Here is a 42,983-nt window from a genome sequence, read left to right on the forward strand (position 1 = left end):
CAGCTTTTGTGACATGAAAAGCAGCTTTTGTGACATGAAAAGCAGCTTTTGTGACTTGTAAACCTATTATTATCAAAAAATTTCAGCCAACATACCTGCATTTATCGTAAATTAAAGGGTTTAAGACCCCTCTCTTAGAGGATGTTTGAAAAGTATTGGGCGACTAGAAGTCGCTACTACACAAGCAAAGTCCACCTCCGTGGACTAATGAAAAAGAAAGGTTTTAACTCACGGAGGTGGGTTTTGTCTGTGTAGCCGCGACTTCTAGTCGCTTTTCAAACATCCTCTTACAAAGTTCTGATCTAAGGAACCCTTAGCTCAACGCCACTTGCTTTCCGACGCAGGGCGACAGGAACGCAGTGGCTCGACTTTGCGCTACGTCTACACTTAGACTCATTTTCAGTCGGGGTTTAAATCCCCCGGAGTTGCTCCTCTTGGAAAGACCCCAAGACCGCACTCCTCTTCGTCTGAAATGTCTTTAATTTTGAATTTTGAATACTTCGGCTACGCTCAGTACAAGTTTTGAATTTTGAATTGTTAATTTCCTCTACCCTCCACTCGCTACTCCCTATTTTCAAGATAGTATTACTGTCACTTTGGCTGAAAGCTAGATAACATTAGATTCGGCGTGTTTACTGTTCAGGAGTGCCAAAATGTCTAAACAGCTGGGTCAAAAAATCGCACCCACACCCATATCAAATGATATTGGGGTGGTGGATTTAATTGATAATTACTTCACCGCCTACAACTCAGCACGTTTGCGGGAAATCTGCCAACTACTCAGCCGCGATGTCTTGACAGAAGGTGTCACGGTGGGAGTTAGCCTTTCTGGTGCAATGACGCCGGCAGGATTTGGGGTTTCAGCGCTTGCACCCTTAATTCGTAACGGTTTTATTGACTGGATGATTAGCACTGGTGCAAATCTTTACCATGATATGCATTACGGTTTGGGTTTTGAACTGTTTGCTGGTAATCCGTTTTTAGATGATGTGAAACTACGCCAACAAGGCACAATCCGGATTTATGACATTATTTTTGGCTACGATGTACTGCTAGAAACCGATGCTTTTATCCGCAAAATTCTGCAAGCAGAACCTTTCCAAAAACGCATGGGAACCGCTGAGTTTCACTATTTACTAGGCAAGTATGTCCGGGAAGTAGAAAAGCAATTGGGTGTGCAGAATTCTTGTTTGCTGGCTACAGCTTATGAATATGGCGTACCAATTTATACTTCTTCCCCTGGAGATAGTTCCATTGGGATGAACGTAGCAGCTTTGGCGTTAGAAGGTTCGCAATTAATATTAGATCCTGCAATTGACGTGAATGAGACAGCAGCGATCGCTTACAATGCCCGTGAAGCTGATGGTAAAAGTGCTGCTGTCATTCTCGGTGGTGGCAGTCCGAAAAACTTTTTGCTACAAACACAACCGCAAATTCACGAGGTCTTAGGACTAGAAGAACGCGGACATGATTACTTCGTGCAATTTACCGATGCTCGTCCAGATACAGGTGGTTTGTCTGGGGCAACTCCATCGGAAGCCGTCAGTTGGGGTAAGATTGACCCAGAGGAGTTACCTAACACAATTGTTTGTTACACCGATAGCACGATCGCTTTACCATTGGTAACAGCATACGTCCTCAACAAATGCCAACCTCGTCCCCTAAAACGTTTGTATGACAGACGAGAAGCCATTTTCGAGAAACTGCAAACAGACTATCTAGCAGCCAAAAGCCAACCATCAGATCGAATTCCAGCTGCGGTAGCTGAAAATGCTTCACAGCCAACAGCGACCTATCCTTGCGGTAGGTTGATTCCGAATACGTAGGGAGTGGGGAATGGGGAGTGGGGAGTTAGGAGTTAAGAATTTTCTCCTTTGCCCCATGCCCTATGCCCTATGCCCCATGCCCCATGCCCTATGCCCCATACCCCATGCCCTATGCTCCATGCCCCATGCCCCATGCCCCATGCCCCATGCCCTATGCCCCATGCCCCATGCCCCATGCCCCGTGCCCTATGCCCTATTCCCAATTAACCAATAAGTCGTCATTTTCCCTTTGCCTTTAACTTCGATTTCGCCCCGCTTTTCAAACAAAAATTCATTACACAGGGATTTATAAGTATTTTCTGTGACCTGGATTTTGCCAGCAACTCCTTGTGATTCCATGCGGCTGGCAATATTTACCGTGTCTCCCCAGAGGTCGTAAGTAAACTTTTTCAAACCAATGACTCCGGCAACTACGGAACCGCTATGAATACCGATGCGGATGCTAAAATTTTGGTTATTCTCACCATTAAATAAAGCGATCGCTGCTTGCATATGTAATGCCATTTGGGCGATAGCTTGAGCATGATCTGAGCATCGTGTGGGTAAACCGCCGACTACCATATAAGCATCGCCAATAGTCTTGATTTTTTCTAAACTATGTTGTTCGGTGAGGCGGTCAAAAGCTGAAAAAATAGGATTGAGTAAGTTTACCAGTTGAATCGCACTCATGGAAGCAGTGATTTCACTGAAGCCAACGATATCTGCAAATAAAACTGTAACATCAGCAAAGTCTTCAGTAATGCTGGCTGGTTGTTCTTTCAAGCGTTTGGAAATTGCTGCTGGCAAAATATTCAGCAACAAACGTTCCGTTTGCTCCTGTTGATGGAGGAGTGCTTTTTCTACTGCTAATCGCTCGGTAACATTGCGAAAAATCCCATGAGTAGCAACTGGATGACCTTCGAGAAATTTACCGTTAATGTTACCTTCTAAATAGATTGTCTCACCATTTTTGGTAATGAATCCGGCTTTAATTTGCTCTTGCTTTTCTCCGGAAAGCACGCGATAAAACTTTTGCCAACAGTATTGTCTAAACTCTGGATGTATAATATCAAAGACATTTAAAGAAGCAATTTCAGCTTCGCTATATCCTAAAGTTTCTCGCCATGCGCGATTGACATACAAAAAACGGCCATAGGCATTCACAGCTTGAATCAAATCATTAGCATTTTCAAATAAATCTCGATATCGTTGTTCGCTTTCGACAAGAGCGATTTCTGCTTGTTTGCGTTTGATAAACTGGGCGATTTGGCTACCAATAGAACCTACCATTTTCAAGAGGTCTGGATCTTTTGCTTGGATATCTCGGCTAAAGAAAACCATCACCCCTAAGATTTCATTATCGTCTAAGATGGGGAAGCCAAAAGCTGCATGTAATCCAGCTTCAGCAGCAGATTGCGATCGCCTAGCGTCTCCATCTTGTGTGATATCATCAGTCCACAAGGGCGATCGTCTAATCCAAATTTCACCAGGTAACCCAACACCAGGAGTATATGTAGTTTGCCACGTAACTGCTTTAAACTCTCTGGCAGAAACTACTCGACTTGACCAAATTTCCACACACCTTAATACTGCATTGACACTGTGTCTTTTTACTGAAGTACCGATATATTGATTTGGTGTCCAAAGTTCGCCTAAATCCCATTCCAGGTTTTGACAAATCGACTTCAAAATTTGGGGAATTACCTGTTTTATACTCTGTGATTCTGATAAAATCCGGGTGATAGCATACTGGGTACTTGTACGCTGTTCCCGGCGCTGTCGAGCAGTAATATCACGACCGATGTAAACAATATCTTCTAGCCCTTCTGTTCCTTTGGAAATCACCGAACAAGAAAAAGCAATCAAACGTTTTTCTCGATTTTTCGTTCTACAAACTACCTCTAAGTTTTGAAAACTTTGCTTAGCAGCAAAATGCTGATAAATTATTTTTATTACTACTTGGTCGTCAATTATCAATGAAATAGGTTGATTAATTAATTCTTGTTGAGTAAAACCAAATAATTCTTCAGTAGCATGATTGACTTTAATGATTTTTCCCAAGTTACTAGTTACCAAAAAAGCATCTGCCATTGAATTGATGACTCGATCCATGTAACTTTTACAAGTTACTAAAGCACTGGATAGCAAATTTGCTTCATTAGTTTGCTGTGCCAACTTTTGTTTTAAAACAATTTTGTCAGTTACATCCTCAATGAGTACGATTAATTTATTTTCAAATTTTTCATGTTGTTCACCGATAATATATATATCTATATATAAATGAGATTGTTGGTTTGAACCTCGTCTAACTCCTTGTAATTCAAACAGTTCTTGCTTTCCGTACAAGATAGCTTTTAAAATATCTTCAAGTCCGATCAACTCAGGAAAACTTAGCCGGATATCTTTACCCCGTGTCGCCTCCTCAGGCCGATGTACAAACCGTTGCACTTGCTCGGATGTATCTATAATGCAAAAATTATCATCCAGTTCCAAGCGTTCAAATTTATGTGGGAAAGAAGGTTTATTAAAAATCCGGTCTAATACTTGGTCTTTCATTGTGGTGTGAGAACAGACTTAAGGCTGATCTTGCAAAATGAGGATTTAGAGCAAAGAGAAGATGTCAGAACTGCGAATTCAGAATTTTCCAAGTCAGAATTAAGAAGAGTTTACAATCAAAGCTTAATAACTTCAAGAAAATCAGTAAGCTACAAAACCCTTGATGTTGTAAATATTCTGCATTTTGACTACTGATCGGAACTTCGGAGTCTCAGCCTCCGCTCCTGAATTTTGGCTAGAAGATTTCAGAGAAGAGAAAGAAAAAATTTAAATTATTGCTATGTGAGACTATCATCTCATTGACAATTAACGCCTCAGGAATCAGAAATAACAATTAATAATTCAGCACTACTGATGATTCTTTAGCTATTCTTTCAAACGTTTGAACCACATACAAGCCTGTCGAGTCAGAAATTACAGAAGTTGCTAATACTCAGTTTTTTTACTGAAATTCATATTAATTGATTAAGTGTACTATTTTTTAGCACCAACTCCGTATGGTTAATTCAAAACGGCTCTTAGCAATCCTTCGAGTCACTCGATCGCAATTGAGTAACTGATAGTAAATAAACTTTCGATTTTTCATCTATGTCTTTTGGAGTATTGACAATAAATTATAAATTTATATTCTATCAAAACTTGTTCTCCCAAATATTTAACTTTATCCTACCAATACCTGTTGATTATTAATTTGGGGATGGGGCATTGGGAGGTGTAAGAGGGGTAGGAAGAGTGAGAAGCTTTTTTATAATTTCCCCAACTCCGCCATCTCCCCCCACTCCGCAAGAGTTAAAACTACGTCAAAATTTAAATAAAAGCGATCGCACCTACCAAAATGCACATTACCCAAAGCCTCCATACAGCAATTCTCGTGACTGACTTAGAACGGTCTGAACACTTTTATGGCAAAGTATTGGGATTAGCCAAAATAGATCGTTCTCTAAAATACGCTGGCGCATGGTATCAAGTCGGCAACTATCAAATTCACCTCATAGTTGCACCAACTGTCCCCACCGAAAACCAAAACGAAAAATGGGGACGCAACCCCCACTTCGCCTTCTCTGTTGCTGACTTGGACGCCGCCAAACAAGAATTACTCGCTCGTAATTATCCCATCCAACCCAGCGCCTCAGGCCGCCCCGCCCTGTTTACTCAAGACCCAGATGGGAATATTGTTGAGTTGAGTCAGCAGTGAGAGAGTGAACCAGACGCCGGGACGCGAAGACACAAACAGACAAAGAAAAACTAATGACTAATACTTCGGCTTTGCTCAGCACAAGTGACTAATGACTAATGACTAATGAAAATCATTGCCTACTCTTACACCGATCCTCTACTAGAATCTTCTCCCGATGAAAGCAGTTGGGGATGGGAAGTCGATCGAGTTTATCAAGATTTGGGCAAGCGAGAGTCCTCCGGACACGCTTCGCGAACACAATTACAACAATTACTCACAGATTGCCAAACTGAAGGTGCAGATTATCTGTTGGTTCGTCGTTTGGAAGAATTGGGGGATACTGTAGAGGAAGTAAGCGATCGCCTTGATGAACTCGAAGCGATGGGAGTAGCGGTAATTGCCACTGAACAACCTTACACTTCAGAAAATTCTCCTCTTCGCGCTGACTTGCTGAGTTTACTACATGCAATCCAACGCGAACAACGTAGTCGTCGCATCCGTCAAGGACACGCCCGTAATCGTCTCGACGCTGCACCACCACCCGGTAAAGTTCCCTACGGCTACCGCAGAGGTAAGGGAAAATATACCATTGACCGCAGTACTTCACCAGTGGTCAAGGATTTTTTTGACCATTTTTTACTCTATGGTTCTTTGCGCGGTTCAGTCCGCTACTTGGCAAAAAAATACAGCAAAAAAATTTCTGTTACCACTGGACGCCGCTGGTTAACTAATCCAGTTTATCGTGGCAATACAGCTTACCAAAATGGTGAAATTATCTCCGATACCCATATTCCCATAATTTCCAAGGAAGAAGCTGCCCAAGTTGACCGACTTTTACGCCGTAACAGCCGTTTACCACCCCGCACTGCTAGTGCGCCACGTTCTTTAGCTGGGTTGGTTGTATGTAACGAATGTCAATCACATCTAACGGTTACCCGTGTCACCCAACGCAACCAAGACCAAGAATATCTGTATTTACGTTGTATTAGCTGTCCGCGACGCCCTAAGTGTCCGGCTATTCCCTACCAAGAGGTTTTAGAACAGACAATTGAAACCGTTTGCCGCGACTTACCCTTAGCTGTAGCAGGAATGAATTTTCCCCAGTTGGATGCAGTCAAAAATAGTTTAAGTCAAGCGATCGCTCGTCAGCAAGAAATACTCGCTCAGTTACCCGCTTTAATTGAAACTGGAATTTTAGATACCGAAACAGCAAAGTTAAGGGCTTATAAACTCCGCACAGAAATTTCTGCACTCGAAGCCAAGTTGGCAATTCTTCCCCCCGTTAATTTGCGTTCTGTTGCTGTTGCTGTTTCGATTCCACAATTCTGGTTAGATTTGTCCGAAACAGAACGACGATTTTACTTTCGAGAATTCATTAAAGACATTGAAATTGTTCGCCAAGAGCAAAAATGGGAGTTGCAAGTTATTTTTATTTTTTAAGAATTCATAATTCAGAATTCAGGAGTATTTTAAGATATAACACTTTTAAATTACACAGTCACTCATACTGTTGAATGCTGACAGTTAAATGTAACTGTCAATAGTCAATAACTAACACAAAAAATGTACTGCGTTAAATACGCAACAGCTTAGCTACGACTCATATTTTATTTTTTCAATATACCTAGAGTGCTTGACAGCAAAGGCTAATACACCAACCAAAGGTTTTTTGTAGTCATCTCGGCAATCACATAATTCTGACTTATACTATGTAATTTTGTCATAGTACTAGTAACAAAAAAGCTTGATGAAATATCAGACAATGTAGATTTATTTACAAGATAGTCCAAAAGTATTGAGCCAGTTTTTATACGTATTATTTTTATCATTTATCGATAAAAAAGATCGTTAAATAATTAAGATAAATTTCCCGGAAAAATAGTACTAATTAAAGAAAGTTGAGTTAATCTTGGAAACTAGCAATCGTTAAGAACAGACGTTGTTACTGGGTGACAACATTGGAGATTCGCTTTGGTCTCTATGTAATCAAACCAGCAAGTAAAATGATTACCAGAGAATATGCAAGAAGGAAGCTTTATTTGGGGTCATCTAGAAAAACAGCATCGCACAGTCGGCAGATGGGTTGATTGGGTATGGCTTCTCGTATTACTGTTAGCGGCAGTGTTACTGTTTAGCGTCAACCTGGGAGGATTACCCCTGCGAGATTGGGATGAAGGCACCGTCGCACAAGTCGCTAGGGAAATTTGGCACGCACCAGCAGGTTCAATGCGCTGGCTTTACCCAACGCTAGGAGACGAGCCTTACCATAACAAGCCACCCTTAATGCATTTGCTAATTGCTTGGGCTTATTCTCTAGGAGGCGAGAGTGAATTCACTACGCGGCTCCCTGGAGCAATTTTAACATCAAGTTCAGTACCTTTACTGTATTGTATTGGTCGAGAATTATTTCGCCAACGTTGGGCAGCTATTTATAGTGCCTTGATTTACCTAACAATGCTACCCGTGGTGCGTCATGGACGTTTGGCGATGTTAGATGGGGCGGTGGTCAGTTTTTTGATGGTGATGATGTTGTGCGTATTGCGATCGCGCCGGGATTTACGTTATTGCCTTGGTGTTGGCATCGGTTTTGGGTTAATTTGTCTGACTCAAGGATTGGTAGGCATATTACTAGGTGCGATCGCGATCGTATTCTTATTTTGGGATACGCCACGATTACTCACCTGTTATTATCTGTGGCTAGCTATCTTGATTGGTATTTTACCTGTGATTGCTTGGTACGGCGCCCAACTAATTCACTATGGTTATACCTTCGCCCAAGTCGGCCTTGTAAATTCATCGAGCCGAATTGGCACAGTTGCAGAGATAAATTTTGAACCACCTTGGTACTACATCATTGAACTTCTCAAGTACACATGGCCGTGGTTATTATTCTTACCGCAAACTGTACGTTTAACTTGGGAAAATCGCAACCTTAGCTGGGCAAAATTAGTACTGGCGTGGAGTGCTGTTTATCTAGTATTAATTTCCTTGATGATTACCAAACTTCCCTGGTATATATTCCCGATTTATCCTAGCTTAGCCTTGGCTTTTGGTATCCAGTTAGCAGAGACAGAAAATTTACCTTTAGTGTCATCCTATCCCCGTAGTTGGGTGGCAGGTTTGGCGATTTTGGCTGTAGTCGCTTCTGTTGGCAGCATTTATTTTAGTTGGGGTACAACACCAAAAACCGACTTACAGCTAATTTTTGCAGCAGTAGCTTTAACAATGACCTTAGCAGCTATTTTGGCAGAGCGAGGCGACGGTCAATTTCTGAAGATTTTGTTCTGGGGAAGTTATATTTCGCTGCTACTGTTAATGAAATCGAATTATTGGGTTTGGGAATTATCTGAGGCTTATCCAGTTAAACCAGTAGCCGCGATGATCGTGCGGGCAAATCCAGCTACGAAGAAGATTTATACATCTTTTCCCTACTCTCGTCCTTCGTTGGATTATTACAGCGATCGCACCATTATTCCCGCTTCTGTTGGTGAACTGCAATATTATTGGCACTACAACGGGCAACCCTACTTCCTGCTTCATACATCTACTTTCAACAATCTTCAACTAGAGTCAATCAAGCTAATTGACCAAGCCGAAGATTGGAAATTAGTTACTAAAGATACAAATCGCTTATAAATTTGGGGCATCCCTGGGGGTGTGGGAGGTGTGGGAGGTGTGGGGAGTGTGGGAGGTGTGGGAGGTGTGGGAGGAGAGGGAGGTGTGGGAGGAGAGGGAGGTGTGGGAGGTGTGGGAGGATGGGGAAGAAATCTTTGTTATGCTGTATCCCCGATTAAAAATAAGGTGGGATCGGGTACGGCAATTGATTGAGCTGCTAGGCATCGAGATCCGTTCTCGTCTGGAATCACAACAGGCTGCTTATTTTGTCCCTTACTATCAGTCGGAATGGCACGCTTGTAAAGCTATTTCTTGGGGTGAGGCAGGAGGCAGAGGGCAGGAGGCAGAAGTTATGAAATCTTTGTGCTGCAAAACTTTCGGGTTTTTATTTTCTTTTCCTTCTGCCTCCTGCCTCCTGCCTCCTGCCTTATCTTCGTGCCATTCCTATCAGTCGTTAGGGGCAAGTTCTCACCCGAAGTATTCCCCGATAACGTATGGTAGAACCTCGATACCTGCGCCACTTCTTCTCACACACAAAGGTTGGGTTATAGCTTAACGCCTCTTGCCTATTGCCTATTCCCTACCATAAGTAGAACGGTGTGAAAAATTCAATGTTTGTAGTAAGGACTTTAGTCCTAAGAAAAGGTCTAAAACCCTCGCTACGAGGTAAGTTTAGCTAATGTTATATTAGTTAACATAGTTTGATTTATTCTCACCTACTTACTTATAACTTTTCACAAATGATTTAATAGGGTTATACATAAAACAGTGTTCTATTTGTTGGAGAAATATAGAACACTGTTTCATATAAATATTATTGATTGCAAAATTAGAGAGATTAAAGTAATATCTGATTGCTCATAGGGAAAAGACCAATATTTATTATGGCGATTTTTCCTGTGGTTTTTTAATTTGCTCTGTAGGAAGCACTTGGCGATCGGAACTCGTGGTTTCCTGAGTGATAGCAATCATACTAAAAAAAATGGCACTTCCTACAGCAAAGGCCACCATAGGACGCTTAAGTAGGACAAAATCCCTGACAATCCTAGCCAAAGGTCGGCTTTGACGACGCAGCGCCGAAGAAATCATCATTTGTCTCCAAGTAAACGGATCGCGGACATAATGACCGCTTTGGCAAACTACTAACCTTTCTTGGCAATAGGGACAACAAAACAAGCCAATACGCGTTTTAATTGGTTTGGGTGCGGCATTTCTTTGGCAAATTGGGCAAGTAACATAATGATTATCAAAAGTGTGTATATTCATTTACTCGCTGTATAAGAATAGCTATATTGAATTGGGGTCAACCAAGAGGACAATGAGAAGGGAAGACAAGAGGAGGAGTTTTCTTATTGCTTTTGCCTTGTTGTTTCCTTGTCTAGCACTCCTATGACTTCTAAGTATATTTTTACATCAATGCTGAATCACACATACATTCTATTACTACCAAGGATGGCTCAATGGTCGCAACACGAGTATAGCTAGATTTAGGCGAAAATGACTTCTCATTAATGCTTATGGCTCATAGTACTTATGTTGTCTCTAAAGAGAATACGGTTGACGTTGACTCGTACCCCATCAGCGTAGGCTAGCAAAAACCGTAGGCATCGCTGACCCCCAAATAATAATTGTCTCCCATTTAACTATTTTCCCCACAAAAATTTTGCATAGTGACATTTTTTGCTATAGCTTTGTAAATCGAGCAAATAAAGTCTACTTGTCTGGTTGCTAAATAATGGCTCACAATGAGAAGTAACAGATAAAAATTTAAATTTTTTCTTACATTTACCCCGCCTCTCAATGACTCTCTTGCCTCCCACTCAACTGAGGAAGGTAACGGAACAACCTGCCTTTCCTACACCTTCTGCCCGCTTAGCTCATCTAATCAACCGTTTTCAACCATCCCCAGAAACCGTCGTGCTATTTTTAGCCATGCTAATTGGCGGTGGCACTGGTATGGGTGTAGTCACCTTTCACTATTTAATCGAGCTGATCCACCATTTAATGCTAGAAAATTTCATGGGTCAGATCGGCGTCTGGGGTGCTTGGACTCTGGCTTGCGTTCCCACCCTTGGCGGATTAATCGTTGGCTTGATGCGCTGGCGTACTCAAGATTTCGGCCCTGGACTTTCATCTCTCATCGCTGCTTCCCAGGGAACAGAGATCAGGCGACCACTACGACCAGTTACCAAAATGCTAGCTGCATCTGTTTCTTTGGGAAGCGGTGCTTCTTTAGGTCCAGAGGGGCCCAGTGTAGAAATTGGCGCAAATTTTGGTATGTTGTTGTCTGTGGTCCTAAATGTATCTCAGGAGCGACGACGTTTACTGTTAGGTGCTGGCGCTGCTGCTGGATTAGCGGCTGGGTTTAATGCTCCCATCGCCGGAGTATTTTTTGCCTTAGAGGTGGTAATGGGAGCTACATCCTTTGCTACTTCAGCTGTCAGTGTGGTGCTGCTGGCGGCAGTGGTAGCAGCTTTAGTTGCTCAAATTGGTTTGGGGGCACAACCCGCTTTTGATTTACCTGCTTACCAAGTCCGCAGTCCTTTAGAATTACCCCTTTATCTTGGCTTGGGTTTAGGGGCTAGCCTAATTTCTCTAACTTATACTCAATCAATTCGTTTGGCGAAAGCCTGCTTTGCTGGCAAAGTTCCAGGCTTTCAATTTCTGGGACGAATTCCTCAGCCAATTCATCCAATTATCGGCGGTGTTATTGTTGGCGCAGTTGCTTTGCACTTCCCGCAAATTCTGGGCGTTGGTTATGAAACTGTGGAAGCAATGCTTCAGGATGTCAAATTTTCACTGCACCTATTAGTTGTGCTGTTGGTAGTGAAGCTACTGATAACTGCAATTAGCGCGGGTAGCGGTTTTATTGGCGGTTTGTTTGCACCAGCTATGTTTTTAGGCGCTTCTTTTGGTTCCGCTTACGCCAAAATTTTAGCTGTGGTATTCCCGACAATTTGTGAGCAAATGGCAGCTCCTCCAGCTTATGCAATGGTAGGGATGGCAGCAATGTTGGCTGCGAGTGTCAGGGCACCGTTAACGGCTATTTTAATGCTGTTTGAATTAACCCGCGACTACCGCATTGTTTTACCGTTGATGGCTGCTGTTGGTTTGAGTGTTTGGTTAGTAGAAAGGATTAAACCGACTTTTAACTCTAACTCTAATCTGCAACAAATTGGTCTTTCGGAATTAAAAGATGAACGAGCAGAAATTGTGCAGGAAATTTTGGTAGAAGATGCTATGCATCCCTACCCAAAAAAATTACCTGCAACTTTGAGTGTGTTAGAAGCAGCTGTGGAAATGCTCCGCGATCGCACACGAAGTGTTTTAGTAATCGATCGAGCAGACCAATTAGTTGGTATCCTATCTCTAGAAGATATTAATCGTGCTCTTGCTCTTTGGGAAACTTACCCAGATTTACCAACTGAAATTTCAGATAATTTATCCAATCAAACTCTCATGGACATTTGTACTACTGAAATTCTTTACGCCTGGCACGATGAATTATTATCTGAAGCTTTAGACCGCATGAGTCTTAGAGGTTTGCATCAATTACCAGTGGTAGCACGAGACAAACCCGATCGCATTTTAGGTTTACTAGAAAAAGAGCAAATTGCATTAACCTGCAATTTAGCAGTTACGCGCAAAGCACTGCGGCACTATTTACCAGTCTTACCGACAACAGATATAGTTATTGGTCATTAGTCATTGCTCATTAGTCATTTGTTTTCACAAATGACTAATGACAAAGTGCAAAGTCTGAGGGAAGGTTTCCGACCATCAGAACTTTGTAACAGAGACAAATGACTATTGACAATTGACTAATGACTATTTATTAAGCAGTAGCTTCTAGAGTTTCATCCTCTTCCCGATCTTCTGGATCTACTTGTCTCAAACGAATGTGCTTTTTACCTAAAGTGATGAGAAATTCATCTCCTGGTTTGAGATTCATCTGTTTTGTATAAGCTGAACCTATAAGTAAGTTACCATTGGATTGCACACTAATTCTATAGCTAGCACTACGTCCACCGCGCCCATTAGCACTGGGTGTACTGTCTAACTGAATGCCTTCAGCATCGATTAGGGCATTTAAGAACTTCATCATATTGACGCGCTCTATACCATTTTTGGTAACGGTATAGTAGCCGCACTTCTTGGCTTTGTCTTCCTTGCTCTCGTTCTCTAGCTCTTTGACTTTTTTGAGCAGTTCTTCGCCGACTAGGGGTTCAATTTTTTTCTGTTTAGGCATCAACTTAGGTCGAAAACGAATGTTTGAAGTGTTTGAATCGATTTTATTTTAGCTGAGGTTGAGCTAATAGGAAGATAATCCTTTAGTTTTTATCTCAACATAGCCAAGTATATTACACTCACAGCCAGAATTGTTATGCGATTAGCAAATATTTCCCCAACAATTTATTTTATAGAATACTGCCAATGCTGATAACTATATATATAGTTTGTGAATTACTGTTAAACTATATTTGTTTAAGTTTTCTAAACTAACCTTCAAAAGGTTGTCTAGTTGGTGAAAATCATAACTGAGTCAGACAATGATAAGCAAAACTGATCCTTAGTGATTGGTCATTGGTCATTAGTCATTAGTCATTGGTCTAAATAAATGACTAATGACTAATCACAAAGCACAAATTCACTAGCGCCGATTTCCGGCATTCAGAACTTTGTAACAGAGGGCAAAGCTGACCAGAATGAAACTAACTACCAAAGGACATTACAGTGTGAAGGCGTTGCTAGATTTGAGTTTACAGCCAAGATATGGTCCTGTATCTGTAAAAGCGATCGCCAAACGCCAAGATATCCCAGCTCCTTACCTCGAAAAACTACTAATAGAAATGCGTCGTGCTGGGTTAGTGAATTCAATTCGTGGTAGCATCGGCGGATACCAATTGGCAAGAGAACCTATACAAATATCTATAGGACAAATTTTGGAAGCAGTTGGCGAGAGTATTACTCATTTACCCGATCGCACTCCAGCACCTACACAAGCTGAAGATTGGGTAACATTTACCCTTTGGCAAAGACTTAATCAAAAGCTCAAAGAAGCGTTGTACAGTATTACTCTGGCAGACCTTTATTACGATGCTCGTAGTTGGCAAGCTTCCCTTGGAGAAGAAGCTAGTTTTGTAGTTTAGTCATTGGGCACTTGTACAGAGCATACTTCAACTTCCTTCGGCTTACCTCGACTTAGCTACTTCGACTGCGCTACTTGGGCTTGCTTCTCTACGAGAGGCTGCGCCAACAGCTTTGCTCAGCACAAGTCAGCATAAGTGGCTCATTACAAGTGACTAAGGACTAATGACTAATGACATCTGCTGTTGTTTTAATCATTGCGGCACTTTTAGATTACTTAATTGGCGATCCTTGGGGTTGGCCTCATCCCGTACAATTTATAGGTTGGGTAATTTCTCAGTTAACCAAATTTTCTCTACCATTATGTCAACATTCTCTAACACAACGTCTAGCTGGAATTTTACTAGGCATTATCGTCATAATTGGTAGCGGTCTTGTTGGTTTTTTCCTCGTTCAAAGTGCCAAATGGGTGCATCCGCTGTTAGCAATTGCTTTAGAAAGTATTCTTTTGGCTAGTTGTTTTGCTGGCAGGAGTTTGCGAACAGCAGCAGTGGCTGTTTTACAACCTTTAACAGCAGGAGATTTACTAGAAGCGCGTAAGATTTTAAGTAATTATGTTGGTCGAGATACACAAAATCTTTCACAAGCAGAAATTTTGCGAGCCGTTTTAGAAACAGTCACAGAAAATGCTACTGATGGGGTAATGGCTCCACTTTTTTATGCAATTATTGGTGTCTTTGTGCCAGTTGTGGGACCGATTCCGTTAGCTTTAGCATACAAAGCCAGCAGTACCCTTGATTCAATGGTAGGTTATCGGGAAGCACCTTATACTTATTTCGGGTGGTTTAGTGCCCGGTTGGAAGATTGTTTAACTTGGCTACCTTGTCGGTTAACAGTAATGACTCTGGCACTTTTATCGGGTAAACCGATGCATGTTTGGCGAATTTGTCGCCGGGATGCAATTAGCGATCCTAGCCCCAATTCTGGCTGGAGTGAGTGCGCCTATGCTGCGATTTTAGGTGTACAAATGGGGGGTAAAAATTGGTATCGTGGGGTAGCTAAACACAAACCATTGCTAGGAGATGCTATTTATCCCATTACCCCAACTTCTATTTATAATGCTTTGCAACTGACTCGATATTGTTTTTTACTATGGTTAGGGATAGCGATCGCTATTCTCTTAATACTCTCAAATAGGGCATGGGGTATGGGGCATGGGGCATGGTGAAGAGGACACGGGGACAACGAGAATTGGGGACAAGGGGAAAGACTTGTTATAAATTCTCACCTTGTCCCCTTGTCCCCTTGTCTCCTCCGCCCCTCCGCCTCCCCGCCTCCCCACTCCCCACTCCCCACTCCCCACTCCCCCTAAAGATAGCTATGTCTGCAAAAGTAGTTGAGATCCTTTCATCAGAAGAAATTCGCCGTACCTTGACTCGGCTTGCCTCTCAAATTGTAGAAAGGTCGCGTGATTTATCCCAATTAGTGCTTCTCGGTATATACACTAGGGGTGCATTATTAGCTCAATTGTTGGCACGTCAGATTGAGACACTTGAAGGTGTAGCCGTTTCCGTCGGCGCTTTGGATATCACATTTTATCGGGATGACCTTGACAAAATTGGTTTGCGAACTCCGGCGAAAAGCGATATTCCTTTTGACTTAACGGGGAAAACTGTTGTACTCGTCGATGATGTCATTTTCAAAGGACGGACAATTCGCGCTGCTTTGAATGCTGTAAATGAGTACGGAAGACCAGAGGTAATTCGTTTAGCTGTGTTGGTAGACAGGGGTCATCGTGAGTTACCAATTCACCCAGATTTTATTGGTAAGCAGTTACCTACCGCTAAAGAAGAAATTGTCAAAGTTTACTTACAAGATTGTGATGGAAGAGATGCAGTAGAGTTGATGGGAGATTAGTTATTCTCCCCATGTCCCCGCGTCTCCCTCATCCCCTCCTCCCCACACCTCACCGCAAAATGGGACTCCCATGATGATGAACTAAATACCACTTACCACCAAGAAGCTGAAATACATTTGTAGCTGTTGATTGTGCTTCGAGTCTTCTCGAACCTACGACTTGAAACACATTTTCTATTAGCACAACATAGCCAATATTATCAGTTACATCTGTAGCAATTACCTCTGCGTTTATTTCGATATAAGCTGTATTTTTAAATATCTGCTCCCAAGAAGTGCGAATCTCTTTCCAACCCCGCAACACTCTACTACCAGGATGAATACAAAAACTACCAGTTCCCTGTGACCATATTGCACTCATCGCCTCAATATCTTTTCTTTCAAAAGCTCGATAAAAACCTGTATTAGCAACTAAAACTTCATCCTTGGTCATAGTAAGTTAAATAGTTAGGAGTTAGGAGTTGGGAGTTATATCATGTTCGGGTGAAGACTTATCATTAGGACTGACGCACAAGGGGACGCGGAGAAATTTTAATAATAAGTGATTATCCGAACTTGATATTAAGAGTTACTAAATTATAACTCTCAAGTTGGAATTAATTGGTTGATTTATCAAGTAGCATTATGGCTTGAGCCTAACGCACTATGTTATTTAGCAGTGCTTTATAGGCTAATGCTATGTTTTTTATGACCAATCGCCTCGAAAGATGTACCTAACTAACACATCTTGCAAGAATTGGAATTTTATTAACTCCTAACTCCTAACCCTTTTTAACTGTACTAATAGTTTGTAATAGTTGGTTAGCTGTATACGGTTTAGGCAAAAAGGCTTTGATACCTATGTCATAAGCGGCATTAACCTTATCTGTTGAACTCAGTCCACTGACGGCAATAATTTTGACATTTGGGTTAATCTTTTGTAGGGTACGGATGGTAGTTAGCCCATCCATAGATGGCATAAGCATATCAGTTAATACAAGAGATATTTCATCTCGATGTTCTGCATATAAGGCTATAGCTTCAATGCCATCACTGGCTGTAATTGCTTTGTAATTATGACTTTCCAGAGATGTTTTTGTCACATCTCGAATGGCTGCTTCATCATCTACAACTAAAATTAATTCTCCTTGACCTGGAGGTAATTCTTGCTGTTGTTCTTCTACAGTCTCCGCTGTATCTTGAGCTGGCAAATATACCTGAAATTGGCTGCCTTTTCCGGCTTCAGTGTATACATTGATAAAACCGCCGTGGCTTTTAATGATGCCAAGCACTGTAGACAAACCAAGACCAGTACCTTTACCAACTTCTTTAGTAGTAAAAAATGGCTCAAATATCCGGTCTAATATTTCTGGTTGAATACCAATCCCCCCATCAGTAACAGTAATCAAAATGTGATGACCAACTTTAGCATCAATATGCATCTTGGTAAAGTTTTCATCAACGAAAAGGTTTTCCGCAGAGATTTTTAAAGTTCCACCATTTGGCATAGCATCACGAGCATTGACACAGAGATTCATCAGTACTTGGTGGAGTTGGGTAGCATCACCAGATACAGTCCAAAGATTTTGGTGAATTTGGGTAAAAACTTCTATAGATTTGGGAAAAGTTTCCTTAATAATTTGCTGAATTTCAACTATTAAATGCTTTAATTGTAGGACTGTGCGATCGCCTTCTAGTCCACGAGTAAACGATAATACTTGCTTGACTAAGTTTGCCCCTCGTTTAGCGTTAGTAATTAATATTGGCAGCAGTCGCCGAGAACGATCGTCATGAACTTGTGCTTCTAAGAGTTGGGCTGTCATCAAAATTGGGGCAAGAACGTTATTCAAATCGTGGGCGATACCACTGGCTAAGGTGCCAATACTTTCCAATCGCTGGGCGCGGAGAAATTGGGCTTCTAGTTGTTTTTTCTGTGTTATGTCAGTGTTTACTACGAGGATAGTTTCTGTTTTTTTACTAAACTCCCGGACCAACGTCCAACGGCTTTCAACAATAATTTCTTTACCTAATTTTGTTTTTTGATGTAACTCGCCTTCCCAAGAACCATTTTTCATCAAAATACTGAGTGCTTCTTTAACTTGAAACACCTGTTTTTCCTGCCAAAGAACTCGTGTCTTTTTATTGATAGCTTCTTGTTTTGTCCAACCGTATAGTTGCTCAGCAGCTTTGTTCCAAAATAAAATTTTATCGTCTAAATCACGGACAAAAATTGCATCCGTAGCAACATCCAGTAAAGCAGCTTGTTCGCGAATTTTCTGTTCTGTTTGTTTACGTTCAATGGCGTAGCGGATAGAACGCTCTAACAAAGGTGCCGTTAATTGGCTTTTTTCGAGATAATCTGCGGCTCCGGCTTTCATGGCTTCTAGGTCTATTTCCCAGTCGCCCTGACCGGTGAGTAAAATTATCGGAGAACAACAGCCGGTGGCAATGGCTTCGCGCAATAGTTCTAGTCCATTGTGTGGTCCCAAACGGTAGTCTACAAGATAAATGTCATGTTGGTGCAGAGCGATCGCACTCCTGGCTGCTTCATAATTATCCACCCATTGCAGCTCGCAGTTTGCTACCTGGAATTCACTGAACCAATAACGAGTCAAAATATAATCGTCTTCATCATCATCAACGAACAGAACTTTGATGGGGCTGCTGTCCATGTTTGTCTTCCATTGCTTCTGTTGGCAGTTTCACAATTTCAAACCAGTATTTTCCGAGAGTCTTCATTAACTCAACTAAAGAAGCAAAAGTCACTGGCTTAATGATGAAGGAGTTGGCACCCAAATCGTAGGTATTATATATATCTTCTTGGTCACCTGAAGTTGACAGCATGACAACAGGAATTCGCCGCAGTTGTGGGTCAGTTTTAATTTCTTTGAGCGCCTCAAAACCGTCTTTTTTCGGCATATTCAAATCTAATAAAATCAACCCTGGATGCGGTTTGGCGCTGTTGTCAGCATATCGACCACGGTGGTATAAATAATCCATCAGATCTTCACCATTACTAACGATGTATAGTTCAATTGGCAATTGACTTTCTGCCAATGCCTCGCGAACCAACATCTTGTCGTCTTCGTCATCATCAGCCATTAAAATTGTGACGTTTGTTTCTCGACCCTTCACTATGCATCGTCTCCTTTGCATTGGTTTATTAGTATGAATCAAGTTATTAACTTGGCACAGATGGCAACTTGCACATTGACAAAAATAATCAAATATGCAATTGATATATTTAGCTATGAAAGCTTCATTTTTTGACAACAAACCGCATGTTGCAGTAGTAGTCTAAAAGCGGAAACAACGGAATCTTATTAATAGTTAACATAGTGGTCAATCTATACAATAAATAAGTCCTTGAAATTAGGGGGCATAGTTGTACAATTAAGCTAATTTTTGGGTCTGGTCTTAATCCCTCTCCAGGAATAAAAATTAATGTTGGCAATCAACTGATAATGTGACAAAAAACTTTGATCCTTGCCCTGGTTTGCTTTGGGCTGCGATCGCTCCATGATGACGCTCGGTAATTTTCCGGCAGATAGCTAAACCTATACCAGTTCCCTCGTATTCAATACTACTGTGCAAACGTTGAAAAACGTTGAAAATGCGATCGAGATACTTTTCTTCAAAACCAATACCATTATCCTCTACAACGATTTGGCAAAAGTCAGAATTGGTAGAAACTTTATGTCCTTGCTTGTTTAAATGATTACCATAAATTCTAATAATCGGTGGTACTTGTGGGTGGTGGAATTTTAGGGCGTTACCGATGAGATTTTGCAGCAATTGGCGCATCTGTACAGGATCGGCTTTAATGGTGGGTAACTCTCCGATTTCGACAGTCGCCCCAGTTTGCTGGACATAAATTTCTAAATCAGATAATACTTCTTGGGCGATCTTTGCTAGATTTACCGATACAAAAGGCTGGGCCCTAGTAGTAACTCGTGAAAGTGTCAGCAAGTCTTCAATTAATGTCTGCATTCTGTTAGCAGCATTCTGCATCCGTTCTAAGTAATCGCGTCCCTGTTCAGTTAACAGGTCGCCGTAGGTAACTTTAAGGCGATCGCCAAAGGTTTTAATCTTACGCAGTGGTTCTTGCAAATCGTGGGAGGCGACAAATGCAAATTCTTGCAATTCTTTATTGGAACGGGCGAGTTCTTGCCGCTGGCGAGTTTCTTGTTCTAGAATTTGGCTCTGAGCTAAGGCAATGCCTATTTGATCTGCCAGTTGTTGCAACAGTTCAATTTCCGAGCTAGTCCATTCACGAGGATGGGCGCACTGATGAGCAATTAGTAGCCCCCAGAGTTCATTTTTCAGGAAAATCGGAACTACAAGGTTGGCTTTGATGGCGAATCGTTGCAGCAATTCGACGTGGCAAGGTTGGATATCAGCTTCTTTGATGTCCCTAATGGAACTAATTCGCCCTTGGCGGTAACGCTGGATGTAATCGTCACGAAAGGAACAGTCGGTAATTTGCTGCCCCATAACAACAGGCAAACCGGGAACTACTGCTTCTTGAACCGCCATCAAAGAGCCATTTGGCTGGAGGCGCAAGATTAATACACGGTCGGCAAGCAGTAGTTTTTGCACCTCTATAACGCTGGTTTGCAGAACTGCATCGATTTGTAAAGATTGACGAATTTTGAGGGTGATATTAGCGAACAATTGCGATCGCATATTTTGACGTTGTAATTCTGCTTGGACACGGTTGCGTTCGTGCAGAGCGGCTTGGCGTTCAGTAATATCCATCATTGCGCCCATAATTCGCACTGGCTTACCTGTCTGGTCATGGACAACATAACCCCGGTCAAACACGTAGGCATAGGAACCATTACTGCGACGAAAGCGGTATTCATTTGACCAGAATTTCTCACCGCTATCGATCAAAGCACGCACTTGGTTAGCGATTCTCTGCCTATCGTCTGGATGTATGTGTTCACTCCACCATTGAGCGGTAAAACTTATTTGCTCTATCGAGTAACCAAACAGTGTTTGTAAAGCTTGATTCCACCACACCTTATTAGTCAGCAAATCCCAGTCCCATAAAAGATCGTTGGTAGCACGGGCGACTATTTGGAAACGTTCTTCACTTTGACGCAATTGTTCTTCTGCTAATTTACGTTCAGTGATGTCAGTATGACAAGTTATCATCCGCACTACATTTCCGTCTTCGTCCCAGACTGCTTGACCGCGATTCAAAACCCATTTGTAAGTGCCATCTTTACAGAGAATTCGATGTTCGCTGATAAAAAACGGGGTAATCTTGGCAAAGTGATCGGCGATCGCTTTTCTGACAAATCCCATATCATCTGGATGCACTCGTGTTGCCCATTCATCTAATTCATGGGAAATTTCATCTTCTTCATAACCGAGCATTTCCTTCCAACGAGTTGAGAAAAATACTTGGTTATTTTGAACTTTCCAGTCCCAAATACCATCATTATTACCGCGCACCACTAACTGGCAGCGTTCTTCGCTTTCTTTGAGTGCGTTTTCTACCCGTTGACGTTCAATAGCAGCAGCGAGAATATTAGCAATCGATTGCAGAAAATAAATTTCATCTTTAGTAAAGGTCTGTTGTCTGGTTGTATGTGCCCCTAAGACACCAAAAGGACGCTCTTTGCCATGAATCACCACGCTAATTCCGCTCACAACTTGATGGTCATGTAGCAGTTGCGGTCCATTAAATCGCGTTTCGCTTCGCAGGTCATCGACAATCACCGGCCCGCTAGAAAGTAGGGTATAGCCAGCTTGGGAATTCATCAAAGCGTTGACGGTAGCATTTCCCACCAAACCAGGCTGCCAACCTACTCCAGCCCGTAGCAAGAATGCACTACCATTTGGCAGTAGTTCTAAAACTTTACAATACTCAACTTTTAGGCATTGGGCAACGATACTCACACATAAGTTCATCAGTGTAGTCAAGTCTGTACCAGCTAAGGCTATTTGACTGAGTTCTGCCACCATTGCCTGCTGGTTAGCATGAAGTTCTAGTGCTTCCTCTGCTTGCTTGCGCTTGGTGATGTCTACCTCTATTGCAGACATTCCCACAGCCGCACCTAACCCATCCCGACAGACAATTCCTTTGCTTGCTAAATAGCGAATGCTACCATCGAGCAAAATAACTCGAAATTCGATTTCATATTCTACCCCATCCCTAATAGCTTGCTGATGCGATCGCCTGACAAAATCGCGGTCTTGGGGATAAACGCGGTTGAGAAAAGCATCATAGGTGTCGTTAGAAGTCTCTTTTTCCCAGCTAAAAAGTTTTTCTAGCTTACCTGAATAAGTAATTTTATTAGTCAGAAGATCCCAGTTCCAAATGCTCATGCCAGCAGACTCTAATGCTAACCTCAGCTGTGCTTCTCGCAGTTGTGCCTGGGCAGTTTGTTGTTGTAATTCCTGCTGAGTACGACGAGCTTCCAGAAGACGGCGCAATCTTTGACGTAATATCGGCCATTGAATTGGCTTAGTAATAAAATCAGTTGCACCCGCAGCAAAAGCTTTTTCTACAGATGCGCGGTCATCAAAAGCGGTAATTATTAACACTGGTGTATTTTTGCCATCGGAGAGTGCTTGCAGTTGAGCGCAACAGCTAAAACCATCCATTTCTGGCATCATCGCATCCAACAGTACTATATCTGGGTGTAGGCGAGTATAGGTAGCGATCGCTTCTAAACCGTTACTCGCTTCTACCACCTGATACCCTGCTTCTTTCAATAGCTCACACAGATACCTTCGCATTAAATGGTCGTCGTCTACAACCAGAATCAGGTTACTCATTTGTCGCTTGTTATTTGTCAAACAATTTCAGATTTGGGATTTTGCGAAAAGTTTGTAGACGCTTGTGCCGCTTCCCACTGGGTGCGTTGGTTACCCTTCGGTTTCTCCGAAGAAGTACCGGCGAACAAAGCTTTTCAAGATGGATTTTGGATTGCAGAAAAAGAGCAGGATTTCAAAGGATCTTAGCCACCCTTTTTCAGGGGATACTATTGGCTAATCGGGGGTTACACCCCACACCCCACAATTTTTCGCTATTCCAACAGATGTAGAGACGTTGCAATGCAACGTCTCTACTGTATCCTCAGGGAGGTTGGGGAGATCTAATACCATTTCAGGAAAATCTTGATACATATACGTTTACTGTAAGAGCGCACAATGGTGCTACCCTACTGACGTATTTGTATCAATTTTAATTCAAACGGTATAAGAATTTCAAAACACACCCTAGCCCTTATTGTACTGAGTGCAATATTAATTAATTCTTTTAGCCGCCACTCTTGCAATCTTCACTTCCCACTCAAAAGTCCTTTGTACATCTGGGTTTTAGGCTAACTTGAACACTATGTCATGAAAGCTTAACATTTTAGCTTTAAAATCCAACGGTTCTAGCTACAATGTCATGAAATTATGACAATACGATCCCACAACTGCTGATAAATTCGTGAAATAGCCAAAAAATCTATCCAAACCCCTTGATCCCTACATATGCTTAGTGGTTAATATTGACTTAACAAATACAACTCCTGCGATCCCAAAGAAATGCTAATTTTGGCATAACTAAAGGAATTGATAGGAAATGAATTCAATTTAAAAACAGACTAAAAAACTTAAAAACTGGGCAAAACCAGGAGTCAGGAATAAGAAATTCATCTGGAGTGGATGACATTTTATATCGCATTCTTTAACCAGGGGAAATCATTTACCGCTTAAACTACTGGAGGCCAAATTAATGGCAAAAGAACGCCCGCCACTAGAGGAGATGACCTTACGGCAACTACGTAAAGTTGCCAGCGAATATAGCATCTCTCGCTATAGCCGAATGCGTAAATCCCAACTGCTGGCATCAATTCAAGAAGTCCAGCGCAGCAAAATTTCGCTCAGTCCATCTCGTTCATTGGAGGCACAGGAAACCGTGGAAGCAGCTAAGTTTGAATTAGGTCAGGAAGATCGAACTGGTGGATCTCTTGCTGATGTTGATGAAGGACTCCCAGATCTGCCTTCTGGTTATGGTGAAAGCCGGATTGTACTCTTACCCCGCGATCCTCAATGGGCTTACACCTACTGGGATGTTCCCAATGAACATAAACAAGAACTGCGCCGCCAAGGTGGACAACAGCTGGCACTGCGGATTTATGACGTTACGGACATCAATATCGATTTTCAAAGCCCCCACAGCATTCAAGAATATCCTGCTGATGAACTAGCAAGAGAATGGTATCTACCAGTTCCAGTCAGCGATCGCGATTATGTAATCGATATCGGTTATCGTGCTGCTGATGGTCGCTGGTTGATACTCGCTCGTTCTGCGAGAGTACATATTCCTCCCGTCTATCCTTCTGACTGGATTGAGGATGTGTTCATCACCGTCAACTTTGAAGAAGATTTGCGCGGCACAACTCAATACGAACTCGTTCCACCCGCCAAGAAAGTGGCAGCGACTGGTGCAAATGGTGTAAATGGCGGTAACCCCATCTACGACCAAATCTTTGGTTTAGCGGAATCTGCCGAAGCACAACGGGTTGCTGGTTCTCTGTTTGGCTCCATGCAGCAAGCTGGTTCAGTACGCCCCGAACAAGCCATCAGTTCCTACATATTCCCCTCTGGTGTAGGTATGTGGGCAGTTCCCACCACTTCCGGTTTAACCATGTCCGGTGTGGGAATGTCAGGTGTTGGCTTCTCGGCTTCTGCCGTACCAGTGCGTCCACGCAAGTTCTGGTTAATAGCCGATGCTGAATTGATTGTTTACGGTGCAACTGAACCCGATGCTAACGTAACCATTGGCGGTCGTCCAATTAAACTGAATCCAGATGGTACATTCCGCTTCCAAATGTCCTTCCAAGATGGTTTAATTGACTATCCAATTGTGGCTGTCGCTGCTGATGGCGAGCAAACTCGGTCAATTCAGATGAAATTTAATCGTGAAACACCATCCCGGAATACTAATACCAAAGAAGAAGCTGTTCTAGAATGGTTCTCTTAAGTTTTAGTTCTCAGATTAACTCCAGACTGAAATTTTAAATTATTCCCCGCTATAGTAATTCTGTAGCGGGTTTTTTGTACGATTATGTCTAGAAAAAATTTACTTTTGTTATTTATGGCGATCGCTGCTGCAAGCTTGTTATCAAGTTGTCAAAAAATTGCAGCTAATTCAGTACCCAAAGCATCTAAAATTTGTCCTGGTGAAAATCCCCAATTTAGTATTGATTTTTTTAAAACTAATAATCAAGGACAGAAAAATTCTAGAGGTATTAACCACGTAATTATTTTTAATCCTAAATCAGCAGAATTAGATTTTAAAGTTAATCTTGGTTTATCTCATAAACTCTATGCTAAAGATGCTCAAGGAAAATTACGCAAAGAATATGTACCAAAACAATTTCGTGACCTCATTGTTGGTGATAACGCCAAATTAAATAGAAAACTACCCATCGCCGCAATTAACGCCGACTATATAGATACCACTGATAAACCACAAGGCTTAAATATTTCTCGTGGCGTAGAATATTCAGGAGCATTTAAAAATAAGCGTTCTTCCTTTGGTATATCAGGAGGTTCACCTAGACAACGACAAGCCACTATCCAAGCTGGTAGAAGAAACAGCGATGTTCTCAATTACAATTTAGTAGGAGGTAATGGTAGATTTTATCGCCAGGGTAAATTTAAAGATATTTGTCAAGATTTGGGAGAATTTGCTTGTAAAAGTGCGACTAATCGCTCTATGGCAGCTATCACTAATCAAGGATATGTAATACTATTAGTGAATGACGCCAAAGCTAATTCCGAGATTGAACTATCTGAAATTAATCAAGAGTTACTACCAGATAAATTTGATAATGTCTTGGAAGGCATTGCTAAGAATAACTGCTTAGGGAAAATTCAAGAAGGAATTTTATTTGATGGAGGTATGTCTCCAGGATTGTATTATAACCAAAAAATCTATGTAGAAAATTATGGGCCGATTGGCTCAGTTTTTTTAATCTACAAGAAATAGTTGGATATTTTTTGATTTGCAAGTCGCTGACTAAATATATAGTGAAAACTGACACTATCTTTTACAGCCTATTTCAGGCATTTCCTAGCATCTTCTTTGAACTGATTAACCAGCCGCCAGCAGAAGCAATTGTCTATAAATTTACTTCCTGCGAAGTTAAACAACTTGCTTTTCGCCTGGATGGTTTGTTTTTACCAATCACCAACGATCGAAAAAAACCTCTTTATATAGTTGAAGTTCAGTTTCAGCCCGATGATGATTTATATTACCGTCTGTTTGCTGAATTATTCCTCTACTTGCGGCAATATAAACCCCTTCATCCTTGGCAAGTTGTAATTATCTATCCAACTCGGAGTATTGAAAGAGAACAGACATTACAGTTTGGTGAAATGCTAGTTCTCAATCGAGTTAGACGCATTTACTTGGACGAGTTAAGCCAAGTAGCAGAAGCCTCCATTGGGGTTGGTGTTGTTAAACTTGTTATTGAGGCCGAGGAAACAGCACCAGAGGTAGCAAAACGCTTAATTGAGCAAGCCAAGGAACAGCTAACTGATGAAGTTACTCAGCGCCACCTCATCAATTTAATAGAGACAATTATCGTCTACAAATTACCACAAAAGAGCCGCCAGGAGATTGAAGCAATGTTGGGTTTAAGTGAATTGAAGCAGACTAAAGTTTATCAAGAAGCCTTAGAAGAAGGTAAACAGCAAAGTAAGTTAGAAGCAATACCACGGATGATAAAATTTGGGTTGAGCTTAGAAGCGATCGCTCAATTATTAGATTTACCTCTGGAAGTAGTCCAGCAAGCAGCAGAGAGTTTTCAAGAATAAGTCGATGTCCATCTTTGCTAATCTAGAGCCTAGCTTTAAAAAACACATATGACACCTGAAGAAATTACGGCTACACTCACAGAATTATTTGGCACAAATGTTGGTGCGGTCGCCCCTGGTTCCTGGCAAGTAAACACTTCTACTTTTCAACTCTTAGTGCTACTGTCCAAAGATAATACCTGGCTGCGAGTTTTGCTACCAATATTACCATTACAAGAAGCGCAATCTTTTTTAGCAGAGTTTTTGTCAGCTAACTTTGATGAAACTCAGGAAGTGCGCTATGCTTTGCATGATGGCCAAATTTGGGCAGTGTTTCACCATAACACTAGCACTTTGGTAAAAGTGGATTTTGAAAGAGCGATCGCTCGCCTAGTGTCTCTACATGAAGTAGGTTTAGATAATGCCTTCAATCGGTTAGTTGAAACCCGCATCCGCCAAGTCATCCAAGCAGCAAAACTCCAAGGACAATCTCTGCAAGCTACCATCCAAAACTTAGAACGCTTTTATGCAGAAGGAATCATGGGTGAAATCGACCAAACCGCAGAAGCGCGAGAAGAAACCCTAGCTGCTTGGCGGCGTCAGTTAGAACGTCTATGGAATGAGATATAAATTTGAGAAAGAATTCAGAATTCAGAATTCAGAATTGATGAAAATTCTACCCATAAAGCGATAGAGTTTTATAAGGAATAAGATTTAATACTATAGGAATCATATTTGATTTTTGAAATATACGTAGGGTGTGTTATGCCGTAGGCTAACGCACCAAAACCTTCGGGTGGTGCGTTACGGAAGCCGTAACACACCCTACACATACTTAGATTTTTTCAGAAATCAAATACTAGTCCTATAGTTTCGACCATCATGGGCGTTAGCGTAGCGGGATAAGTCCGGTTTTAAACCAATGTTCACTGAATAATCGCACAAAATTCATTTTGAATTCTGAATTCTGGCTCCTGAATTCTTTTTAATAAATTATGGATATCATTGAAATTCTCAAACAAGACTATCAAAGATTCCCAGTCAATCAAACTTACAACATTTATGCTCCAGATGTTTATTTTCAAGACCCAATGAATAAATTTCGTGGAGTTAAACGCTACAAAGAAATGATTAATTTTATCCAGACTTGGTTTTTAAATCCCAAGATGGATTTACATAATATTCAACATTTGGGAAACACAATTAAAACAGAGTGGACACTCAGTTGGAATACCCCTGTCCCTTGGAAACCACGTATCTCCATCCCTGGTTGGAGTGAATTAGGTTTAAACTCTGATGGTTTAATTGTCTCCCATATTGATTATTGGAATTGTTCGCGTTTAGACGTGGTGAAGCAGCATTTTTTCTCTTCAAATACTTGATATTTAAAATAACTGAATAGTTGATTGCTACAGCGTATTTCAGGTAAATGGTTTTACTTTCTTTGTGCAATCTAACTAATTGGGAAGCAATCATAACTTTGCTCGCTAGCAATTTTGCTTGTTCACGATCTAATATTGCAAAAACAATACATCAATATTCCATACGATTTTACTGATGAGATTAAGGTAGAGACAAAGGGAAAATAGAGATTTTGATTTGAATGAGTTACACGGGTACGAGCGCACAGCTGTGCATTGGTGTCAACTTAAGCCTTAGCGAATAAAATTTGTGGCTACACAGGCGAAGTCCGCCTCCGCGGACTAATGGAAAATTAAGGGTTTGAAACCCACGGAGGTGGGTTTTGCCTGTGTAGACGCGGTTTATAACCGCTGAATTCTGAATTCTGACTTCTGCTGTAAATATTGAGTTTAGCGATCGCTCTATTCAACCTACAAATTATGATGAATAATAAATTCAACCTCAAAGTGCGATCGCAATGACTGATAAAGAACTCAAACATCTAATTGAGACTAATGCTAAAACAGTCCAAGCTATGTTGGATGAAATAAGTGAAGCTAGACATGAACGCCAAGAACTCCGAGAAGGAATGATCCAACTTCAGAATGCAATGGCACAATTAACCAACTTACAAGATAAAATAACTAATTTATTAGTTGCTGTCGATGGCGATCGCCCTACAATTATCAAAAAACTTTCAGCAATTGAAACAAAGCTAGATCTGCTGTTGCAGCAAAACCCAACAGATGAATTAGGGTAAATATTCTACTCCTCAATTCTGCTGTATTTATATTTGGTGCATCTCATCTACTTAGTACGAAAGCTTACTCTAAAATTCCTACCAAAATCTTGACTATCTCTGCCAAATCATCCGGCAAAGTATAGGATGTAATATCCCGTGTAATAGTACGTAAATTCTGCTCTAAAGTCCCAAATACCCACACATCACCCATTGTTACAGCACCGTAGACTATATTTGGTGCATCTTCCAACATCGACAGTGCAATCATTTCTACTGCTAATTGAGTAAATCCCCGTGTCAAGTCATCACGTTTTGCTTCAACCACAACTAAGTTGCGTTCCGATTGAATGAAATAGTCTAAATTCCCTTGGAGTAAATTATTTACCTTCAAGGGGTACTCAATTCGCAGCAGTCGTTTACAAGTAACTGCTACCCGACTTAAGACTGGTGCAACCAAAATTTCCCTTTTGGCAGTTTCACTGCTAAGAGTAACGTAAGGAATAGTATCTTCAAGTTGTTGTCGAAGTTCATCAAGTCCGTCTAGTTGATTACTCGTTCTAGGAAGTTGCAAACGCTTACGGAAAAAAGCATAGTCAAACTCTGCTAAAACTTCATCTGTATCATTGGAAAACTCAAAGTATGAACGAAATGAATAATTCCCATCCGGTTGGAGAATTTTTGGTTTTGACATCACCGCCTCCTACCGTATTTTCCTAATCTACTACTATATAAATAGCAGTCAATAGACCTTTTGCAAAAATAGTTTTGCACTCTTGGGGGGAAGAAAATAGGTTAAAGGAGGGATCTTCCCTTTCCCCTTTGCCCCTTGCTCTTTTCCCTTCCGAAGGTTGCTCTTTCCACTTTACCCCTTACCCTTTTCCCCACTTCTGCAAGAAGTCTAATATGGCAATATAGCTGGATTATCCCCCATATTTATTATTGAACTGTTCGCGCCTAGACGTGCTAAAGCAGCATTTATTTTCCTCAAACAGCCGATAATTGTAAATAAATGTAAAAATCCTCAGGCAGGAAAGAAGCATCCATGCGTGTAATTTTAATGACTGGTAAAGGCGGCGTGGGTAAAACCTCCGTTGCTGCTGCAACTGGACTCCGTTGTGCAGAATTAGGCTATCAGACCTTGGTTTTAAGTACAGATCCCGCTCACTCTCTAGCAGACAGTTTTGACATGGAAATGGGACATGTACCCCGAAAAATTCGCCCAAATTTGTGGGGTGCAGAATTAGATGCACTGCAAGAACTGGAGGGAAACTGGGGTGCTGTGAAACGTTACATTACCCAAGTTTTACAAGCAAGGGGTTTAGAGGGAGTACAAGCGGAAGAATTGGCAATTTTACCAGGCATGGATGAGATTTTTGGCTTGGTAAGGATGAAACGCCACTATGATGAAGGCGAGTTTGATGTCTTGATTATCGACTCAGCCCCCACTGGCACAGCACTGCGTTTGCTGAGTTTACCAGAAGTCGGCGGTTGGTATATGCGCCGTTTTTACAAACCCTTTCAAAATATCTCGGTAGCACTTAGACCTTTGGTTGAACCTTTTTTTAAACCAATTGCTGGTTTTTCGCTACCAGATAAAGAGGTAATGGATGCGCCTTATGAGTTTTATGAACAAATTGAAGCTCTGGAAAAAGTATTAACAGATAATACTCAAACCTCAGTGCGTCTTGTGACTAATCCCGAAAAAATGGTGATTAAAGAGTCTCTGCGTGCCCATGCTTATTTGAGTTTATATAATGTTGCCACGGATTTAGTTGTGGCAAATCGCATAATTCCCAGCGAAGTAAAAGACCCATTTTTCCAACGTTGGAAAGAAAATCAGGAGCAGTATCGCCAGGAAATTCATGATAATTTCCACCCTCTACCCGTAAAAGAAGTTCCGCTGTTCTCTGAAGAGATGTGTGGATTAGCTGCATTAGAACGCTTGAAGGAAACGCTTTATAAAGATGAAGATCCCACTCAGGTTTATTACAAAGAAACAACTATTCGAGTCGTACAAGAGCAAAATCAATACAGTTTAGAACTTTACTTACCTGGCATTCCTAAAAACCAGGTTCAACTGAGCAAAACGGGGGACGAATTGAATATTACTATTGGCAATCATCGGCGTAACTTAGTTTTGCCGCAAGCCTTAGCAGCACTACAACCAGCAGGAGCAAAGATGGAAAATGACTATCTGAAAATTAGTTTTGCTGCAATGTAAGAGTTGAGTTTTGTTGATACGTAAAGTTTCAACAAAAACTTCCAACTAAACAGAAAAAATATTTTCTGATAACCGAGAAAGATGCAAGTAAAACTGCGTCTTTCTTTTTAATTTTTATAAGTTTAGTTAGTAATTTGCCGTAGTTTTACTGAAGACAAATTGATTAAATAAATTCAAAAATATCATTAGATTTAATCATGATGTGTTTCCCAATTATTAATTAAAGATATTATCAGCAATGGCCTCGAACTCTGAACAAGATTGGCGGGGAACTCGCCATGAAGAAACTTTACTACACCGGATTACAAATCGTATCCGACGCAGTTTAGAATTAGAAGAGATTATCACAGTCACAACAGCAGAGGTGCGATCGCTACTGCAAACCGACAGAGTGATGATTTACAAATTTCATCCCGATGGTAGCGGTCAGGTCATTGCTGAGTCTATCTACAACAATCGTTTACCGTCGCTACTAGGACTAAATTTCCCTGCTGATGATATTCCACCCAGCGCCCGTGAACTGTTTGTTAAATCACGGGTGCGTTCTGTTGTCAATGTTGATACTCAAGAAATTGGTCAAAGTCACTTACACGATCTGGAAAATGGAGAAACCATCTCACAGCAAATCTGTTACCGTCCCGTAGACCCTTGCCATATTGAATATTTGAAGGCAATGGGGGTAAAGTCTAGTATGGTAGCCCCTATTCTTTACCAAAATCAACTCTGGGGACTGCTGGTGTCTCATAATTCTGAGGCGCGTTTGATTTTGGAATCGGAACTAGAAGCATTACAAATAGTAGTCGATCAACTGTCAGTTGCGATCGCTCAAAGTACCCTCTTGACTCAAGTCCGCAAAACAGCCGCACAAGAAGCCATCATTAACCGCATTGCTAGCCTGCTACATTCACTACCGACAATTGTATTACAGCCAGCCCTCGAAGCTGCTGTTGCTGCCTTTGATGGTGTTGGTGGTCGGCTTTGCATTAGAAATGCAGCTTTTGATTACCACAATGGTAGCGTCGCCAGCTTCACAGAATGCTTAATCCCTGGAAATACTTGTATAAAGCTATATACATACGGTCAGCAGCCTCTGATACCAGAACAAACCATATATCCACTCATAGAGCAGTATAGTGCTTGGCAGGAACACTACAATTCCAGTGAAGAAAATGATGTTTGGGCGATTGTAGATATTTATCAAACCCCAGGCTGGCGAAGTTTGCAAATTGCTTTTGAACCAACTAAAATTCGCAGTATGTTGGTGATTCCACTCCACTATCGTCAGCAGTTGTTGGGTTATTTAAGTATTTTCCGCAGCGAAATAAATACAGAAACCCTCTGGGCGGGACAGTATGACAGCGACAACAGACAATTATATCCCCGGCGATCGTTTGAAGCTTGGCGCGAATCTAAAAAAGCACAGTTGCGGCCATGGACGCCTGAAGAGATTGAACTGGCTAGAAACCTCGGTAAACACTTTGCTTCCGCAGTTCAGCAGTATGAATTATACCAACAAGTACAAGTCTTCAATGAAAATTTAGAACATCAAGTTAAAAGACGCACAATCGAATTACAACGGACAGCCGAACAACAACAGGCTGTGTTTAAAGTTATTGCCGAGATTCGGGAATCTTTGGACACAGATACGATTTTTCAAACAACTACTAAAGAAGTTTGTCAATTAATCAAAGCCGATCGCGTTTCTGTTTATCGTTTCGATGCTGATTGGGGTGGCGAATTTGTCGGCGATTTTGAGGCTGCTAGTCCATACTGGTCGAATGAATCCGATCTAGGTATTAATACTATTTGGAATGATACTTACTTACAAGATACACAGGGAGGACGCTATCGCCACAATCAAACATTTGCTGTCGATGACATCTACAAAGCGGGGTTTACTCAGTGTCATATCGACAATTTAGAGCAGTTTCAAATTCGCGCTTTTGTACTTGCTCCAATTTTTGTTGGGCAAAAACTTTGGGGTTTACTAGCAAGTTATCAACACTCTGGTCCTCGTCAATGGAAAGCCCCGGAAATTGACTTTCTTAGTCAGATTGCTGCTCAAATGGGGGTAGCACTCCAGCAAGCTGAATTACTGACTCAAACACGAGAACAGGCTTTAGATTTGCAACAAGCAGCAGAACAACAACGAGTATTGTTTGAAGTTGTTGCCAAAGTTAGAGAATCTCTGAATTTAGATGCAATTTTTCAGATAACTACTCAAGAAATCTGTAAATCACTACAAGCCGATCGAGTTGCAGTTTACCGCTTCCAAGCTGATTGGAGTGGTGAATACATTGCTGAGTTTGTGAATGAAGGTTGGGTAAAGGTAGTAAATCCTGGTACTAATATAATTTGGCGAGATAGCTATTTGCAGGAAACCCAAGGTGGGCGATATCGCCATAATGAAACCTTTGTAGTTGATAATATTTATGAAGCTAATCACTCTGCATGTCACGTTGCGGCTTTAGAGGAAATTCAAGCAAAAGCCTATGCGATCGCACCAATATTTATTAGGCAACAACTTTGGGGTTTGCTAGCAGCTTATCAAAACTCTGCACCCCGTCATTGGGAAACCTCAGAAATTCAGTTTCTCACTCAAATTGCCAATCAGCTTGGGGTTGCACTCCAACAAGTTGAATTGCTCAATCAGACTAAGGAGCAGAAAGAAAAACTAGCTAGAGCTTTGGAGGATCTAAAGCAAACTCAAACCCAACTGATTCAGACAGAAAAAATGTCTTCGTTGGGTCAATTAGTAGCTGGTGTTGCCCACGAAATTAATAACCCAGTGAACTTTATTTATGGCAACATTAATCATGTCAGCGAATACGCCCAAGATTTACTCGGAATTCTAGATTTATATTTGCAAAACTGCCCTAACCCTGACCCAGAAATTCGCGATCGCGCAGAAGAAATAGACTTAGAATTTCTGACTGAGGATTTGCCCAAAACTCTCTCGTCAATGAAAATTGGTATCGATCGCATCCGGCAAATTGTTTCGGGTTTACGGAATTTTTCTCGCCTTGACCAAGCAGAAAAGAAACCAGTTGATATCCATGAGGGTATTGATAGCACCTTGCTAATTTTGCAGCATCGCTTGAAAGCAAAACCAGAAAGTCCGGCAATTAAATTAGTTAAAGAGTATGGCGAACTTCCCTTAGTAGAATGCTATGCTGGGCCATTAAATCAGGTATTTATGAATGTTTTAAGTAATGCGATCGATGCTCTAGAAGATTACAGAAATACATCCAAAGCTTATAACAATCAAATTACCATTACTACTTCTCTTGGGGAAATAGAAACTAATATCAAGAGTGTAGTAATTCGCATAAAAGACAACGGCCCAGGAATACCCGAAGACCTAAAAGTAAGAATCTGCGACCCATTCTTCACTACTAAACCGGTTGGAAAAGGCACGGGTTTGGGGTTATCTATTAGTTATCAGATCGTTGTGGATAAACACAGCGGTATATTTAAATGTGACTCTCAGGCAGGGTTAGGTACAGAATTTTGGATTGAAATTCCGATTAAACAAATCACTAAACCGCAGCATTAACTTCCCTAGATTGGCATAACGCACAAAATTTTCAGTTAATGCCAGAAATTTATAGGGATTTGATTATTGTGCATAAAAATATTTGCATTCTGGCTAGAGATGATACCAGAATAAACGCACCTTATTTGTACCACTTTAAGGTGCGTTTACTTTTAAATTAAGCGAAAGTCTATTACGTGTTGCCGAACAATAGCCAGACATAGTAATAGCAATTAAGAATTACTGTTAAATTATACAACATACCACAAATGTAATTAATTTATAAGTTTTTATTTATACAGATAATTTATCAAAAAACTTTGTGTTATCAAGCAATTAGATGTATTAAAGCAAGCAATATACCGTATTATAAACAGTGAGTTTTCTAAAAATCGCAATCATACTCTAATTCTTTTCATACATCCACCAAGCAAGGAAAGTCGCTACATGATACCTGCTAATTTCGCTAAGCGTCGCCAACTGTCAGCCTTTGCCTGTGCTATTGCGGCTGCAACCATAGGTGTTGATTTCATTAGCACTAAATCAATTGCTCAGGCCCAGCTCTTACCCGTAACTTGCCCAGTAGGTTCGGAGACAGCTACTTACAACCCACTACTGACGAACCAAGTGCAAAATACTACTGTTACCGTCACAGGTACTGTAGGTCAATGCATCGGCGCTCAACCTATTACTTCAGGAACTTACAACTTCACGTTTACGGGCCCGACCTCTTGCAACAACATAGGGACTTTTCCAACGTATTTAATTACATACAACTGGAACACTGGGCAATCTAGCGAAGTGCTATATACCTTTACTTCTAGTAATGTGATTGGGGGTCAAATTATCCTCACTTCTGTAGGAACCGTCGTTAGTGGTTTGTTCCAAGGTAGGACAGTACAAAGAACCATAGCCCTATTGTCAACGGATCTTCAAGCTTGCCAAAATCAGGGTCTGTTTAGCATTGGAGGTCTTCAAACACTGATTATTTTGGGGTCAATATAGCCTTTTTTGGTCAGTTTGAAAGAACCCCCAATTACTGAAAGTATTTTGGGGCTTTACTTTCCAGTTAGAGACTAAAAATTTTAGTTTCTGTTAGAAAATAAAGCCTCAAATTTGATAGTCAATTAAAGTCTCATGAATAACTCACGACATCGTTTCTCAATCAACCTTCTTTGTTGTTGATAGACTAGTTGGGAGATTAAATTTTAGCTTTGCTTGTGGCTGGCGACCGCCAGCTATAATTACCAAAATTTCCAAGAAATTTTAACTTCTAAGTTGCACCGGCATAGCTAAATAAGTCATTTTCAAACCACCCAGTGGCGTAAAAATCACTGGAGTTAGGCTTTGATTCAAATGCATTTGAATTTCGGAAGATGGTAACTCTTTTAAACCTTCCATCAAATATTTAATGTTAAAAGCAATATCTATATTTTCCCCCGAAATTTGTGCCGGCATTGGCTCTCTACCACTACCGACATCTTGAGCTTCACAAGATAAGATAATTTCTTGGGCTTGGCTATCAATGCTGAGTTTGACAATATTATTTTTCTGATCTGCTAGCACAGCAATTCGCTCTAAAGTGCTGATGAATTGTCGCCGTTCAATTGTGACTTGTCGCTCAAATTGACGCGGAATCAGTTGGCGATAGGCGGGATATTGCCCTTCTAATGTGCGACTAGTCAAGCGTTGATTTTGCCATGCAAACACGACTTGACCTTGATCGAAATATAAAGCTACAGGTTCATCAGATGAGGCGCTATGAGCTAACATTCTTTGTAGTTCGCGTAATGCTCTAGCTGGGACTGTGACTTCTAGTTGATTAGTTCCATCTAAAGGACGCTCGTTGCTAGTTTCTACTACTGCTAGGCGATGTCCGTCGGTAGCTGCAAATTCTAGAGTATCTTGTTTAACTGTTAAATGAACTCCCGTGAGTACTTGTTTGGTTTCATCAGCACTGGTGGCAAATAATGAACCCCGTAATCCCTCAATTAATGCAGCGGTGGTGAGATGAAGTACTTCTGTATTTTCAATTACGGGTAGTTCGGGAAATTCTTCTGGGCCCATTGCTCGGACTTGATAATATCCACTCTTCGGTGTGAGTGTGACAATTAAACCTTCGCCGCTTGATGTTGCACCTGTGAGGGCTGATTCATCATCGAGAGTAATTTCGCCCTCTGGAAGACGAGAAGTGATATCTACAAGTAACTTAGCAGGAAGCGCGATCGCTCCTCCTTCCCATACTTCAGCATTAAAGCTAGTACGGATACCCAAGCTCAAATCAAAGGCTGTTAAGCTTACTTGGTTAGTTTCTGCATCCGCTTGTAACAGCACATTGGCAAGTATCGGATGAGTCGGTCGTGAAGGTACAGCACGACTGACGAGTGAGAGGTTTGTACTGAGGTCGCTTTGGGCGCAAACTAATTTCATAAGTCAGATTCAGCTGGTGAAAAATATCCTAACATTCATCCTTATTGTTTATCGATAAACGTTTTGCCGACAGCATGCGGAATCTTCCACTGGTGTAGAGACGCGATGAATCGGGTGTACAAGACGCGATGAATCGAGTGTACAAGACGCGATGAATCGGGTGTACAAGACGCGATGAATCGGGTGTACAAGACGCGATGAATCGGGTGTACAAGACGCGATGAATCGCGTCTCTACAAAAGTTATCGCCCAGATAAATTAGCAGTAAGCTATTTTAGGGCGTTTTTCATAATTTCCTATGGCAAGTATTAACGACAACTACCTTAAACTGAAAGCTGGTTACCTGTTTCCAGAAATTGCTCGACGGGTGAATGCTTTTGCAGAAGCGAACAGTAATGCTAAAATCATCAGACTGGGCATTGGTGATGTTACTGAACCTCTGCCAGAAGCTTGTCGCACAGCAATGATTAAAGCTGTCGAACAAATGGGCGATCGCAATACCTTCAAAGGCTACGGCCCAGAACAAGGCTATGCTTGGTTGCGGGAGAAAATTGCTAGTCAAGATTTCCAAGCACGGGGAGCAGCGATCGATGCTTCGGAAATCTTTATCTCCGATGGTTCTAAGTGCGATACTGGCAATATTCTGGAAATCTTTGGTCATGACAACACTATAGCCGTTACCGACCCTGTTTACCCCGTATATGTAGATACTAATGTCATGGCGGGAAATACAGGCAATGCTAACGATAAAGGCGAGTTTGAAGGTTTAGTTTATCTACCGATTTCTGCTGATAACAACTTCACCGCCGAGATTCCCTCCAAGAAAGTCGATTTAATTTATCTCTGCTTTCCCAATAACCCCACTGGCGCAACTGCTACCAAGGAATATTTAAAGGCATGGGTGGACTACGCCAAAGCTAATAACTCGATTATTTTCTTTGATGCAGCCTACGAAGCTTACATTACCGATGCATCGATACCCCATTCAATTTATGAAATTGAAGGTGCAAGAGAAGTTGCGATCGAATTTCGGTCTTTCTCGAAGAATGCAGGCTTTACAGGAACTCGCTGCGCGTTAACTGTGGTGCCAAAGACACTCACAGCAAAAGCCGCTGATGGTTCCGATGTCGAACTGTGGAAACTCTGGAATCGTCGCCAGTCTACCAAATTTAATGGTGTTTCTTACATCGTTCAACGGGGAGCTGAAGCAGTTTATTCTGAAGAAGGACAAGCACAAATTAAAAAATTGGTTAGTTTCTATTTAGAAAACGCCAAAATTATCCGCGAGAAACTCACAGCTGCGGGATTATCAGTTTATGGTGGCGTGAATGCACCTTACGTTTGGGTGAAAACGCCTAATGGTTTATCGAGTTGGGAATTCTTTGATAAATTACTGCAAACCGTCAACGTTGTGGGAACACCAGGTTCTGGCTTTGGTGCTGCTGGTGAAGGTTACTTTAGAATTTCCGCGTTTAATAGCCGAGAGAATGTAGAAGAAGCGATGAAACGGATTACTGAGAAGTTTAAAGTGTAAGGCGATCGCTTTTAGCTGCTTTTATTAAACTCATTCTATTAGTAAAGGTTACGGTGGGCTATATTATCCACCGCAACCTCATAGGTAATTATTGAGATTTAGCTTACTGATATTTTGGTTATGACTGCTGCCATTCCCGTTTTTAAACCTGTTAGTCAGATGCAATTGTCACCCGGTAGCACCGTAACTATTCCTGATGTTAGCTGGGAAGAATTTGAATCTATTTTGCAAGAATTGGGAGAAAAAAGAACTACAAGAATTGCCTATAGCCAGAGTAATTTAGAAATTATGGCTCCATTATCAGAACATGAAATTCCTAAAGATTTAATTTCTGATATTGTCAAAATCTTGCTGAAGGCTAAAAATATTAGATATCAACCTTTTGGTTCCACCACTTTTAAAAAGCAAGGTTTAGCAGGAGTTGAACCTGATGCTTGCTTTTATATTCAAAATTATCAACGGATGATTGGTCGTCGCCGCTTAGAACCTAACGATCCGCCGCCAGATTTAGCAATTGAGACTGATGTCACCTCAAAAACTACTCTTGATGCTTATGAAGCGATCGCAGTTCCAGAATTATGGGTATACGATAGTGGAAGCCTTTCTATTTATTTGCTAAAAGATGGAAAATACATAAAATCTGACACAAGTCCTAATTTTCAAGATATAGCTATCACTCAAATTATTCCTGCGGCTGTAGAACGTAGTTGGCAAGTAGGAAGTTTTCAAGCTTTGCAAGAATTGGAAGCAATGATTTAGTAAATGATCGAGTAGGGATTGCTTGTTGTGAGTTCCTTTAAAATCTGAATATTGGAATTATGCTGCTATAAATTAATCGAGTAGAAGGTGCGATCGTATTTCAGTAAATAGTGATATAAACCGCAATTAAAGAATTAAGCAAATTACAAAAAACTTTAAGGCGTAGGTTTATTAGGCATCGCTTTTGGGCATTTTAAAGGTTATAGTTAAAGTTACTTAACAAGCAATACTTAGAAGAGTAAGATTAGCAAATGCCAAATAATCATTTACCAAAGACAAGATACGAAATAGCAAACAAACCTCAACTCAGACCCTATGGCTCAAAGGTTGATATTATTCTTGGTGGCAACAATCAGTTTGGTTTTGATGGAGAAAGTTGTTTGATTTTGGGTAATGATCTGATAGTTCGTCTCATTCCTCGGCAAAACAAGAAGTTAGAGTTTCAGAAATTTACAGCTTATTTAGAAGGTTTTGCTACTGCTAGCGAAGCAGAGGAGGCTGGTTTAAAGTTTGCAATGTCAGTTTTGTGGGCAGCAGTCTCATTAAGATGTCCACTACGGTTAGAATATCATACTCCACTGCCATGTGTAGTATACGATCGGACTCCACACGGAGGGATAGTGATGTCATCTCATAGTACGTTCTCATTCACTAGTGGAGCAAACCTAGTTGTTGAAGTACTGGAGCAAAGTTTCACTTCTAACATCCCAATTAATAATAAACGCCTGCTCGTCTCAATGGAGCTTTTTGCCGCAGCTCGTTTAGAGGCAACAGAACGTGCAAGATTTGTTGGTCTTGTATCGGCACTTGAGCCATTAGCTGAACAGAAAAAATTTGAATACCCAGATTTAAAAGAAATTGTAAAAGATACCTTAAATAAAGTGCAAGATTCACTGAATTTACCTGATGATATAAAGCGATCGCTCGAAGGGAGTATCAGGAATCTAACGCGCGAATCTGTATCACACGCTATTAAACGCCTTATTACAACTCATTTAACTGAGGACAAAATGGCATTAGAAATTCTGGAAGAGGCTTATACAATCCGCAGCAAGATTCTACATGAAGGGGCTTTCTATCCAGATTTACGCGATAAAAGTTATAAAATTGAAGACGTTATACGCCGTCTCTACTCTGCCATAATCGGATACGAACTTCGTTTCCCAGCAAAGACATATACAAATAATGATTAGTCTTGAGATGAGCAGTTAAATTAAAAGGTGAATTTTACAAGTCAGTTGTAATGCGATCGCCTTTGCATCCTGCTTTATAAGTTAGCGTTTTGGCTAAGTTTGGCATAATTCCTCTCAGGCTATAAATACAGTTAATTATTAACTTGAATCACTAGACAATAATTATCTTTCTGCTTCCCAATCCTCAAGCTGTAACCCTGGCACACGGCTAAACTCATCTACATTATGAGTTACTAAAATAAGATTATTTGCCAAAGCGATCGCTGCAATTTGCAAATCATAAGGGCCAATAGGAGTTCCTAAGTTAGCCAGATGAGAGCGGAGATCGCCAAATATTTCCGCTGCAATATCATCAAACGGCAAAGAAGTAAATCTATTCAAAAATTGTTTTTGTAAAGCTAGATTGCGAGTTGGATTATTACTCCTCTTTGCCCCATAAAATAATTCAGCTTTCACAGTAGAACAAACAACAATATCTAAATCACTGCGGCTTTCTAGCCTGCGCCGTAAACTCAGATTTCTACCATTAAGATAAATAATACAAGCATTCGTATCTAAAAGATAAGTCATTCTAACGCTTCTCTTTGTTCATAATCTCCTTGAGGATGTCTCATAATTGGGTCATCTGCTAAACAACCATAAGTCTTATCAATAAACTCATGCCATTCTAATTGAGTTAATTTTTCCTCCTCTAAAGAAGCAGTTTGTTTTTTTATAGGTTTCAATGTCACCGTAACTTCTAATTCAGTTTCTTTCATTTCTACAGGGATATCTAGATGTAACACTCCGTCTTCGCCTACATAAGAACGTATTTTGATACTTTCCATACTCTAACTCTCTATTATTTGATTAAATATAGCATCTCAGTTCTTAGTCTTAAAGTTTGATAAATAGTCTTCAGCACATCTGAAGTGATGGCATTTTGCTTTTGACCGAATTTAATATTTGTTTTTTTGAGAGACTAACAATAATACAGATGCGATCGCCAACAAACTCCCAACAATAAATGTTGCTTGTGCACCTTGTGTTTCCCACAATCCACCAGCTAGAAAACTAGCAGGTAAAAGTGCTATTCCTACAGCTAAATTTAGAAATCCAAAAGCAGTGCCACGCAGATTTGCAGGTATACTATTTGCGACTAGTGCTAACAATAATCCTTTACTCATGCCCAGATGCAGACCATAAAGAGCAAACAATCCCCAAACTTGCCAAGGTGCTTGTACGAAGGCGAAGCCCAGATATACTAAAGCGTATAAGAGAAATCCGCCTACCAATAGTCCAAATCTACCCAAGCGATCGGAAAGTATTCCTATTGGGTAGGCGCTGAATGAATAAGCCATATTCATCACCACTAATGTCAAGGGTATGAGTGAAGCAGAGATGCCTATTTGTTCGGCTCGCAGCAACAAAAAAGCATTGCTGGAGTTGCCTAAATTGAATAGCAGCGCCACTGCTACGAGTACCCAATATTTTTGACCTAAACTGCGTAAAACTTTCCATTGCAGAGGATTACTTCGCTTTGTTTTGGTTTCACTTGCTTTCGGTTCGCTGACTCCCACTGTTAATAAAGCCACCGCCAAGAAACCAGGGATGAGTGCTAGCCAAAAAACCAAGCGAAAGTTGTTTGCAGAAGCAGCCATCAGGACAAATGCTATCAAAGGCCCTAAAAATGCGCCGATAGTATCGAGAGATTGACGCAATCCGTAGGCTGCACCGCGTACCTCTGATGTAGTAGAATCAGCAACTAAAGCATCACGGGGTGCGACTCGGATACCTTTGCCAAAGCGATCGCCAAATCTAGCTATTAACACCCCAGTTGGACTGGTAGCTATAGCGAATAGAGGTTTAACAAAGGTAGATAACCCATATCCAAACACCGCTAAACCTTTGCGATGTCCCAGGTAATCACTCAACGCTCCCGAAAAGATTTTCAAAACTGATGCTGTTGCTTCCGCAATGCCTTCAATAATCCCGACAGTCAAGACATTCGCGCCTAAAGCTGATACCAGAAATAACGGTAACAGCGAATTAATCATCTCGGAGCTAATATCTGTCAGCAGACTGACGAACCCCAACACCCAAACGGTACGGGGAATTTCCTGAAAAAATTTATTTTGTAGCTGCATATTGCGTGTTTCTCTGACAAATGTCATTGTATCGAGTAACAATGCCATTGCATCGGGTGACAATGCCATTGCATCGGGTGACAATGCCATTGC

General features: G+C 41.1%; 34 protein-coding genes. 22 read left to right on the plus strand and 12 right to left on the minus strand.

From position 1 onward, the window contains the following. Positions 1-653: 653 nt before the first annotated feature. Positions 654-1,826 carry a homospermidine biosynthesis protein gene (locus tag ACM0OY_RS28180; RefSeq protein ID WP_414572089.1) on the plus strand — a complete coding sequence of 391 codons (1,173 nt, stop codon included), beginning with the start codon at positions 654-656 and terminating at the stop codon, positions 1,824-1,826. A gap of 186 nt (positions 1,827-2,012) precedes the next feature. On the opposite strand, the gene ACM0OY_RS28185 is transcribed toward ACM0OY_RS28180, so the two are convergent. Further along, positions 2,013-4,361: an adenylate/guanylate cyclase domain-containing protein gene (locus ACM0OY_RS28185; protein WP_414572090.1), complete on the minus strand. Its 2,349-nt coding sequence runs from the start codon at positions 4,359-4,361 to the stop codon at positions 2,013-2,015. A gap of 835 nt (positions 4,362-5,196) precedes the next feature. Here ACM0OY_RS28185 and ACM0OY_RS28190 point away from each other — a divergent pair. The 4 genes from ACM0OY_RS28190 to ACM0OY_RS28205 all read left to right on the plus strand — a co-directional run bounded on the left by ACM0OY_RS28190 (position 5,197) and on the right by ACM0OY_RS28205 (position 9,366). Further along, positions 5,197-5,556, plus strand: a complete 360-nt coding sequence (locus tag ACM0OY_RS28190; RefSeq protein ID WP_414572091.1) for a VOC family protein — start codon at positions 5,197-5,199, stop codon at positions 5,554-5,556. 105 nt (positions 5,557-5,661) lie between these two features. Further along, positions 5,662-6,978 carry a recombinase family protein gene (locus ACM0OY_RS28195; protein WP_414572092.1) on the plus strand — a complete coding sequence of 439 codons (1,317 nt, stop codon included), beginning with the start codon at positions 5,662-5,664 and terminating at the stop codon, positions 6,976-6,978. 579 nt (positions 6,979-7,557) lie between these two features. Next, positions 7,558-9,174 carry an ArnT family glycosyltransferase gene (locus tag ACM0OY_RS28200; RefSeq protein ID WP_414572093.1) on the plus strand — a complete coding sequence of 539 codons (1,617 nt, stop codon included), beginning with the start codon at positions 7,558-7,560 and terminating at the stop codon, positions 9,172-9,174. Between the two features lie 21 nt (positions 9,175-9,195). Continuing rightward, positions 9,196-9,366 (plus strand): hypothetical protein, encoded by a 171-nt coding sequence (locus tag ACM0OY_RS28205; protein ID WP_414572094.1) that lies wholly within the window; start codon positions 9,196-9,198, stop codon positions 9,364-9,366. 669 nt (positions 9,367-10,035) lie between these two features. Here ACM0OY_RS28205 and ACM0OY_RS28210 read toward each other — a convergent pair. Continuing rightward, positions 10,036-10,419 (minus strand): hypothetical protein, encoded by a 384-nt coding sequence (locus ACM0OY_RS28210; protein ID WP_414572095.1) that lies wholly within the window; start codon positions 10,417-10,419, stop codon positions 10,036-10,038. 534 nt (positions 10,420-10,953) lie between these two features. On the opposite strand from ACM0OY_RS28210, the gene ACM0OY_RS28215 reads away from it, so the two are divergent. Then, positions 10,954-12,858: a chloride channel protein gene (locus ACM0OY_RS28215; protein ID WP_414572096.1), complete on the plus strand. Its 1,905-nt coding sequence runs from the start codon at positions 10,954-10,956 to the stop codon at positions 12,856-12,858. 130 nt (positions 12,859-12,988) lie between these two features. On the opposite strand, the gene ACM0OY_RS28220 is transcribed toward ACM0OY_RS28215, so the two are convergent. Next, positions 12,989-13,402 carry an AbrB family transcriptional regulator gene (locus ACM0OY_RS28220; protein ID WP_414572097.1) on the minus strand — a complete coding sequence of 138 codons (414 nt, stop codon included), beginning with the start codon at positions 13,400-13,402 and terminating at the stop codon, positions 12,989-12,991. 457 nt (positions 13,403-13,859) lie between these two features. On the opposite strand from ACM0OY_RS28220, the gene ACM0OY_RS28225 reads away from it, so the two are divergent. From ACM0OY_RS28225 to pyrR, 3 genes are all read left to right on the plus strand, one after another. Further along, the gene (locus ACM0OY_RS28225) at positions 13,860-14,303 is read left to right on the plus strand and encodes an Rrf2 family transcriptional regulator (protein WP_414572098.1); all 444 of its coding nucleotides are present in this window, start codon (positions 13,860-13,862) and stop codon (positions 14,301-14,303) included. A gap of 170 nt (positions 14,304-14,473) precedes the next feature. Beyond that, entirely contained in the window at positions 14,474-15,469 is a 996-nt protein-coding gene (cbiB, locus tag ACM0OY_RS28230) for an adenosylcobinamide-phosphate synthase CbiB (protein ID WP_414572099.1), read from the plus strand. 146 nt (positions 15,470-15,615) lie between these two features. Continuing rightward, a complete protein-coding gene (gene pyrR / locus ACM0OY_RS28235; protein ID WP_414572120.1) occupies positions 15,616-16,158 on the plus strand; it encodes a bifunctional pyr operon transcriptional regulator/uracil phosphoribosyltransferase PyrR in 543 nt (180 codons plus the stop codon). A 49-nt stretch (positions 16,159-16,207) separates the two neighbouring features. Here pyrR and ACM0OY_RS28240 read toward each other — a convergent pair whose 3' ends face one another. From ACM0OY_RS28240 to ACM0OY_RS28255, 4 genes are all read right to left on the minus strand, one after another. Then, positions 16,208-16,591 (minus strand): nuclear transport factor 2 family protein, encoded by a 384-nt coding sequence (locus ACM0OY_RS28240; RefSeq protein ID WP_414572100.1) that lies wholly within the window; start codon positions 16,589-16,591, stop codon positions 16,208-16,210. Between the two features lie 328 nt (positions 16,592-16,919). Beyond that, positions 16,920-18,809 carry a response regulator gene (locus ACM0OY_RS28245; RefSeq protein ID WP_414572101.1) on the minus strand — a complete coding sequence of 630 codons (1,890 nt, stop codon included), beginning with the start codon at positions 18,807-18,809 and terminating at the stop codon, positions 16,920-16,922. Further along, positions 18,775-19,272 carry a response regulator gene (locus tag ACM0OY_RS28250; protein ID WP_414572121.1) on the minus strand — a complete coding sequence of 166 codons (498 nt, stop codon included), beginning with the start codon at positions 19,270-19,272 and terminating at the stop codon, positions 18,775-18,777. Before ACM0OY_RS28250 ends, ACM0OY_RS28245 begins: the two co-directional genes overlap by 35 nt. A gap of 306 nt (positions 19,273-19,578) precedes the next feature. Next, positions 19,579-22,929, minus strand: a complete 3,351-nt coding sequence (locus ACM0OY_RS28255) for a PAS domain-containing protein (RefSeq protein WP_414572102.1) — start codon at positions 22,927-22,929, stop codon at positions 19,579-19,581. On the opposite strand from ACM0OY_RS28255, the gene ACM0OY_RS28260 reads away from it, so the two are divergent. From ACM0OY_RS28260 to ACM0OY_RS28290, 7 genes are all read left to right on the plus strand, one after another. Continuing rightward, positions 22,930-23,115 (plus strand): hypothetical protein, encoded by a 186-nt coding sequence (locus tag ACM0OY_RS28260; RefSeq protein ID WP_414572103.1) that lies wholly within the window; start codon positions 22,930-22,932, stop codon positions 23,113-23,115. 763 nt (positions 23,116-23,878) lie between these two features. Beyond that, positions 23,879-25,129 (plus strand): DUF4912 domain-containing protein, encoded by a 1,251-nt coding sequence (locus ACM0OY_RS28265; protein WP_414572104.1) that lies wholly within the window; start codon positions 23,879-23,881, stop codon positions 25,127-25,129. An 84-nt stretch (positions 25,130-25,213) separates the two neighbouring features. After that, positions 25,214-26,140, plus strand: coding sequence for a phosphodiester glycosidase family protein (locus ACM0OY_RS28270; protein ID WP_414572105.1), 927 nt, complete (start codon positions 25,214-25,216; stop codon positions 26,138-26,140). 41 nt (positions 26,141-26,181) lie between these two features. Next, entirely contained in the window at positions 26,182-26,970 is a 789-nt protein-coding gene (locus ACM0OY_RS28275; protein ID WP_414572106.1) for an Rpn family recombination-promoting nuclease/putative transposase, read from the plus strand. 48 nt (positions 26,971-27,018) lie between these two features. After that, positions 27,019-27,579: a hypothetical protein gene (locus tag ACM0OY_RS28280; protein WP_414572107.1), complete on the plus strand. Its 561-nt coding sequence runs from the start codon at positions 27,019-27,021 to the stop codon at positions 27,577-27,579. A gap of 365 nt (positions 27,580-27,944) precedes the next feature. Beyond that, a complete protein-coding gene (locus ACM0OY_RS28285; RefSeq protein WP_414572108.1) occupies positions 27,945-28,331 on the plus strand; it encodes a DUF2358 domain-containing protein in 387 nt (128 codons plus the stop codon). A 497-nt stretch (positions 28,332-28,828) separates the two neighbouring features. Continuing rightward, entirely contained in the window at positions 28,829-29,110 is a 282-nt protein-coding gene (locus ACM0OY_RS28290) for a hypothetical protein (RefSeq protein ID WP_414572109.1), read from the plus strand. 64 nt (positions 29,111-29,174) lie between these two features. Here ACM0OY_RS28290 and ACM0OY_RS28295 read toward each other — a convergent pair whose 3' ends face one another. After that, the gene (locus ACM0OY_RS28295; protein WP_414572110.1) at positions 29,175-29,783 is read right to left on the minus strand and encodes a hypothetical protein; all 609 of its coding nucleotides are present in this window, start codon (positions 29,781-29,783) and stop codon (positions 29,175-29,177) included. Positions 29,784-30,134: 351 nt separating this feature from the next. Between ACM0OY_RS28295 and ACM0OY_RS28300 the strand changes: the two genes are divergently transcribed. The 3 genes from ACM0OY_RS28300 (at position 30,135) to ACM0OY_RS28310 (ending at position 35,853) form a co-directional block, all read left to right on the plus strand. Next, complete coding sequence (locus ACM0OY_RS28300; RefSeq protein ID WP_414572111.1) at positions 30,135-31,313, plus strand: TRC40/GET3/ArsA family transport-energizing ATPase; 1,179 nt, start codon at positions 30,135-30,137, stop codon at positions 31,311-31,313. Positions 31,314-31,551: 238 nt separating this feature from the next. Continuing rightward, on the plus strand, positions 31,552-34,869 hold the full coding sequence (locus ACM0OY_RS28305; RefSeq protein ID WP_414572112.1) for a GAF domain-containing protein: 3,318 nt from the start codon (positions 31,552-31,554) through the stop codon (positions 34,867-34,869). Positions 34,870-35,295: 426 nt separating this feature from the next. Then, positions 35,296-35,853 (plus strand): hypothetical protein, encoded by a 558-nt coding sequence (locus ACM0OY_RS28310; protein WP_414572113.1) that lies wholly within the window; start codon positions 35,296-35,298, stop codon positions 35,851-35,853. Between the two features lie 261 nt (positions 35,854-36,114). Here ACM0OY_RS28310 and dnaN read toward each other — a convergent pair whose 3' ends face one another. Continuing rightward, complete coding sequence (gene dnaN / locus ACM0OY_RS28315; RefSeq protein ID WP_414572114.1) at positions 36,115-37,278, minus strand: DNA polymerase III subunit beta; 1,164 nt, start codon at positions 37,276-37,278, stop codon at positions 36,115-36,117. Between the two features lie 298 nt (positions 37,279-37,576). On the opposite strand from dnaN, the gene ACM0OY_RS28320 reads away from it, so the two are divergent. The 3 genes from ACM0OY_RS28320 to ACM0OY_RS28330 all read left to right on the plus strand — a co-directional run bounded on the left by ACM0OY_RS28320 (position 37,577) and on the right by ACM0OY_RS28330 (position 40,764). Continuing rightward, entirely contained in the window at positions 37,577-38,812 is a 1,236-nt protein-coding gene (locus ACM0OY_RS28320) for an LL-diaminopimelate aminotransferase (RefSeq protein WP_414572115.1), read from the plus strand. A 120-nt stretch (positions 38,813-38,932) separates the two neighbouring features. Continuing rightward, the gene (locus ACM0OY_RS28325) at positions 38,933-39,571 is read left to right on the plus strand and encodes a Uma2 family endonuclease (protein ID WP_414572116.1); all 639 of its coding nucleotides are present in this window, start codon (positions 38,933-38,935) and stop codon (positions 39,569-39,571) included. A 251-nt stretch (positions 39,572-39,822) separates the two neighbouring features. After that, positions 39,823-40,764, plus strand: a complete 942-nt coding sequence (locus ACM0OY_RS28330) for a hypothetical protein (protein WP_414572117.1) — start codon at positions 39,823-39,825, stop codon at positions 40,762-40,764. Positions 40,765-40,926: 162 nt separating this feature from the next. Here the strand turns inward: ACM0OY_RS28330 and vapC are convergent, their stop codons facing one another. From vapC to ACM0OY_RS28345, 3 genes are all read right to left on the minus strand, one after another. Then, positions 40,927-41,334, minus strand: a complete 408-nt coding sequence (vapC, locus tag ACM0OY_RS28335; RefSeq protein ID WP_414572118.1) for a type II toxin-antitoxin system tRNA(fMet)-specific endonuclease VapC — start codon at positions 41,332-41,334, stop codon at positions 40,927-40,929. Beyond that, complete coding sequence (locus tag ACM0OY_RS28340; protein WP_414572119.1) at positions 41,331-41,591, minus strand: hypothetical protein; 261 nt, start codon at positions 41,589-41,591, stop codon at positions 41,331-41,333. Before ACM0OY_RS28340 ends, vapC begins: the two co-directional genes overlap by 4 nt. Before the next feature lie 111 nt (positions 41,592-41,702). Next, positions 41,703-42,890: an MFS transporter gene (locus ACM0OY_RS28345; RefSeq protein WP_414572122.1), complete on the minus strand. Its 1,188-nt coding sequence runs from the start codon at positions 42,888-42,890 to the stop codon at positions 41,703-41,705. Between the last annotated feature and the right edge of the window lie 93 nt (positions 42,891-42,983).

Origin of the sequence: Nostoc sp. CCY 9925 (assembly GCF_963920935.1) — a bacterium.
In the GTDB taxonomy this organism is placed as follows: domain Bacteria; phylum Cyanobacteriota; class Cyanobacteriia; order Cyanobacteriales; family Nostocaceae; genus Nostoc.

Bases quoted from the DNA above. Each gene is read 5' to 3' on its own strand.
- ACM0OY_RS28285 (WP_414572108.1), top strand. From the start codon at position 27,945: ATGGATATCATTGAAATTCTCAAACAAGACTATCAAAGATTCCCAGTC.
- ACM0OY_RS28185 (WP_414572090.1), bottom strand. From the start codon at position 4,361: ATGAAAGACCAAGTATTAGACCGGATTTTTAATAAACCTTCTTTCCCA.
- ACM0OY_RS28330 (WP_414572117.1), top strand. From the start codon at position 39,823: ATGCCAAATAATCATTTACCAAAGACAAGATACGAAATAGCAAACAAA.
- ACM0OY_RS28325 (WP_414572116.1), top strand. From the start codon at position 38,933: ATGACTGCTGCCATTCCCGTTTTTAAACCTGTTAGTCAGATGCAATTG.
- ACM0OY_RS28215 (WP_414572096.1), top strand. From the start codon at position 10,954: ATGACTCTCTTGCCTCCCACTCAACTGAGGAAGGTAACGGAACAACCT.
- ACM0OY_RS28345 (WP_414572122.1), bottom strand. From the start codon at position 42,890: ATGCAGCTACAAAATAAATTTTTTCAGGAAATTCCCCGTACCGTTTGG.
- ACM0OY_RS28255 (WP_414572102.1), bottom strand. From the start codon at position 22,929: ATGAGTAACCTGATTCTGGTTGTAGACGACGACCATTTAATGCGAAGG.
- ACM0OY_RS28190 (WP_414572091.1), top strand. From the start codon at position 5,197: ATGCACATTACCCAAAGCCTCCATACAGCAATTCTCGTGACTGACTTA.
- ACM0OY_RS28210 (WP_414572095.1), bottom strand. From the start codon at position 10,419: ATGAATATACACACTTTTGATAATCATTATGTTACTTGCCCAATTTGC.
- vapC (WP_414572118.1), bottom strand. From the start codon at position 41,334: ATGACTTATCTTTTAGATACGAATGCTTGTATTATTTATCTTAATGGT.
- ACM0OY_RS28220 (WP_414572097.1), bottom strand. From the start codon at position 13,402: ATGCCTAAACAGAAAAAAATTGAACCCCTAGTCGGCGAAGAACTGCTC.
- ACM0OY_RS28200 (WP_414572093.1), top strand. From the start codon at position 7,558: ATGCAAGAAGGAAGCTTTATTTGGGGTCATCTAGAAAAACAGCATCGC.
- ACM0OY_RS28240 (WP_414572100.1), bottom strand. From the start codon at position 16,591: ATGACCAAGGATGAAGTTTTAGTTGCTAATACAGGTTTTTATCGAGCT.
- dnaN (WP_414572114.1), bottom strand. From the start codon at position 37,278: ATGAAATTAGTTTGCGCCCAAAGCGACCTCAGTACAAACCTCTCACTC.
- ACM0OY_RS28340 (WP_414572119.1), bottom strand. From the start codon at position 41,591: ATGGAAAGTATCAAAATACGTTCTTATGTAGGCGAAGACGGAGTGTTA.
- cbiB (WP_414572099.1), top strand. From the start codon at position 14,474: ATGACATCTGCTGTTGTTTTAATCATTGCGGCACTTTTAGATTACTTA.
- ACM0OY_RS28180 (WP_414572089.1), top strand. From the start codon at position 654: ATGTCTAAACAGCTGGGTCAAAAAATCGCACCCACACCCATATCAAAT.
- ACM0OY_RS28300 (WP_414572111.1), top strand. From the start codon at position 30,135: ATGCGTGTAATTTTAATGACTGGTAAAGGCGGCGTGGGTAAAACCTCC.
- ACM0OY_RS28195 (WP_414572092.1), top strand. From the start codon at position 5,662: ATGAAAATCATTGCCTACTCTTACACCGATCCTCTACTAGAATCTTCT.
- ACM0OY_RS28225 (WP_414572098.1), top strand. From the start codon at position 13,860: ATGAAACTAACTACCAAAGGACATTACAGTGTGAAGGCGTTGCTAGAT.
- ACM0OY_RS28245 (WP_414572101.1), bottom strand. From the start codon at position 18,809: ATGGACAGCAGCCCCATCAAAGTTCTGTTCGTTGATGATGATGAAGAC.
- ACM0OY_RS28305 (WP_414572112.1), top strand. From the start codon at position 31,552: ATGGCCTCGAACTCTGAACAAGATTGGCGGGGAACTCGCCATGAAGAA.
- ACM0OY_RS28320 (WP_414572115.1), top strand. From the start codon at position 37,577: ATGGCAAGTATTAACGACAACTACCTTAAACTGAAAGCTGGTTACCTG.
- ACM0OY_RS28310 (WP_414572113.1), top strand. From the start codon at position 35,296: ATGATACCTGCTAATTTCGCTAAGCGTCGCCAACTGTCAGCCTTTGCC.
- ACM0OY_RS28295 (WP_414572110.1), bottom strand. From the start codon at position 29,783: ATGTCAAAACCAAAAATTCTCCAACCGGATGGGAATTATTCATTTCGT.
- ACM0OY_RS28290 (WP_414572109.1), top strand. From the start codon at position 28,829: ATGACTGATAAAGAACTCAAACATCTAATTGAGACTAATGCTAAAACA.
- ACM0OY_RS28270 (WP_414572105.1), top strand. From the start codon at position 25,214: ATGTCTAGAAAAAATTTACTTTTGTTATTTATGGCGATCGCTGCTGCA.
- ACM0OY_RS28280 (WP_414572107.1), top strand. From the start codon at position 27,019: ATGACACCTGAAGAAATTACGGCTACACTCACAGAATTATTTGGCACA.
- ACM0OY_RS28265 (WP_414572104.1), top strand. From the start codon at position 23,879: ATGGCAAAAGAACGCCCGCCACTAGAGGAGATGACCTTACGGCAACTA.